The following is a 55,779-nucleotide window of genomic DNA, read 5'->3' as shown; positions in this document are numbered from 1 at the left end:
TTGATCGCCTTGAAGCGGTCGAGGTCGAGGAAGGCGAGGCAGCCGCCGCGCTGCTCGCGCCGCGCACGGGCCAGCTCGGCCGTCATGAAGGATTCAAAAGCGCGCCGGTTGGGCAGGCCGGTGAGTTCGTCGGTGGACGACATCGCCTGCAATTCGTCGATGCGCGCCTGCTGCTCCACCAGCCGCTGCTCGCTCTCGGCCGCCGCCGTCAGGATCTGCTCCACCAGTTCGCGCTTGCGCGGATCGGGGTCGCGCCGCAACGCCAGCCGCAGCCGCAGCACCAGGCTGGCGAAACCGGGGCCGGCATGGTGGGACGCAGCCTGGGCGTCGCCCGCATCGGCGGGCCAGGAAGAAATCGGGAAATCGTTTGCGGGCATCATGGTGTTTGTCCTCACACCATGACAAAGCAAGCCGTATGCCAGCAGAAAATGGCGGAAAACCGGTATTGGTGGCGCGTGTGGGCCGGCAGGATTTGCCGGGCGGATCGGGGTGGGAGTGGACGTCCGCTTTCAGTTTGTCCCGGCTTGCCCGGGCGGTATCATTCCGGGCATCCAACAAATGCTCCGGCTTCCGCCATGGTCCGCACCGTCATCACCCTAGACCCGGAAGACAGGGCCTGGCTCGACCGCAAGGCGCGGGAGACCGGCCGGCCGATGACGGCTTTGGTGCGCGAAGCCGTGGCGCGCTATCGCGCCGAGGACGAGCGGCGCGGCAAAAACGATCTGGCCGATTTGGTGCAAAAGACCAAAGGCCTGTGGGAAGGCGGAGATGGTCTCGTGTGGCAGGACAAATTGCGGGACGAGTGGGAGCGGTGAAAGGCCCGCTCAATTCCGCGATTCTGATTGATCACTTCAACGGCTTCGAATGCAGCCGGAGATGAAAAGAATTGTGGCCTGTCCCCGATTACTCCAAGGAAACGCAAAGCATGAATGACGAAGACGAAGTCAAATACTTTAACCTTCGCAAACAGGCCAAGACTTATATTTCAAAGGTCTTCACCTTTAATGCGCGAAACTCGGAACGCGTTCGCCATGTTAGAATAGCGATTGAAGGGAGCGATCAAGTTCACTTTGGCGAAATTGACGGCGCGATGTGCCTTCGCCTGACGGGCAATACGCGCAAAACGCAGGTTACTGCCCTCATCACTCAAGATGACAAGAAGATCAAGCGGCTGAGCCTTCAAACCTTCAAGACACGCGCGGGAGATTGGATTGAGGCCATCGAAAAAGACGAATTTACTTTCAGGGCAGATGAATTCCGCCGGCTTCTCGATTTCCTATCCCAGATTGAGTTTATAGACCTGTCAAATGAAGAAAATTTCCAGATAGAAGACATATCTACGAAGGCGGGGCCGAAAACAATTATTGATGCGTCAGATCGCGCAATTATTGATCGGATCAAGGGCATGTCAGAAGGACAGAGGAACCGCCTTCTGCATGAACTCCAACCTTCGTTAACTGACGAAGAAATCAATATCCTTCTTGGGCGCAGGCAAGGCCTGGAGGAATATGAAAAGCACATGCGCCTCGGAGATTGGAGTGAGACGCAATGGCAGGACTTCTTTGAGCGTGAGCAGTGGGTTTTCGGGTATGGCCTCGATTATCGCGTAATGCGACAATTTGGCCGAGAGATGACAGTCGGGACTGGCGGCACTGACAACCAGAACAAACCTGTGATCGACTTTCTTATGAGTTTCACGGACTACACTGTGCTTGTCGAAATCAAGAAGCCTGACACTCCAATTTTCAGGGCAATCCGAGGTGGTCGCGCCGGAACATGGGAATTTAGCCCGGAATTTGTGAGCGCCATTTCCCAGATTATCGAGCAGAAGGCGGAGTGGTCATCATTTGCCTCAACTGGCGAGCACTATAATAAATCAGGCACCGAGATTCTGGCGGCGCGCACCAGAAATGCAAAAAGTATCTTAGTAATTGGTTCGCGGGATCAATTCACGAAAGCTGATAGCTCCAGAGATTCCAATCTAATGCGCGACACTTTCGAATTGTTCCGGCGCGAGAACCGCAGCATTGATATCGTAACGTTCGATGAGTTGCTTGAACGCGCGAGGTTCATTACTCGCAGTCACTAGCGCTGAAGGGCAATCGAGCAGGTCACGATTTTAGTGCGCGGCTCACCACCTCCAGCACTACATTCTGATTTCAATATCGATGCGGGCGGCATCGGCCAGCGTCTGGAAATGGATACGGGTTTCGGCAATGGCCGCGCCGCCCTCCAGCGCATGCCATTGATCGAGGAAGTCCCGGCCCATGGCTTTCAGGCTCTGCGGGCCTATGGTCGCGCGCTGGCGGGGCGATGCCTTGGTGGAGGAGGGTGCTGTCCTGGTCATGGCTGCCTGCCTCCGGCCCCCGGCGGTGCTTGTGGTCGGGCCATAGTATGAGGTCTGGACTTTGTGCTAAAAGTTCCTATAATGTTCCTGTGGAGTCAAGCATTATTACCAAGGCTGGTGCTCCGGGCCGGATTTCAGGCCCGTCATGGCATGCGGGTGTATGCGATAAGCGGCGATAATGTCCGTTAGGTCGCCATAAGGCGCCATAAGGCCTGATCCGCGCCGGTAGGCCAAACGAAGCGTAACGAGCAGTACCGAAGCCAAACGAACACAAACGAAGCGTAACGAAGCAAAACGAACACGAACGAGCAGTAACGAAGTCAAACGAAGCGTGACGAACCCAAACGAACCTGAATGGACCCAGATGGACCGGAACGGACCCGAATGGACCGGAACGGACCCAAACCGTCACGAATGGTCGCAAACGGTCCCGGATGGTGCTGTAAACGACCCGTGCATTGGGCAGGCGTTTCTTTCTTGCAGTGCGAAGGGTATTCTTGAGTCGCATCATTTTTTCAGCGCCGGGCCATATCCGGCCCAATTCGAAGGCCCCCATGTCGGCTGTTGCCAGATTGCGCGTTTTCATCCTGCTGCTCGCCCTGGCCGCATTGCCGGCCGGCACCGCGCCCGTTGTTGCGCGCGCCGCCGATGCCAGCGACATGGCGGCCATCGCGCAGGGCCTGGTCAGCCACAAGGCGCTCTATGGCCTGTCCATCGCCAAGCTCGATGCCCGCAACTACCGCAACGGCATCGCCGGGGGGCTGAGCCTGGAATTCGTGCATGCCTGCGACGGCTATGTTCTGAACCAGCGTTTCCTGATCGAGACCAACACCGAGGACGGTACGCTGATCAACGACATGGTGCTGAATTCCTGGGAATCGCTCGATGGCCAGCGCTTCCGCTTCAAGATGAAGGACGAGGTGAATGGCGACCTCGAACAGGAACTGGCCGGCGAGGGCAAGCTGAAAGGCCGCGGCGAATCCGGCCTGGTGCGCTTCACCCAGCCCGAGGATACCGAACTGGCCCTGCCGGCCGGCACGGCATTCCCCACCGAGCACACCATGCGCCTGATCCAGATGGCGCGCACCGGCGGCAACTGGCTGCATGCGGCGATCTTCGACGGCGCCTCGGCCGAGGGCTACAGCGAGGTGGGCGGCTTCGTCGGCGGCGAACTGCCGGTCGAGGCTGGCGACACGCCGCTGCTGGCGCCGCTGAAGGGCCAGCGGTCCTGGCGCGTGCGGCTGGCCTATTTCACCTCCGACAAGACGCAGGACACGCCCGATTACGAAATCGCCTACCGCCTGTTCGAGAATGGCGTGGTCGACGACATCGTGTTCGATTACGGCGACTACGCGATCCGCGCGACGCTCAAATTCCTGGAGCTGAAGCCGCGCGATCCGTGTTGACGGTTCAGGCCTCGCCCGGCGCCCATAACCAGGCGGCGCCGCGCACGCCGGAACTGTCGCCGTGGCGGTTCTTCACCAATGGTGTGGTCACGGTGTCGGAGAAGACATAGGCGCCCCACATGCGCGGCACGTTCTGATAGAGGCGCGCGAGATTCGACAGCCCGCCGCCCAGCACGACGATGTCGGGGTCCATCACGTTGAGGATCGCGGCCAGGCCGCGGGCCAGCCGGTGTTCGTAGCGCTGCAGGGTGGCTTCCGCCGCCGCATCGCCGGCTTCCGCTGCCGCCACGATGGCGGGGCCGTCCAGGTCGCGGCCGGTGTAAGTGCGGAAGTCCAGCTCCAGCCCGGTGCCCGACAGGAAGGTTTCCTGGCAGCCATGCTTGCCGCAGTAACAGAGCGGGCCGGGCAATTCATCGGGCAGGGGCCAAGGGAGCGGATTGTGGCCCCATTCGCCGGCGATGGCATTCGGGCCGGTCAGGGCATGGCCGTTCACCACGATGCCGGCGCCGCAGCCGGTGCCGAGGATGGCGCCGAATACCACGGCGTGGCCCGCGCCGGCGCCGTCACTGGCTTCCGACAGGGCAAAGCAGTTGGCGTCGTTGGCCAGCCGCACGTGCCGTCCGGTCGCCTCGGCCAGGTCGCGGTCCAGCGGATGGCCGATCAGCCAGGTGGAGTTGGCGTTCTTGATCAGGCCGGTGGCCGGCGAGATGGTGCCCGGAATCCCCACCCCGACCGGGGCCTTGATTGTCGTCTCTCCGGCCTCAGCCGCCACGGCGGCGGTCAGGTCGCGAAGGGCGGTCACTGTTGCGTGATAGCTGCCGCGCGGGGCCGGCACGCGGCGGCGGGCCTGAATACGCCCATCATCGGCCAGGGCGATGGCCTCGATCTTGGTGCCGCCCAGGTCGATGCCGATGCGCATGGTCAGGTCGGCTCCAGCAGGCCGGTAATAAGGCGCTGCAGGTCGGGCCAGGTTTCGGCGCGATGGTGGCAATCCTCGGCCGGACCCAGCAGGGCGGCCAGGCGCGGATCGGCGATGAAATGCAGCCGATGCGCCGCTGGCGCCAGTTTGGCCACCGAGGCGTGATTGTGGGGGATGTCGTCGATGAACACGGCCGGGGCGGCGGCGCGGGTAAGCAATTCCGCTACGGCAGGGCCTTTCGGCCCGGTATTGGCGATCAGCGGGAAATCCATGCCATGGCGCTGCAAGGCCCGCTGGCGCGCCTGCCGGGCCGACATCGGCACGTTGCTCAGCACCAGCACGCGGCCTTTTGCGCTCAGGGTTTCCAGCGCGGCCGCCGCGCCATCCACCGGCTCGAGGCTTTCGGTCGCCTCGTCGAAAAAGCACTGCAGCAGGGGATGCAGCAGCTCGGCCGCCACCGGCAGGTCGTCGGCGCGCTGGCGGATGTTGCCATACAGGGCATAGGAGGCCCAGTCGAAATAGAGATCGCGCCCGGTCAGGAAGGTCTCCAATCCCCGCATGAAATAGAACAGCACCTCGTCGGCATCGACGATGATCAGGGGCTGTCCTGCCGTAAAGGTTAGCCCGGCGATCTGCTCGGCAACCGGCGCGGGAAGGGGCGGAATTCGGTCGGGAATCTGGCTCATCGTCTCTATATTGGACTAACTATTGTCATGGTAAACGGCTTGGCCGGGCCACGCCATGATGCTACAAAATCCTGGATACTCAGGAAAATATGGCGCAGGGCAGCGATAGAATATCCGGGGAAGGCGTCTGATGAGCAAGACAGTACTGATTGTCGAGGACAACGAACTTAACATGAAGTTGTTCCACGACCTGCTTGATGCGCATGGGTACGAGACCCTGCAGACCAAGGATGGCATGGAAGCGCTGGCCATGGTGCGTAAGCATCGGCCCGACCTGATCCTGATGGATATCCAGCTGCCCGAGGTTTCCGGCCTGGAAGTGATCAAGTGGATCAAGGAAGACGACAACCTGCGCACCATCCCGGTGGTCGCCGTCACCGCGTTTGCCATGAAGGGCGACGAGGAGAAGATGCGCGAGGGCGGCTGCGACGCCTATATCGCCAAGCCAATCTCGGTCGGCAAGTTCATCGAGACGGTGAAGCAGTTCCTTGAGCCCCGGGCCTGAAGCCAGCACTGATTCCCGATGACCGCGCGCATATTGGTCGTCGATGACATCCGCACCAATATCAAGGTGCTGGAAGCCAAGCTGACCAGCGAATATTACGAGGTGATCACCGCCGGCTCCGGGCCGGAGGCGCTGGATGCCGTCGCCAGCCAGAAACCCGACCTGATCCTGCTCGACGTGATGATGCCGGGCATGGACGGCTTCGAGGTCTGCCGCCGGCTGAAGGCCGATCCCGACGCGGCGCATATCCCGGTGATCATGGTCACCGCACTGGGCGACCCGGAAGACAGGGTGCAGGGCCTGAGTTCCGGCGCCGACGATTTCCTCACCAAACCTGTCGACGATGTCGCCATGTTCGCGCGCGTGCGATCGCTGCTGCGCGTCAAGCTGATGCTCGATGAGTTGCGCATGCGCGAGCGCACATCCGCGTCGCTGGGCGTGATCTCGCCGCCGGTGCCGAAACTGGACGAGGATTACGCCGCGGCGCAGATCCTGCTGGTGGAAGACAATCCACGCGACCAGGTGCGGCTGCAGCGCATGCTGGAAGGCCAGTTCCGCACCGAGCTGATCGCCGATGGCATGGAGGCGCTGAACCGCGCCCGGCAGACCGAATATGATTCCGTGGTGGTCAGCCTCAGCCTGCAGAATCCCGATGGCCTGCGGCTCTGCTCGCAGTTCCGCACCACCGAGGAAACCCGCAATGTACCGATCCTGCTGCTGGTCGGGCCGGACGACCAGAAGCAGCTGGTGAAGGGCCTGGAGATCGGCGTCACCGACTATGTCGTGCGGCCGATCGACCGCAACGAATTCATCGCCCGCCTGCGGGCGCAGGCGCGGCGCAAGCGCTATCAGGACCGTCTGCGGCAGCATTACCAGCAGAGCATGGAAATGGCGGTGACCGATCCGCTCACCGGCCTGTATAACCGCCGCTACATGGCCTCGCATCTGGCGACCCTGCTGAGTCAGAGCGCCAGCCAGCACGGCACCGCTGTGGTGATCCTTGATCTCGACCATTTCAAGCAGGTCAACGACACCCACGGCCACCAGGCGGGCGACGAGGTGCTGCGCGAAGTGGGCAACCGCATCGTGCGCAACATTCGCGGCATCGACATGGCCTGCCGCTATGGCGGCGAGGAATTCGTCGTGCTGATGCCAGACACCGATCTGGATTCCGCCGAGGTGGTCGCCAACCGCCTGCTGCATGCACTCGCCGACAAGCCGGTGGCGACGCGCAATGCCGGCGAACTGACCGTCACCTGTTCGATCGGCTGCACGTCGTCAGGGCCGAACGACAACGCCGATTCCCTGCTCAAGCGCGCCGACGAGGCGCTGTACGAAGCCAAGAACGGCGGACGCAACCGGATCATCTACCGGTCGGCCTGACAGCCGGGTGGATACAGCCGTGGCGAAAAGCACAGCAAAGACCGGCACGGGTGCAGTCCGCGAGAGGACGGGCGAGGCACTGCCTGTCCTGGACCTGCGGTTTCGCATCATCAACAAAATCGGCATGATCGACATGCTGTCGGCAGGCATTGCCACCCGACTGTTGGAAACGCTGGACCTGCCCGCGCCGCTATTCGGCCTGCTGCATCATTTCGCCGAAAACCCGGATACCCCACGCACGGTTACCTTGCTGGCGAAGACCATGCAGGTGCCCCAGCCGGGTGTCACCAAGCGGGTGCAGAAATTGCTGAAACGGGGGTTCCTGCGTGAGGCCCCTAGCCCGAACGATGCACGCAAGAAGCTGCTTTTCATCACCCCTGAGGGGCGGGCGCTGCATGTCAGGGCGATTCGCCTGCTGGTCCCGGCAGCTGTCGAAATCTTTGCGGACTGGGAAGACGGCGAATTGATGCGTCTGATGGCCCAACTCGAACGGGTCAAAACGGCGCTCGACCAGCGGTCCTGACACGCGGACACTCACTTGCCGTAATATATTCCGAAGAATTATTATTGCAAACGCGTATTAAAAGCGTATAGCTTTTCATCGCCTCAATACATTCCAAGGAATATAAAATGCGGGTGCGATGGAAAGAATGGGCTGCGGTTCTGGCAGTGGGAAGCATGGCCGGGACGGCGGCAGCCCAGGAAGAAGGGCCGAAAATCCTTGAGACGGTGGTGGTGAGCGCCACTCGAGCGCCAGAGCCGGTTTCGGCAATCCCCGGCTCGGTGATCGTGATCGAGCGGGAAGAAATCGAGCGGCAACTCCGGCTCAACAGCAGCCCTTCGGCCGCGATCCAGAAACTGATCCCCGGATACGGCGTCAGCAACCAGACGATATCCGAAGCCTCGGAAAATTTCCGTGGTCGCGACGTGCAGGTACTTGTGGATGGCGTGGCGCGCAATACGCCGTTGCGCAATGTCTCGCGCCTGCTGTCGGGCATCGACCTGAACAACGTGGAGCGGATTGAGGTTATCAACGGCTCAAGCGCAGCCTATGGCAGCGGGGCCTCTGGCGGCATCATCAATGTCATCACCAGACAGGCATCCGATAAACCCGTGGTAACGGCCAGTGCCGGCCTGCGTGGTTTCACGGCAGACCTGGGCGATTCGCTGGCGCCGGAATTCTCTGCCGGCTTTCGTGGCATGGCTGGGCCGGTGGATGTTGTGGCAAGCCTGAGCGCAACTTACACCCGCGATGCATTTGATGGCCGCGGCAACCTGATGCCTTCCGATGGCATGCTGGGGCAGGGCGGTTACGATCATGTCGACAATTACAACGGTTCGGTGAAGGTCGGCAAAAGCTTCGATGCCCGCCGGATCGAGCTGAGCAGCAATATCGTGCGCCTAGAGCAGGATCCGCAGTATTTCACGCGCTTCTACGCCAATAAGGCGGCCGAGCCCAATCTGTCGCAGCCCTATACCGGACGAAGTGTCACCGACAAATCAGAATACTGGCGCGCGACCTACACCGACAGCGATTTTGCGCTCGGTAATCTCGATCTCAATCTAAGCTACAGCAACGTTGAGAAACGGTTCGGTTTTACGCTCTATGACGCGACCTATAACAATCAGGTCTACTATTCCGGCAATCCGGCCTCGCCGACCGATCCAAATTCGCAAAGTGTGTTGTTAGCCAAACAGCTGAATGCGGCAGCCACGGTGGTCTCTCCATTGGACAGCCTCTGGTCGGGGATGAAACTGACCTGGGGCGGCGATCTCGGGCATGACGATACGACACAGGAATTGATCGACGGCAGAACCATCGTTGCCCCAGCCGAACAGGTGAACATGGCTGCTTTTGCCCAAGTCGACGCGCCGGTAACCCAACGCGTGCGGTTGCGCGGCGGCCTACGTTATGAACGGTTCGATGTTGATCTTGATGATTTCCGCCGACCGGCGATCTATTACGGTGCCGTGGCCGCGGCCGCCAATATCAAGGGTGGCAGTTTTACCTACGATGCCCTTGTCTACAATCTGGGCGCGGTGGTGGATATCACTCGGGGCCTGGAACTATTCGGCGGTGTGTCGCAAGGCTATTCGCTGCCCGACTGGGGCGCCTTCAGTCGGCGCGCCGGCGTTGCCGCGTTGGGTACGACGGCGGATTTGAGTACGCTTGCACCTCGGGCACAGAAGGTGACGACCTATGAAGTCGGCTTTCGTGGCGGCACCGGCAGTTTCGACGGCAGCATCAGCGCGTATGTCAGCGAGTCCAAGGACGGAACGACCTTCGATTCAGCCTCCAACCGCATTTCCCAGCAAAAAGAGCGTATCTATGGTCTCGAGCTGGCTGGTCGGGTGGACCTCAGCGATCAGGTGGCGGTCGGCACCACGGCAAGCTGGATGGAAGGTAAATACGACCGCGACAAGGACGGCGATCTGGAGCGCTATCTGGCCAATAACCGGATTTCCAGTCCGTTCAAAAGCACGGTCTACGCCGACTGGCAACCCTGGAAGGATATCAGCCTGCGTGGCGAAGCCTTGTATGTGGCGGGTCGCGACATTCACGACGGTGGTACGCGACAATTGGCATTGCCGGGAATGTTTACGCTGAATGCGATTGCGGCCTACGATATCGGAAACGGCGGCGTGGTCAGCTTTGGTGTGGAGAACCTGCTGGATGCCTATGACTGGAACAGTGCAGCCAGCGCCACGCGCAATGTGCCTGTTGCGGCACTCGGCCGTGTCGTGGCCCTGCGATATTCCCACACCTGGTAACAGGCCCACAGGAGGCCAATGTTCGCATACGAAACAGCCGGTGCGCCGGTTTACATCCTACGCTTCATCGGCAGCTTTGATGCTGCCGATGAAGCTGCCTATCTGGCCGCACTTGATGATCTCGTCATGCGGCCGCCCGGCTTTGTGATGGTGCTGGTGTTCGGCAACAGCAATCGCATGTCGCCCGAGGGCTACCGTGCCATGGCGCTGTGGTTCAAGCGGCACCGCGACGACCTGGGCCGATTGTGCCTCGGCCTGGCCCGGGTGCGGCCCGATAGCGATCCGGCCACAATAGATGATGCCAATTTCCGCAAGGCCATGCCGTTTCCCACCGTGGTGCTGCGCAGCGAAGCTGAAGCGATGGCCTGGGCCCGGCTTCAACTGGAGGCCGCATGACCGTGGGCATCGTATCCCAGCCGCCGATGCCGGCAGGCCGTACGCGGCTGTTTGCAGCCCTGCTGGGCCTGTATGTGGCGCAGGGCATCCCGATGTATCTCTATGCCGCCGCACTGCCGGCCATTCTGCGCGATGGCGGCATATCGCGCAGCGCCATTGGAATGATCGGTATTCTGATGGCGCCGATGATGCTTAAGTTTCTCTGGGCGCCGCTGGTGGATCGTACACCCTTGCGGTTGTTCGGGCTGGCACGGCTCGGTCATCGCCGCTCCTGGATACTGCCGACCCAGCTCGGCGTCATTGGCCTGCTTGTGTTGTTCGCTTTCATGCCGCCGACCAATATGTGGGTTGTGCTCGGCCTCGGGTTTTGCGTGATCATGCTCAGCTCGACGCAGGATATAGCCACCGACGGTTATGCCACCGAGCGATTGAAGGCCAGCGAACGCGGTCGCGGCAATGCCATCCAGGGCGGCAGTGTGGCGATCGGCGTGGTGATCGGTTCCAGCCTCACGCTTTATCTGTACAGCCAGTATGGCTGGACGCCGACCATCCTGATCCTGGCCGGCCTTTCCGGGCTTACCCTGTTGTCCACTCTGCTGATGGACGAGCCGCACGCCGATACCGTGATGCCCGCATCGCCTGCCGCCGCACAAACGCGGCCCTCCCTGCGGGCCGCGCTGAAGGACCCGATCACTTATTCCGTGCTGGGCTTCGCGCTGATCTATCGGGCCTCTGAGGGCATCACCAAGGCGATGGAAAAACCCTTCCTGGTCGATAATGGCCTTTCGCTCGAGGTGATCGGCTACCTCTCGGGCGCCTCGGCGGCCACGGCGGGGTTGTTCGGAGCGGCGCTGGCGGCATGGACAATCAAGCGCTATGGCCTGTGGGGCACCATCCTCGGGCTTGGGCTTCTACGCAGCGCTGTATTCCTGGGCTGCGGCGTCTATGCCGCGCTGGGATTGCAGATGCATGGCCTGCTGATCCTGCTGGTGGCCTGCAATACCGTGTCACGCTACATGGAGATCGTCGCGCTCTACACCCTGTTCATGGGCGCGGCGGCGAAGGAGCGCGCTGGCACCGATTTCACCCTCCTATCCTGCGCGCAGCTTTTCATCTTCATGGCCGGCTCCCTGGTCAGCGGCGTGCTGGCCGATGCCGTGGGATATGTCGGGCTGTTCGCCGTTGCCACGTTGCTTTCGGTGCTCAGCCTGTGGGCCGCTCTGCGTCGCGTGCCGGCGAATCACCCGGCCATGGCGGTGAACAACTGAGCCGCAGTATGCCGTCGAAATGAAAAAGCCCCGCCGAAAGGCGGGGCTTTTTTTCATGGCGGCACCCCTACGGATGCGCCAGCGAAAGCCTGATTACTTGATCTTGGCTTCCTTGAATTCGACGTGCTTGCGCGCCACCGGGTCGTACTTCTTGAACGACAGCTTCTCGGTCTTGGTGCGCGGGTTCTTCTTGGTGACGTAGAAGTAGCCGGTGTCGGCGCTGCTCACCAGCTTGATCTTCAGGGTAGTCGGCTTGGCCATGACTTACGATTCCACAATTAGCGGTCGGCTTGGGATTGGCGGCGCAGCATAGGGATTCGCACCCCGATGTCAACTGCTCACGTTACTCGCCGCCACGTACCAGGTCGTAGATAAAGCAATCCAGCCAAATTCAGCTTTATTCTCATTTGGTTGTCTAGAAAGCGCACTATCCCAAATGAGCCATCAAGTAGAATCTCATCTACAGCGATTTGCCTGACCTGGCCATTGTCAAATTTTGCTTCCCAAACTTGTCCTTTGGCGATCATCTGAGCTCCCATTCATCGAATATAGAATGTACATTAATTCAATCACTATAAAATGTACAAATGAAAATCTAATCCCAGCCAATCAGGGGTTTACCCCGGCGATAACGCCAGAAAACCGGCCGTCCCGGCCTCAGGTCGGGCCCCAGACGGCCGATCACGTCCCGCAGCATGAATTCTGTGATGTCGGCCAGCGGCAGCCGCAGGGCCGCCTCCAGCGGCCGGAAGGCCAGGTCCAGCAGCTCGCCCGAGCCGCCCAGGCTGACGGGCAGGCCCGTCACATCCTGCAGGAAGAAGCGGGCGTGGAACCGGATCGGGCTTTCCGAAGGCGTGATGGCCCGGCCGAGATACTGCAGGCTGGAGGCATCAGGCCGCAGCCGGTCGGCTTCCACCCGGCCCAGGACGATCCCGGTTTCCTCCCAGGTTTCGCGCAGGGCAGCCAGCGCCAGGGCGCCAGCCAGATCCGGCGAGCAGCCCATCAATGATATGATATTTCTGTTTATATTTATGGCATTAGAGATTATATCTGATAAATCACTCGAATCGACCCGCCCGCCCGGAAAGGCATACACATCGGGCAGGAAGCGGTGTTTCCCAGCCCGGCGGCCGAGCAGGATTTCCAGCGGGCCGGCGCTGCTCCGGCGCACCAGGATCAGGCTGGCGGCATCCCTGGGCTTCACCGGTCTGGAAGGGTTCAGGCTCATTCCCAGTCCAGCCGGCGCTGGCCGTGGCGCATGTAATGGAACGGCACCCGGCAGGCCGGGTCGTCGGCGTTGCCTGGCCGCAGCCAATCTTCCAGGGTGGCGATCACGAACTGGGTGATGTTGGGCAGCGGCAGGCTTTCGGTTTCCTCCCGGGTCACCCAGCTAAGCTTGTCGAGTTCGGGCGAGGGGCGCAGGTCCCCGGTGGCGGCCTCGGCCGGGGCCGCGAAGAAGCGGGCATCGAAGCGGCGGGGCCGGCCCGGCGGGGTGATCGCCCGGCAGACATAGAGCAGGCGCGAGGGATCAGGGGCCAGGCCGCCGGCGCAGAAGGCGGCCCAGCCGGCCGGTGGAGGCGTGGTTTGGCGCCCCGGCGCGGCGATGCGCAGGCCGGATTCCTCGAAGGTTTCGCGGATGGCGGTCAGCGCCAGGGCCAGCGCCTTGCGTGGGCCGGTTCCCTTGCAGCGGGCCAGCCGCGCCGTGCTGACGGGATTGAGCGTCGCGGCCGGGCGGATCTTGTAGTCGGCGAGGTCGAGCCGGCCGCCAGGAAAGACATAGCGGTTGGGCATGAAGGCGCTGGCGCCATGGCGCTCGCCCATCAGAACCTCGAAACGCCCATCGCTTCCGGCACCGCGCCGGCGATAGAGGATCAGCGTGGCCGCATCGCGGATCGGCTGGGGTGTTTTGGGTTTTTCACTCTGCGAGTCGGCGGACGTCATCCGACGCAGTATAGCGCCTTTGCCGGATCAGTGCGGCTCGCTGCCGAATCCATGCATGCGCCGCGCCCATTGCAGGCCGATCAGCGTGCCCTTGATATGGGGCAGGAACCACAGGCAGAGCAGCAGGGTGAGCGGCAGCCACAACGCCATATGCACCCATTCGGGCGGCTGCATATGCTGTTCCAGCAGCAGCATCAACGGCACGATGATGTGGCCGACGATCAGGATGGTGAAATAGGGCGGTGCATCGTCGGCGCGATGGCCGGACATTTCCAGCCCGCAGGACGGGCAGGTATCGTTGACCTTGAGATAGCGGCCGAACATGCGGCCCTGGCCGCAGGCGGGGCAACGCATGCGCCAGCCGCGCCACATCGCATCGCCCATCGGGCGTTCCATCAGGTCGTCGAGCGACAGCGGGTTCACAGCCAGCCCTTTCGCTTGAAGAACCAGTAGGGCAGCACGGCAGAGGCGATCATCAGGCCAATCGCCATCGGATAGCCGAAATCCCACGACAGTTCGGGCATGTGTTCGAAATTCATGCCATAGATGCTTGCGATCAGGGTCGGCGGCAGAAACACGGTGGCGGCCACCGAGAAGATCTTGATGATCTTGGTCTGCTGGATGTTGATCAGGCCCAGCGTGGCATCCAGCAGGAAGTTGCCCTTATGCGCCAGGAAGGCGGCCTGCTCGTTCAGCGACTGCACGTCGCGCGCCAGAGTCTTCAGCCAGGTGCGGCTTTCCTTGGTGCCGCGCTGTTCGGCCATGGTGAGCGTCAGGAAGGCGATCAGGCGGGTGAGCGACACGAGGCTGTCGCGGATGCGCGAATTCAGATCCTCGACATGGCCCAGCTTGCGCACGGCTTCTTCCAGATCCACCTCGTCGGCGGATTCATGCTCCTTCACGCGATGGCCGAAGATGTTGCGCGACACGCCGTCCAGGTCCTTGCCGGCGATCTCCAGCACGTCGGCGGCGCGGTCGATGATGGAATCGAGCAGACCGCAGAGCGCGGCATCGGGCGAAGCGGCCAGGCTGGGCTGGCGCTGGGCGCGGGCGACGAACTGGCGGAAAGAGAGTGGGTCGGCAAAGCGCAGCGTGACGGTGGCGCGCGGCGTGCGCATGAAAGTGACGGCCGTAGTCTTGGGCTGTTCCGTTTCGGCATGGAACAGGATGTTGGCGGTCATGTAGCTGGCATCGCCTTCGCGATACAGCCGGCTGGAGGTCTCGATCTCCTGCATCTCCTCGCGGGTCGGCATTTCGATGCCGAGCAGGCGTTCGATGGATTTCTCCTCGGCCGGGCTGGGTTCGAGCAGGTCGATCCACACCACGCCTTCGGGCAGCGTGGAGTCCGGGGTAAGCTCGATGCGTTGCAGCTGGCCGCCTTGCGGCAGGTAGGCAGTGATCATGCTGGCCGTCCCTGGTTCCGGCGCCGACCCGGCGGTGCGGCGCGGCGCCGTTTTAGCCCCGGATGCGGGGCCTGGGAAGCCCTGAAACCATCCTGCGGCAAATTTGTTCCGTTCGGCAGAATGCCCGCCGGATGCGACCGATTTATGGCGTGACGGGCGACGCGGCGGGCAGGGCGATGCCACGGGCCTGCAGCACGGCGCGCAGACGGTCGGGATAGTCGGTGATCAGGCCGTCCACCTTGAGGTCGATCAGGCGTTCCATCTCGGGCTGGTTATTCACTGTCCAGGGGATCACCTGCAGGCCCAGCGCATGGGCCTCGGTCACCAGGTCTGCCGTCACATTGCGCCAGAAGGGCGACCAGACCTGGCCGCCTGCCGCCTTCACGAGCGCCGGCGTGGAGACATGGTCATCGGCGTCCAGCCCGCCCAGCCACGGGCTGGCATCGGGCCGGCCGCGCTGCACGTTATCCGAGGCCGTACCTTCGATGGTGAGATGCACACGGGGAATCTCGGGCGCCAGCTTTGCCGCCTCGGCCAGCGTGCGCCAGTCGAAGGACTGGATGCTGGCGCGCCGAGCCAGGCCGGCCATGCGTATCGCCTGCACCACGGCCTGGGCCAGCTGGGCCGGCGTTGCCGTCTCATCGGGTTTCAGCGGGCTGATCTTGGTCTCGATGTTGAAACGCACGGCGCTATTGCCGCTTTTCGCCGCCAGCGCGAACACATCCTCCAGCCTCGGCATGCGCGTGCCATCCACCGGATTCTGTTCCGGATAGGTCTGGCCATATTTGCTGGCCGGATCGAGGCGACCGACATCGTAGCGTTGCAGCTCTGTCAGCGTGCTATGCCAGATGGCAGGGCCGGGTGCGGCGATCCATTTGCCGTCCAGGCGGGCCAAATGCGGTTGCAGCAAAGGATCGTGGCCCACCACCAGATGGCCGTCGCGCGTGAGGCCGACATCGAGTTCCAGCGTGCTGACGCCGAGCGTGAGCGCAGTGGCGAAGGCGGGCAGGGTGTTTTCCGGCGCCAGGCCACGCGCGCCGCGATGGCCCTGCAGGTCGAAAGCAAAAGCCTGCACGGGCAGCAGGACGAGGAGCAGGGCGGTGGCGAGGCGGATCATTTGCGTTTCTTGCTGCGGTGTTTCGACCAGCTCGGGCGGTTGGTGGCCTTCTTGATCACCGGTCTGCCGCCGCGGGCGCGCGGCACGCTGCCGCCGCTGCCCAGGATTTCGAAGCGCAGGCCACCGGTGACGGGCGTTGCTTCCTCCAGCCGCACGCTGACGCTGTCGCCCAGGCGATAGCGCTTCTTGGTGCGTTTGCCGACCAGGGCGCGATGGGCCTCGTCATGGGCGTAGAAGTCATCTGATAGCGACGAGATCGGCACGAAGCCGTCGGCGCCGGTTTCCTCCAGCGTGACGAACAGGCCGAAACGGGTGACGCCGGAAATGCGGCCGTCGAATTCCGCGCCGACATGCTCGGACATGAAGGCCGTGACGAAGCGGTCCATGGCATCGCGTTCGGCCTGCATCGAGCGGCGCTCGGTCAGCGAGATATGTTCGGCGATGCTTTCGAAATTGGCGTCGTCATCCGGCGCGAGACCGTCATCGCCCAGTTTCAGGCCACGCACCAGCGCACGATGCACCAGCACGTCGGCATAGCGGCGGATCGGCGAGGTGAAGTGCGCATAACGCTGGAGGTTGAGGCCGAAATGGCCCTGGTTGTTCGGCGAGTAATAGGCCTGCATCTGGCTGCGCAGCACCACCTCGTTGATCAGACGTTCATGCTCGCTGCCGCGCGCTGCGACCAGGATGGCGTTGAAATGCATCGGCCGCAGACCCTGGCCCTTGGCCAGCCGGTAATCCAGCGTGTCGAGGAACTTGCGCAAGCTATCGATCTTCTCGTCCGAGGGCTGCTCGTGCACGCGGTACATGCAGGGCTGTTTCCGCTTTTCCAGCTCCTCGGCGGCGGCCACATTGGCCGCGATCATGAAATCCTCGATCACCTGATGGCTGAGCATGTGCTCGCGCGGCTTGATGGCGGCGATATGGCCGTTCTTGCCCATCACCACGCGGCGTTCTGGCGCGGTGATCGCCAGCGGCTGGCGCGCCTCGCGCGCGCGGTTCACGGCGGCATGGCAGGCATAGAGCGGTTTCAGCACGGTTTCGAGGAAGGGCTGGGCTGCTTCGTCGGGGTTGCCGTCGATGGCGTCTTGCACCTGGCGATAACTCAGGCCGGCGGCACAGCGCATCAGGCCGCGCACGAATTTGTGGCGCTTCTTGTTGCCATCGGCATCGAACCACAGATGCACCGCCAGGCAGGCACGCTCCTTGCCTTCCACCAGCGAACACAGATCGGCCGACAAAGCCTCGGGCAGCATCGGCACGACGCGGTCGGGGAAATAGGTCGAGTTGCCGCGCTGGCGCGCGTCGTGGTCCAGCGCGCTGCCCGGCCGCACGTAATGCGCCACGTCGGCAATGGCGACGATGGCATGCCAGCCACCCTTGTTATGCGGATCGTCGTCGGGTTCGGCGAAGACCGCGTCGTCATGGTCGCGGGCATCTTCCGGGTCGATGGTGATCAGCGGGATCTGTCGCAAATCCTCGCGCTCGCCCAGATGCACCGGCTTGGCCTTTTCGGCCTCGCGCTGGGCGGCTTCGGTGAATTTGGTCGGGATGCCGAAGCTGTGGATCGGGATCAGGCTGAGCGCCTTGGGGTCGGTGCTGTGGCCGATCACTTCGGTGATCTTGGCCGGCTTGAGGCCGAAACGGCGGCCGGGCAGGGGCTGGGCCACCACGATCTCGCCGGACTTGGCGCCGGCATAATGCTCGGGCGCGATCACATATTCATGGCGCAGCTTTCGGTCGGTCGGCTGCAGGCGGCCCTGGCCGTCTTCGGTCAACGTGAAGACGCCGAGGACCGGCTGCTCTTCCTTTTCCAGCCGCTTGATCACCCGGCCGGCATAGCGGTTGCGGCCGGCACGGCTCAGGCGTGCCAGCACGCGGTCGCCCACGCCGGTATCGGCCATCTCGCGGCGGCGGGCCTTGCCGCCGGTCTCGAAGATGATGCGCGGCGCTTCGCCTTCGCCCTTCCACTCGACCGGCCGGCCGAGCAGGTCGCCGTCGCGATCCAGCTTCACGATATCGACGAGGCAGACTTCCGGCAGCTCGCCCTTGGGCGTCAGCTTCTTGCCATGGCCCTGATTGATGTCGCCTTCGGCTTTCAGTTCGCGCAGCAGGCCTTTCAGCGCCACGCGGTCGGCGGGGCCGATGCCAAAGGCTTTTGCGATCTCGCGTTTACCGGCCTTGCCGGGATTGTCGGCAATGAAGCGCAGGATGTCCTGTTTGGACGGCAGATGGGCGGCGGCTTTTTTCTTGGCCACGTCGGCTACGCTGCGGCAGCTTTCTTGCCGCCGGTTGTCTTCTTGGCCGCCTTCTTGGCCGTAGCCTTCTTCGCCTTCGGCTTGGCGGCAGGCTTTTCAGCCGCAGCCGCCTTCTTGGGCGCAGCGGCTTTCTTCGCCTTGGGCGCAGCCTTCTTCTTGCCCTTGCCACCCTTCTTGGCGCGGGCGGCGATGGCTTCGATGGCCTGCTGCATGCTCACGGCATCGGTCTCCACGCCCTTGGGCAAAGGCGCGTTGGTCGCGCCATGCTTGAGGTAGGGGCCATAGCGGCCGTCGATCACCTGGATCGGCTCGTCGTCGTCAGGATGTTTGCCCACCTCGCGCAGCACGGTGAGCTGGGCGCGCTGGCGCGGGCCTTTGCGGCGCGCATCGGCCTCGGCGATCTTCTGGACGGCATGGTTGATGCCGATCTCCAGCGCCTCCATGGCATCCTTCAGCTTGGTATAGGCGCCGTCATGCAGCAGATACGGCCCGAAGCGGCCCAGGCCGGCGAGGATCTCCTTGCCGGTATCGGGATGCAGGCCCACCACGCGCGGCAGAGCCAGCAGCTTCAGCGCCATTTCCAGCGTGACGTCCTCGATGGTGACGCCCTTGGGCAGAGAGGCGCGTTTGGGCTTGGTCTTCGTCTTGCCTTCGCCCTCGGCCTCGCCAAGCTGCACATAGGGACCAAACGGACCCTGGCGCAGGGTGATCATCTGGCCGGTGGCCGGATCGGCGCCCAACTCCTGCGGGCCAGAGATGGCGATGTCGCCATGGCCGTTGCCGGCACTCAAGGGCCGCGTATAGCTGCATTCGGGATAATCCGAGCAGCCGATGAAGGCGCCGGTGCGGCCGGCCTTGATGGCGAGCTGGCCCTTGTTGCAGGCGGGGCAGAGGCGGGCGGACGTGCCGTCTTCGCGTGGCGGGAAGAAGTGGTGTTCCAGCAGCGCGTTGATGGCGTCCAGCACCTCGCCGCGGCGGCCCATCTTCTCGTCGATGCGGGTGACGGCATCCTTCACCGACACGGCCGTGGTGCCTTCCTTCGGATCGTGCAGGGAGAAATCCTGCCAGAAATCCTCCAGCACCTTCTTCCAGTCGAGTTTGTGCTCGGCGATCTCGTCCAGCTTCTCTTCCAGGCCGGCCGTGAAGCTGTAGGCGAAATACTGCTCGAAGAAGCAGACCAGGAAGGCATAGGCGAGCCAGCCGGCATCCTCGGGCTGGAAGCGCTTGTTCTCCAGCTTCACGTAAGAGCGCGCCTTCAGCACTTCCAGGATGGCGGCGTAAGTAGACGGCCGGCCGATGCCCAGTTCTTCCAGCTTGCGCACCAGGCTGGCTTCGGAATAGCGCGGCGGCGGCTCGGTGAAATGCTGCTCCGGCTTGACGCCTTCTTCCTTCATCGCCTCGCCGACATTCATCTTCGGCAGGCGCGCGCCTTCTTCATCATCAGCCGATTTGTCGTCGACGCCTTCCTCATACAGCTTGAGGAAGCCGGGCGAGAGCACGACCGTGCCGGTGACGCGGAAGGCGCCGGTGTTCTTTTTATCGGCGATGTCCACCGTGGTGCGTTCCAGTTCGGCGGATTCCATCTGGCTGGCCAGCGCACGCACCCAGATCAGCTCGTAGAGCTTGAGCTGCACGTCGTCGAGGTAGCGGGCGACCGCCTTCGGGCGGCGACGGAAATCGGTCGGGCGGATCGCCTCGTGGGCTTCCTGCGCGTTCTTCTGCTTGGTCTTGTAGACGCGCCAGCTTTCCGGCACGGCATCGCGGCCGAAATCCTCGGCGATCACGTCGCGCGCGGCACGGATGGCCTCGTCGGCCATGCTGACGCCGTCGGTACGCATGTAGGAGATGAGGCCGGTGGTCTCGCCGCCGATGGTGACGCCTTCATACAGGCGCTGGGCGATCTGCATGGTCATCTGCGCCGAGAAGCCCAATTTGCGCGCGGCTTCCTGCTGCAGGGTGGAGGTGGTGAACGGCGGCGCCGGGTGGCGCTTGGCCGGCTTGATGGATACGTCGGTGACGACATAATCCAGGCCCTGCAGCTTCGCCACGGCGGCCTTGGCGGCGGCTTCGGTATTGATGTCGAACTTGTCGAGCTTTTTGCCGCCCAGCTCCACCAGCCGCGCGGAAACGGTCTGGTTCTGCGGCGTGCGGAAATCGGCGCCGATGGTCCAGTATTCCCGGGCGCGGAAGGCCTCGATCTCGGTCTCGCGCTCGCAGATCAGGCGCAGGGCCACCGACTGCACGCGGCCGGCCGATTTGGCGGAGGGCAGCTTGCGCCACAGCACGGGCGAGAGGGTGAAGCCGACCAGATAATCCAGCGCGCGGCGCGCCTGCTGGGCATTCACCAGGTCCATGTCGATGTCGCGCGGCTGCGCCATGGCATCCAGCACGGCCGACTTGGTGATTTCGTTGAACACCACGCGGCGGACCGTCTTGCCCTTCACGACCTTGCGGTTGTTCAGCGCCTCCAGCACATGCCAGGAAATCGCCTCGCCCTCACGGTCGGGGTCGGTCGCCAGGATCAGGGTGTCGGCATCCTTCAGGGCGCCGGCGATGGCCCGGATCGATTCCGAGCCCCGGCCGGACATCTCGTAATGCATCTCGAAGTCTTTGTCGGGCTCCACCGAGCCGTCCTTGGCCGGCAGGTCGCGCACATGGCCGAACGAGGCCAGCACCGTGTGGCCGGGACCGAGGTATTTCTCGATGGTCTTTGCCTTCGCCGGGCTTTCGACGACAACGACTTTCATAATCTGCGGTTTTCCAACAAAAATGAGGCGGACGTTTTAACCAGTCTGGGGCCACGGCTGATCCGGCGCGGCTGCCGGAACATGGGCGATGGAATCCGGCTTGTCAAACCCGATTGCCGAGCGGTGCATATAAACTACTGATTTATAATGAAAATCAGGACGGTCGGTTCAGGACAGCCGGTCTTCCTGGGCCGGTTCCAGCGGGAAGGCGGCCACCAGCAGCATGCGGCAATCCTCGCCGCCGGCGGTGAGCGGCAGGGCCAGGCGCTCCCAGCTCCGTTCCACCTGCCAGGCCGAGCGCTTGTCGCGCGAGGTGTAGTCGAAGGTGGCGGTGTAGCGGCGCGACATCGGCATGCGGCTGTGCACCACGGCGTCGTATTCCGTGCGCAGCAGCTCGGCCTGCTGGGCCGGCAGCTCGTTCACCCGCTTGCCGGTCATGTCGATCTTGAACTGGTTCACGAAGGTCGAGCCGTAGAGGCGGTAGAGATAGTCGCCGTCGTCCTTGCGCTCGACCAGCATCAGGTTGCCCAGCCAGGGCTTCATCTCGATGGGGTCGATATCGGCCCGGTCGGGCATGGCGCGGCCCCGGCGCTTGCCGGCCCAGTAGGCATACAGCGCCTGGAGCGTTTCCAGCGTCAGTTGCGGCGCGCCTTCCAGCATCCGTCCCATACGGCTCTTGCTACCCCCGGTCGTGCGGAACCGGATGCCGACCCAACATCCGGTATGTTTCGCAGCAGGATACCGCAAAAGACAGGGGATGTCAGCCGTGGTGGCGTCTCAGGTCAGCTTTTCGTGCGCCTACACCCGCCCGCAGCATTGCTTGAACTTCCTGCTTGAGCCGCAGGGGCAGGGGTCGTTGCGGCCGACCTTGATTGGCCGTAACGCGGTCTCGCCGTCGACATAAAGCCATTGGTCGGCCTCGCGGCGGAAACGCGAGCGTTCCTGCAGTTCATGCAGTTTGCCCTGCGCACTGAAACGCGCGGCGAATTCCACGATGCCGGTGCTGTCCGTCGCCCCGCCATCCACAGTGTCGAGAATCTCCAGCCCCAGCCACTGGGTCTCGCGCATGCCGGCGCTGACATCGGCGACATCGAAGCCGGCGCGATGCTCGGGCGCCAGCGTGCGCGCCAGATATGCCACATCGCCGCGCGTGTAAGCCGTGTAGCGCGAGCGCATCAGGGCCAGCGCGGTGGGGGCTGGCCGCCCGGCCAGGATCGGGCCGCAGCAATCCTCGAAAGACAGGCCGGACTGGCAGGGGCAGGCCGGCACGTCAGGCCGGCTTTTCGTGATGCTCGGCCGGGCGGGCGAATTGCGGGAAGTTGGGGTGCATCATCAGGGGGATCACGTCCACCTTGGTGAAGCAGGGATAAAGCGGCATGCCGCGCAACGTGCTGGCGACCGCATCGGCGTCGGGCAGGTTCCACAAAACATACGTGCCCAGCGCGTTGGCGCGGCGCCAGATGCCCACCAGTTGCCGCTTGGCCAGCATGGCTTCCGAGGCGCGCCATTCGGCCTGCACCAGCTCCTGGAACTTGTCGCCGGCGCGCAGGTATTCGATGCGTACGTCGCAGAGGAACAGGTTGCTGTCGGGCTTGGGTTTGGTGTCGGGTTTTTCATGCGTGGTCGCGCCGCGGGCAAATTGCGGGAAATTCGGATGCCCGATCAGCGGCGTCACCGTCACATCGGTGAAGAAGGGATAGAGCGGCATGGCGCGCACCTGGTTGCCCACCGCCTCGTTGTTCGGCACATCGAGGATGAACATGGTGCCCATGCCGTTGGCCTTGCGCCAGATGCCGACGAACTGGCCCTTGGCCAGCAGCTCTTCCTCGACCTTCCATTCGGCCTTCACCAGCTCCTGCGCCTTGTCGCCCAGGCTGGAGAAATTGAAGGTGACATCCACGAGTGCGAGCATGTTTTTGGGTTCCCTAATTTGTCATGCCCGGGCTTGTCCCGGGCATCCACGAATTTTGTTTAACCGTGAGTTCTCAGGAGACCCCAAGACGTGGATGCCCGGATCAAGTCCGGGCATGACGTTGATGGGGGGCGAGGACAACGGAGTGCTCAATCCACAATCCGCTTCTTCACGTAGCTGCCCGGCGCGTCCTCGACGGCTTTCAGCTTGCCGCTGCCGGGCACGCGGGCGGGCACCTTCGGGCCCGACTTGGCCGACAGCCATTTGTCCCAGTCATCCCACCACGAGCCGGGGATTTCCTTCGCGCCCCTGATCCATTCGTCCACGCTGGCCGGGTTGGTTTTCGCCTCGTTCAGCCAGTGCTGATATTTCTTCGCCGCCGGATGGTTGATCACGCCGGCGATATGACCCGAGCCCGCCATCACGAACCGCACCGGCCCGCCATAAAGCTGCGTTGCCTTGTAGACGGATTTATAGGGTGCGATGTGATCGTCCTTGCTGGCCTGCAGGTAGACCGGAATCTTGATCTTGCGCAGGTCCAGCCGTTCACCGGCCAGTTCCAGCGCGCCGGGCTGCGACAGCAGGTTCTTCTGGTACATGTTGCGCAGATAGAAACCATGCATCTTGGCCGGCATGCGCGTGCAGTCGGAATTCCAGTACAGCAGGTCGAAGGGGAAGGGTTCCTTGCCCAGCAGGTAGTTGTTGACCACGAACGACCAGATCAGGTCGTTGGCGCGCAGCATGTTGAAGGTGGTTGCCATCTCGCCGCCGTCGAGATAGCCCTTTTCCGACATCAGGTTTTCCAGGTAGCTCAGCGTGTCCTCGTCGGTGAAGACGCTGAGCTCGCCGGCTTCCGAGAAATCCACCTGGGCGGCGAAGAAGGTGACAGCCTTGATGCGTTCGTCGCCCTTCGCCGCCATCCAGGCCAGCGTAGACGCCATCAGCGTGCCGCCGATGCAATAGCCGATGGCGGTGACTTCCTCTTCGCCTGTCGCCTTCTTAACGGCATCTAGGCCCGCCAGGATGCCTTCGCGCATGTAGCTTTCGAAGGTCTTGTCCACCAGCGTCTCGTCGGGCTGGTTCCACGACACGACGAAGACGGTGTAGCCCTTCTCGGTCATCCACTTGATGAACGAGTTCTCCGGCTTGAGGTCGAGGATGTAGAACTTGTTGATCCAGGGCGGCACGATGTAGAGCGGCCGCTTGTAGACCTCCTTGGTCGTCGGTGCGTACTGGATCAACTGCATCAGGTCGTTCTGGTAGACCACCTTGCCCGGCGTGACGGCGATGTTCTCGCCCACGGTGAAAGCCTTGGCATCCACCATCTTGATGTTCAGCTTGCCCTTGCCCCGTTCCAAGTCCTCCAGCAGGTTCTGCAGGCCCTTCACCAGGTTCTCGCCCTTGCTGTCGATGGTGGCGCGCAGCACTTCAGGGTTGGTGAGGGCGAAGTTCGACGGCGACAGCGCGTCGACGAACTGCCGGGTATAGAAATCGACCTTCCTCGCCACCTTGGGGTCGATGCCGTCCACCTCGGTCACGGTCTTCTGCAGCCAGCGCGAGGTGAGCAGGTAGGATTGCTTGAGATAGTCGAAGATCGCGCCCTGTTCCCAATGTGGGTCGCGGAAGCGCTTGTCGCCCTTGTCAGGCTGCACCAGCGGCTCGGCCGGCTTGCCCAGGAACCGGTCGGCGGTATTGGCCCACAGCTTGGCGTAATCCTGCCACAGCTGGACCTGGGCCTCGGCCAGTCTGGCCGGGTCGGCCATCAGCTTGGCCGCGATCTGCATGTAGGCGCCGGTCAGGTTCAGGGGGTCCAGGTTGACTGGGGCGGTCAGCGGCGGGGGCAGGGGGCTGCCCTGGCCGCTCGCTCCGGCGCCGCCTTTGGCCTGCTCGGCCTGCTGGCGGACGGCAAAGTCGCTAATCAGTTTTTGGCTCTGTTCGGCGATCCTGGCCCAGGTCTGCGCCCATACGGCCGGATCGGGCAGCTGAAGATCGCTCTCCGGTTTCCTGTCACTGTCCGGTTGCTTCGCCATCCGACAGTCCTTATTCTCGGGGCCCGTTTCCTCGCCCTGCGACTCCGGCCTTACCGCCGGATTTCCACGGCACGGATTGAGGTTACGGGATAGGGAATCGCCCTGCAAGGCTGACGGGAATACCCAGCGGTCAACAGGGCGGAACCACTGGTTTTTGGGTGTTTAGGGGGATTTTGAGATGGCAGGTATCGGCAGGGCTTCCGCCGACAAGGCGATCCGAGGCAGCCTTGGGCTGCGCGGTGCAACCGCAACCGCCTTGCTGGCTGCCATGCTGACCCTGGCCGGTTGCGGCACCTGGGCCGATCCGACCGAATGGTCCGATCCCACCGGCCTGTTCAGCGACGACTCCGACGATACCCCTCCCGCCGCCGGGTCGGCCACCACCGGCGGGACGGATGACCGTTTCCCCAACCTGGGCCGCGTGCCCCCGCGTCCGGTCGAAATGTCGTCCTCCGGCGAACGCCGCCAGGCTATCGACAGCCTGAATGCCGACCGTGCCAATGCGCGTCATACCGACGAGGAACTACGCGCGCGCCCGGCCGACAGCAATGCACCGCCGCCGGCGCCGCGCGCCCCGGTCACCCAGTTACCGTCCAGCGCGCCCACCGCGCAGCCGCGCGGCGCCATCGAACCGCTGCCTGCCGCTCAACCCGGTGTCCAGCAGACGATGCCGGGACAGGCGATGCCGGCCCAGGGTGTTGCGCCTGTGCCCGCACCGCGCGGTGCAGGCATGGTCGATACCTTCTCCTCCAGCCTGGCGCAGTCCTCGGCCAATACCCTGCCGCCCAATCTGGCGCAGCAGAACGCCGCCGCGCCTGGCTTCGGGTCATCGAACTACATGCCGTTGCCGGGCAGCCAGCAGTTGCTGGCTATCATCCGGTTCAACAACAACGAGACCGCCCTGGGCAACGACGACAAGGCCCTGGTTCGCAAGGTGGCGGAATATTACAAGGGCGTGGGCGGCAAGGGCTCGGTGCGCGTGGTCGGTTATGGCCTGGCTGCGGCCGGCGGCCTGCCGCAGCGGCGCATCGATAATGTCACGACCGAACTCAAGCGGCGCGGCGTGACCCAGCTGGCCGCCGCCATATCGCCGCCGGCCGCCTATGCTGCCGGCGCCGAGGACTACACCCGCCGGATTGAAATCTATCTCGTGAACTGAAACGGATTTCGATCATATAGCGGCGGGGGCGCGGGGCGAAAAGCTGCCGCGCTTTCGCGTAACTGGATCCCCGTTTTTCGGATTTATAAAGCCATGGATACCGAGTTCTACCGCATCAAGCGACTGCCGCCCTACGTGTTCGAGGAAGTGAACCGCATGAAGGCTGCCGCGCGGGCCCGCGGGGAAGACATCATCGACTTCGGTATGGGCAACCCCGACAACGCCACGCCGGCGCATATCGTGGCCAAGCTGGTGGAAGCGGCGCAGAACCCGCGCGCCCACCGCTATTCCTCCAGCCGCGGCGTGCCCGGCCTGCGCAAGGCGCTGTCGAACTATTACGGCCGGCGTTTCGGCGTCGAGCTCGATCCGGAAAAGGAAGCCATCGTCACGCTGGGCTCCAAGGAAGGCCTGGCCAATCTCGCCATGGCGATCTCGGCACCGGGCGATACCGTGCTGGTGCCCAATCCCAGCTATCCGATGCATGCCTTCGGCTTCATCATCGCCGGCGCCAATGTGCGCAGCGTGCAGATCGGCCCGGGCATCGATTTCTTCGCCGGCCTGGAGCGCGCCTACCAGCACAGCATCCCCAAGCCGATCGCGCTGATCGTCAGCTTCCCGGCCAATCCCACCGCGATGACGGTCGACCTGGGTTTCTACGAGGCCATCGTCGACTATGCGAAGAAACGCAACATGTGGGTGATCTCGGATCTGGCCTATTCCGAGATCTATTTCGACGGCAATCCGCCGCCCTCGATCCTGCAGGTGAAGGGCGCCAAGGACATCGCCATCGAATTCACCTCGCTGTCGAAGACCTACAACATGCCGGGCTGGCGCATCGGCTTCGGCGCCGGCAACCCGGTGCTGATCGGCGCCCTGGCGCGCATGAAATCCTACCTCGATTACGGCGCCTTCACGCCGATCCAGGTGGCGGCGACAGCGGCGCTGAATGGCCCGCAGGACTGCGTCGAGGAAATCCGCCAGACCTACAAGTCGCGGCGCGACGTGCTGGTGAGGGGGTTGAATGCCGCCGGCTGGCCGATCCCGATGCCGAACGCCTCGATGTTCTGCTGGGCGCCGATCCCCGAACGCTATGCGCATCTCGGCTCGGTGGAATTCTCCAAGCTGCTGCTGCGCGAGGCCGAGGTCGCCGTCGCGCCGGGCATCGGCTTTGGCGAGCATGGCGACAATTTCGTGCGCCTCGCCTTCGTCGAGAACGAACACCGCACCCGTCAGGCCGTGAAGAACATCAAACGTCTGCTCGGCTCGCCCTCCAATCTTCCCGATCAGGCCGAGAAGGCTGCCGCCAATGGTTAAGGCTTATGTGACGTCGGCCCCGCCGCTGAAAGTCGGCATCGCGGGGCTGGGGGTGGTTGGCGCCGGTGTCCTGCGCCTGCTCGATCAGCATGGTGCAATGATCGCGGCCCGCGCCGGCCGGCCGATCAAGGTGGTGGCGGTTTCGGCGCGCGACAAACGCAAGAAGCGCGACATGCCGAAAGGCAGCTGGCGCTGGTATGCCGACGCGGTCGAACTGGCGAAGGACCCGGAAGTCGAAGTGGTGGTCGAACTGATCGGCGGCGCCGACGGCAAGGCCCGCGCGCTGGTTGAAACCGCGCTGAAACTCGGCAAGGGCGTGGTCACTGCCAACAAGGCGATGCTCGCCATGCATGGCGCGAAGATCGCGGCCATGGCCGAGCTCAAGCAGGCGCCTCTGGCCTTCGAGGCGGCAGTGACCGGCGGCATTCCGATCCTGAAAGCCCTGCGCGAAGGCCTGATCGGCAACCGTGTCGAGCGCATCACCGGCATCCTGAACGGCACCTGTAACTACATCCTGACCGAGATGCGCGAAACCGGCCGCGATTTCGCTGAGGTGCTGAAAGAGGCGCAGAAGCTGGGTTATGCCGAGGCCGATCCCAGCTTCGACGTGGACGGCGTCGATGCCGCCCACAAGCTGGCGGTGCTCACCTCGCTGGCTTTCAACACGCAGGTGAATTTCAGCGCGGTGCATGTCGAGGGCATCCGTCATGTCTCGGCCATCGACATCGCCTTTGCCAAGGAATTCGGTTACCGCATCAAGCTGCTGGCGATTGCACGCCGTACGCCGCGGGGTATCGAGCAGCGCGTGCATCCCTGCATGGTGCCGGCCGATACGCCGATTGCCCATGTAGACGGCGTGTTCAACGCGGTGGCGGCGGAAGGCGATTATGTCGGCCGCGTGATGTTCGAGGGCCGCGGTGCCGGCAGCAATCCGACGGCATCGGCCGTGGTGGCCGACCTGGCCGACCTGGCCGCCGGACGCAGCGCGCCCGCTTTCGGCGTGCCGGCGGCGAAACTGCAGCCGTTGAAGGCCGCGGCGATGGCCGATCATGTCGGGCGCTACTACATCCGCCTGATCGTGCGCGACCAGCCCGGCGTGCTGGCCGATGTCTCGGCGGTGCTGCGGGACGAGAAGATATCGATTGAAAGCCTGGTGCAGCGCGGCCGCTCGGAAGCCGAGAACCAGCCGGTCGCCGTGATGTTGATCAGCCACGAGGCCCGCGAGGCGGACATGGCTCGGGCGATGAAGCGTATCGCGAAACTGCGCTCGGTGCTGCAGCCGCCGGCGCTGATCCGTATCGAACAGCAATGATCCTTCAACCGCTCTGGAGCTGACGATGGCGACGGGCAAGGCATCCAAATCCAAGGCGAAGTCGGCAGTCCAGACGTCTGCCGCCGACAGCATGTCTGTCGAACGCAACCTCACGCTGGAGGCAGTGCGTGTCACCGAGGCTGCCGCCATTGCCGCCGCGCGGCTGGTCGGTCATGGCGACGAGATGGCGGCCGACCAGGCCGCCGTGGACGCCATGCGCACGGCGCTCAACGGCCTGAACATCGACGGCACCATCGTGATCGGCGAGGGTGAGCGCGACGAGGCGCCGATGCTCTATATCGGCGAGAAGGTCGGTACCGGCAACGGCCCGCGCATCGACATCGCGCTGGACCCGCTGGAAGGCACCTCGATCACCGCCAAGGGCGGCAGCAACGCGCTCACCGTGATTGCTTTCGCCAATGCCGGCTGTTTCCTGAATGCGCCGGATGTCTACATGGACAAGATCGCCGTCGGTGGCGGCCTGCGCGAAGGCGTGGTCGATCTCGACCTGACGCCGGCCGAGAACCTGAAACGTCTGGCCGAGGCGAAAGGCATCGCCGTTTCCGAACTCACCGTCTGCATCCTCGACCGGCCGCGCCACATGGACATGATCGGGCAGGTGCGCGAGACCGGTGCGCGCATCGCGCTGATCTCGGATGGCGACGTCGCCGGCATCATCGCCACCACCGATCCCGATACCGGCATCGATATCTACATGGGTTCCGGCGGCGCGCCGGAAGGTGTGCTGGCGGCAGCGGCGCTGCGCTGCATCGGCGGCCAGATGCAGGGCCGGCTGATCTTCCGCAACGAGGACGAACGCAGCCGCGCCCGCCGGCTCGGCATCGAGAAGTTCGACCGCAAATACAACCTGACCGACCTCGCCTCGGGTGACGTGATCTTTTCCGCCACCGGCGTCACCGACGGCCCGCTGCTGCATGGCATCAAGCGGGTGCCGGGCGGCTTCAGGGCCAATTCGCTTGTCATGCGTTCGCAGACCGGCACGATCCGCCGCATCGACGCGGTCATCCGCGCGCCGATCTGAGCATGAACGGCCTGCTGAACGCGCCGGCCGTTTCCGAAACACCGTTCCTGGGCGTGACCCGGTCGGTGCAGGGCCGCCGCTGGCGCCTGCGCAATACCGACGAGCGGCTGGCACTGGCGCTGGCGCAGCAGGCAAGCCTGCCGGAAATCCTCGGCCGCGTGCTGGCCGGTCGCGGCATCGATCTCGAGATGCTGGAGGATTATCTCAATCCGTCGCTGCGCCGTCTGCTGCCCGATCCCTCGCGATTCCGCGACATGGATGCCGCAGCCGACCGGCTGGCCACCGCCATCGAGAAGGACGAGAAGGTCGCCGTGTTTGGCGACTATGACGTGGACGGCGCCACCTCCACGGCTTTGCTCAACCGGTTCTTCCGCGCCGTCGGCCGGCCGTTGCGTGTCTACATCCCCGACCGCCTGAAGGAAGGCTACGGCCCCAATGCACCGGCCTTGCGCCGATTGGCCGGCGAGGGCGTGAAAGTGGTCGTCACCGTCGATTGCGGCACGCTGGCCTTTGCCGCGCTGGAGGATGCCGCCACTGTCGGTCTGGATGTGATCGTGGCCGATCACCATCTCGCCGAGCCGGACCTGCCGCGTGCCGTGGCCATCGTCAATCCCAACCGTCTGGATGAGCAGCCCGGTTTCGGCCAACTCGCCGCCGTGGGCGTCACCTTCCTGCTGGTGGTGGCGGTGAACCGCCGCCTGCGTGAACGCGGTTTCTACAACACTGAACGCCCGGAGCCCAACCTGATGGGCTGGCTCGATCTGGTGGCGCTGGGCACGGTCTGCGATGTGGTGCCGCTCACCGGCCTGAACCGCGCGCTGGTGGGGCAGGGGCTGAAGATCCTGCGTGGACGCGGCAATGCGGGGCTGGCCGCGCTGGCCGACGTGGCCGGCGTGAACGAGCCGCCCGGCACCTATCATCTGGGCTTCCTGCTCGGGCCGCGCGTGAATGCCGGCGGGCGGGTCGGCCAGGCCGATCTGGGCACACGGCTGTTGTCCTGCGACGATCCGCGCGAGGCTGCCGCCATGGCCGCCGAGCTTGATCGTTACAATCGCGAGCGGCAGGAGATCGAGGCCGGCGTTTTGCTGGAAGCCATGCAGGAGCTGGAGCATGTGCCCGAAACGGCGGCGTTGGCGCTGGTGGCGCGGCAAGGCTGGCATCCCGGCGTGATCGGCATCGTGGCGGCCCGCATCCGCGAGGCGGCCGGCCGGCCCAGCTTTGTGATCGCGCTGGATGAGAATGGCCCAGGAGGAGTCGTTCTGGGCAAGGGCTCGGGCCGCTCGATTCCCGGCGTCGATCTCGGCGCCGCCGTGGTGGCGGCCAGCCAGGCCGGCCTGCTGGTGAATGGCGGCGGCCATGCCATGGCGGCCGGCCTGACGGTGGAAGCCAGCAAGCTCAACGATCTGAAGGCCTTCCTCAACGAGCGCCTGTGCGACGCGGTGATACGCGCCGGGGCTTCCGCCTCGCTGGGTTTCGATGGCGCGGTCGGCATCGGCGGCTGCAATATCGACCTGTATGAAAAGCTGGAACAGCTCGGTCCCTATGGTTCGGGCAACCCCGAACCGCGCTTCGCGCTCACCGCCGCCCGCGTGATCACCGCCGATGTTGTGGGCGAAAAACATGTGCGCTGCCTGCTGGCCGGCGGCGACGGCAGCGGCCCGCGCCTGAAGGCCATCGCCTTCCGCAGCATCGAGGGCGAGCTTGGTCCGGCCCTGTTGCAGGCGCGCCAGACCGGCGCACCGCTGCATCTGGGTGGCCATCTGCGCGCCGACTACTGGCGCGGCGAACGCCGGGTGCAGTTCGTGCTGGAGGATGCCGCGCAGCCTGCCGGCTGAGCGAGCGTCAGATTTTCGGCGGCGTCAGGCGGCCGCGCACCCGTTCGCGATGGAAGACATACAAGCCGCTGGCCACGATCAGAACGATGCCGGCCGTGGCGAGGTCGTTGGGCACATCGCCCCAGACCAGCCAGCCAAGCAGCAGAGCCCAGAGCAGTCCGGTATACCGCAGCGGCACGATCACCGGCACTTCGGCATGGCGGAACGCCTCCACCGCCAGCTGGTAGCCGGCGGCGATGAACAGCGCGGACAGGGTCAGGAAAATGCTTTCGCGCCAGCCCATCGCGACCCAGCCCTCGACCAGAGCCAGCCCCAGCGCCACCACGGCCATCATGCCCACATTGGTGAGGATGACGATCAACGAGGGGATCGCAGCGTCGATGCGGCGTGTGACCAGGTCGCGCACCACGATGCAGATCACCGCGCCTACCGCCAGAATCGAATAGGCATTGAAATTCTCGGCGCGCGGTTGCACCACCAGCAGAACCCCGAGGAAGCCCGCCACGATGGCACCCCAGCGCCGCCAGCCCACCGGTTCGCGCAGCACGACCGCCACCACGGCCGTCATCATCAGGGGCGAAGCCATGTTGATCGCCATCATGTTGCCGATCGGCATATGGAACAGAGCGATCATGTAGAGGTAGCTGCCGGCCAGGTCGGTCGTGGCGCGCAGCAGCACCCGGCGGTCGACCATCATGCCGATCTGCCGCGTGACGCCGCGGGCATGGGCGATGCCCAGGATCACCGCCGTGGCGATCAGGCCGCGTACCGCCATGATCTGGTTGGCCGGCACGGTGTCATAGACCAGCTTGCACAGGGCCTCGTTCACCACGAAGAGGATGATGGCGAGCAGGAAAAAGATGATGCCCCGGCGATTGCCGGTGCCCAGAATCTGGTCGAGGGTCATGAAAGGGGCGGTTATTTCTTCGCCGCCGGATCAGCGTGAATGGGATCGACCCATGCCACGTTCTCGGGCTTTTCCACCGGCTCGATATCCAGGTTCACGACGACAGGATCCTGCCCTGAGCGCACCAGCACGCATTCCAGCGTTTCGTCGCTGCTGGCATTGATCTCCTGGTGCGGCACGTATGGCGGCACGAAGATGAAATCGCCCGGTCCGGCCTCGGCCACGAATTCCAGGTTGTTGCCCCAGCGCATGCGCGCCTTGCCCTTCACCACATAGATCACGCTTTCCAGGTCGCCGTGGTGATGCGCGCCGGTCTTGGCATTGGCATGGATATGCACGGTGCCGGCCCAGATCTTCTGCGCACCGACACGCGCGAAGTTGATCGCGGTGGCCCGGTTCATGCCGGTCGTCTGTCCGGCCGTGGTGGGATCGAGCTGGTCGGCCGGAATCACCCGCACGCCGTCATGCTTCCAGTCGGTGTGGTGGTGATCGTGGCCCATGGTTTCCTCCGTATGCGGCACGGAAGATGGTAGGGAGGCGAAACGGTCAGGGCAAGCCTTTAGCCCTTGTGGCGTGGATCCAGTGCGTCGCGCAGGCCGTCGCCCAGCAGGTTGAACGACAGCACGACCACGAAGATCGAAAGGCCGGGGTAAATCGCCATCCATGGTGCCTGGGTGAGGAAGTCCTTTGCCGTGTTCAGCATGCTGCCCCAGCTTGGTGCCGGCGGCTGCTGGCCCAGGCCGAGGAAGGACAGGCTGGCTTCGGCGATGATGGCCGATGCAATCGTCAGCGTGGCCTGCACCATCAATGCGGGCCAGATGTTGGGCAGGATATGGCGGAAGGCGATGCGGAAGGGCGGATTGCCGACGGCCAGCGCCGCCTCGATGTAATCCTCCACCTTCACGGCCTGCACCTGTGCGCGCGTCAGGCGGATGAAGATCGGCGCGGCCGAGATGCCGATGGCGATCATCGCGTTGGTGAGGCTGGGGCCGAGAAAGGCGGCCAGTGCGATGGCCAGGATCAGGAAAGGTACGGCCAGCATGGCATCGGTGAAGCGCATGATCACGCCATCCACCAGCCCGCCGGCATAGCCCGACAGCAGCCCGACGGGAATGCCGATCAGCAGGGCGAGGAAGACCGAGATCACGCCGGCGAACAGCGAAGCGCGGGCACCATGGATCACGCGCGAAAGCACGTCGCGGCCCAGTTCGTCGCCGCCGAAGGGATGTTCCATGGTTGGCGCGGCGCGCAGCGCGCCCCAGTCGGCTTCGGTGGGATCGTATGGCGCCACCACATCGGCCAGCACGGCCAGCAGCAGGAAGGCGACCACCACCACCAGGCCGACGACGGCGCCCTTGCGCTTCAGCAGGCGGCGGAAGGCGCGCCGTGCCGGGCTTTCCTCGCGCGGCGCGGTCTTGGCCGCGTCGTCCATCGTCACGGCACTCATGCGCGCAGCCTCGGATTGACCAGGAAGTAGGCGATGTCGGCCAGCAGGTTCAGTACGATATAGGCGGTGGCGGTACACAGCACGACGCCCTGGACGACGGCATAGTCGCGGTTGAACACGGCATCGACGATCAGCTTGCCGAAGCCGGGGATGGAAAAAATCTGTTCGGTCAGCACGGCGCCCGACAGGAGCTGGCCGAATTCCAGCGCGCCCAGCGTGATCACCGGCACGGCGGCATTGCGCAGGGCATGTTTGCCGATCACCACCTTCTCGCGCAGGCCTTTCGCCCGCGCGGTGCGGATATAGTCGCTGGACAGAACCTGCAGCATGGCGCTGCGGGTGTGGCGCATCATCACCGCGGCAATGCCGGTGCCCAGCACGAAAGCGGGCATGATCATGGATTCCAGGTTGCCGATGGGATCTTCCAGCGGACTGACATACCCCGATGCCGGCAGCCAGCCGAGTTCCACCGAAAACAGCAGGATCATCATGATGCCAAGCCAGAAATTGGGCGTGGAAAGACCCCACAGGCCGACGACATTGGCGACATAATCGGGCCATCGCCCGTTATAGAGCGCCGAGATCATGCCGGCCGGCAGGCCGATACCCAAAGCCACCAGCATGGACAGGAACGCGAGTTCGATAGTGACGGGCAGCTTTTCCAGCAGAAGCTGCGAGACCGGGAGCTGGATGCGGATGGACTCGCCGAAATCGCCCTGCAGCACGCCGCCGATCCAGATCAGGTAGCGCTCGTGGATCGGCTTGTTGAGGTGATACTTCTCGCGGATCTGCGCGATGGTTTCCGGATCGCGTTCCTCGCCGGCCATGGCAATCGCCGGATCGCCGGGCAGCAGTTGCTGCAGCCCGAAGATGATGATCGACACGAAGAGCAGTGTCGGCAGCAGGATGGCCAGGCGGCGGAACAGGAAACGGGTCATGGGACTCTGGTCAAAGAGGAAAGGGGATCGCGGTTGAGCCGCGATCCCCGGGTGTCATCAGCCCAGCTTCATGCCGGTGAAGCGGATCAGGCCGTCGGGATACTCCTTGAAGCCCTGCAGCTTGTTGCCATAAGCCCACAGCCACTTGCGATGCAGCAGGTAGATGATCGGGCGTTCGGCCACCACGATGGCGGCGGCCTTGTTCCAGGCGGCCTGGCGCTGGGCCATGTCGGTGGTCAGGCGGCTGTCGTTCAGGATCTCGTCCAGCGCCGGGTTGCAGATGCCGGAATAGTTCAGCGGCTGCTTGCAGGCATGGAAGCTGTAGAGATTGCCGTCCGGATCGGGCCGGCCGCTCCAGGCCAGGATATAGGCCTCGAAATCGCCCTTGTCGGCCATGTTCAGCGAGGTGGCGAATTCGGTGGCCTGGATGCGCACGTCGAAGCCTGCTTCCTTGGCCATGGCCTGCACCACCTGGGCGATGTTGCGGGCATCCGTTGTGGTTGGCGTGACGAGGTTCACCACCGGGTTCGGGTTGCCGGCCTCTTTCAGCAGTGCCTTGGCCTTGGCCACGTCACGCTTGGGCATCGGCGACGACTTGGCATAATACGGGCTGGTCGGCGCGACCCACTGGTTGCCCGGCGTGGCCAGGCCGTCGAACACAACCTTGTTGATCCCGTTGCGGTCTAGCGACAGCTCAAAGGCCTCGCGGATCTTCTGGCTCGAGCCCAGGGCCGAGGTCTTGGCCTTGTCGCTTTTGCCGATGTTGATGGTGATGCCGTAATAGCCGATTTCGGTGATTGAACCGAATTTCAGCTTCGAGTCCTTCTGCACGCCGGGCACGTCGGTGGCGGCCAGGCGTTCGAGGATATCAAGCTGGCCCGAACGCAGGTTGGCCAGACGCACGGTGGCGTCGATGAAGGGGCGGAACTCGATGCGCTGGAAGTGGATGTTGGCCTTGTTCCAGTAACCGTCGAACTTCTCCAGCACGATGCGGTCCTGCGCGACGCGCTCGACGAACTTGAATGGGCCGGCGCAGACCGGCGCGGTGGCGAACTTGTCGCCCAGCGCCTTGCCGGCCTTGGGCGAGATCATCATGCCGGCGCGGTCGGTCAGCGTGGCCAGCAGCGGCGCGAATGGCGCGGCGGTGTTCAACTTCACGGTCAGCGGATCGACCACATCGACCGAAGTCACGGCCGAAAGCTCGCCACGGCGCTGCGAGCCCTGCATGGTCTTGTGGCGCTCGATGTTGTACTTCACCGCTTCGGCGTCGAATTTCTCGCCGTCATGGAACGTCACGCCCGGACGCAGCTTGAAGGTCAGGCTCTTGTTGTCGGCCGACCAGCTCCATTCGGTGGCCAGCTGCGGCACGACTTTCAGGTCGGGCGAGATATCCACCAGCTTGTCGCAAAGCGCCGAGAAGACGACGCGGCCGACGAAGGTGCGGGCCAGCGTGGGATCCAGCGCGTCGGGATCTTCGGCCAGGCCGAATTTCAGCGTCTGGGCCGAAGCCGATGACATGGCGCCGGGTGCCGCCGCCATGAGTAACGCCGCCAAGGCGGCATAGGTAGCGTGTCTGAACATGTCTGCCTCTCTCCTGTTGGTTATTCGGTCTGGGTAACGGGTTCGCTGAATTTCGTCTGCAACCGCGCCAGGCGCGCGGCGCCAGGCCGGTCGCTTTCGACGGGCAGGGGGGCTGCGGCCGGCAATTCGCGCCAGCGATGGCAGGCGACACTGTGTCCGGCGGCGGTGTCTTCCATGACCGGCTTGGCCTGCCGGCACAGATCGACGGCGAAGGGGCAGCGCGTATGGAAACGGCAGCCGGCCGGCGGGTCGATCGGGCTGGGCACGTCGCCGGTCAGAATGATCCGCTGGCGGTTCGCCTTGGGCTGCGGAACCGGAATGGCCGAGAGCAGGGCGCGGGTATAGGGGTGGCGCGGCACGGCAAACAGCTCGGTTGCCGGCGCGATCTCGACGATATGGCCCAGATACATCACAGCGATACGCTGCGAGATATGGCGCACCACGGCCAGGTCATGGGCGATGAATACCAGCGCGATCCCAAAGCGGGCCTGCAGGTCCTTCAGCAGGTTCAGCACCTGCGCCTGCACCGAAACGTCCAAGGCTGAAACCGCCTCGTCGGCCACGATCAGGTTAGGCTGTACGGCCAGCGCGCGGGCGATGCCGATGCGCTGGCGCTGGCCGCCGGAGAATTCATGGGGGTAGCGCCGTGCGTGCGCGGGCCTCAGGCCGACCAGGTCGAGCAGCTCCTCGACGCGGGCCTTGCGCTTTTCCGGCGGCACCAGACCATGCAGCATCAGCGGCTCGGCCAGGATGTCGCCCACCGTCATACGCGGATTCAGGGACGCATACGGGTCCTGGAACACCAGTTGCATCTCGCGGCGCAGATCGCGCAGGGCGTGGCCCTCAAGGCGAGTGATGTCGCGGCCGTCATAGCGGATCGTGCCGGCAGTGGGTTCCAGCAGGCGCAGCACCAGCCGCCCGGTGGTGGATTTGCCGCAGCCGCTTTCACCCACCAGGCTCAAGGTCTCGCCGGCCTTCAGGCTGAAACTCACGTCATCGACGGCCGAGACATGGCTGACCGGCCGGCCCAGCCAGTTGGTCTTGGCCGTGAAATGTTTGGTCAGGCCGCTGACGTCGAGAAGGTTGCTCATGCCACGATACTCATTCAAGCGGCGCCTTCCAGCAGGCCACGGCGTGGCTGGCCGCCACCTCGCGCAGTTCAGGCACAGCCTGCCGGCATTCGGCATCGGCGAAGGGGCAGCGCGGGTTGAAGCGACAGCCCGGCGGCGGGTTCATCGGATCGGGAACGCTGCCCTGGATGGCGGGCAGATGCTCGCGCGTGACGTCCAGACGCGGGATCGAGCCGAGCAGGCCGATGGTGTAGGGATGCTGCGGCTCGGCGAACAGCCGCTCGACCGGTGCCTTCTCCACGATGCGGCCGGCATACATTACGGCAACTTCATCGGCCATCTCGGCGATCACGCCCATGTCGTGGCTGATCAGCAGGATGGCGGTGCCCAGGTCGCGCTGCAGCTCGCGCAGCAGGTCGAGAATCTGCGCCTGCACGGTCACGTCCAGCGCGGTGGTCGGCTCGTCGGCGATCAGCAGCTCCGGACCGCAGGCCAAAGCCATGGCGATCATCACACGCTGGCGCATGCCGCCGGAAAGCTGGTGCGGATAATCGTCGATGCGTTTTTCCGGCGCGGGGATCTTCACCTTGCGCAGCATGGCAATCGCCTGATCGCGGGCCTGCGCCGCGCTCACGCCCTTGTGGCGGATCAGGCCCTCCGTGAGCTGGTCGCCGATGGTGAAGGCGGGGTTCAGCGAGGTCATCGGTTCCTGGAAGATCATCGCCAGGCGATTGCCGCGCAGATTGCTCATGGCTTCGGCATTCAGGCAGCTCAGGTCCTGCCCGGCAAACCGGATGCTGCCGCCGGCGACACGCGCCCCGGTCTTGGGCAGCAGGCCCATCACGGTCAGTGACGTGACCGACTTACCACAGCCGCTTTCGCCCACAATGCCCAGCGTCTTACCGCCATCGACGGCGAAGCTGACGCCATCCACGGCTCGGAACTCGCCGTCAGCGTCGGTGGCGAAATGGGTGCGCAGGTCGTCGACTTCCAGCAGGGCCATCAGCCGGCCTCCTGCTGCAGTTGTTCCAGTCGTTGCGCCTCGGCTTCGATCACGCTGCGGTCCCACACGCCGCTCGGATTCTCGCGCGTGGCCATGAATTTCGAGAAGGCCGCGAAGCGCCCCTGCGAAAGCGCGTATAGCCGGCGCAACTCGGCCAGCGGCTCGGCATGATCGTCCACGCGCAGACTCAGCGCCGGGTAATCCTCGGTGGTGAAGACGATCAGCGCCGCCGATTGTTTGCCGCGCTTGTCGCCGCCCTCGGCCTGGCCGGCATCCAGCGCGTCGATCAGGCGCTCGGCGAAAGGTTTGGCGCTGGCGGCGAAGCTGGCATGGGTCGCGTTTATCACCGCTTCGCCGGCCAGCATGTTGCCAGCCACCGAGAATCCGTCGCCCGCCTTGTGGCCGCACCAGCCGATGCAGTCGCGGCCGGTATGCTGCGCCGTGCCGCCATGGCGGTCGACCAGATGCAATTGCCGCGTCTCGCGTCCCTGGTCGGAGGCGACGAGGCGTTCCATCACGCTTGCCGCCGGCACACCGTCTTTGAGCATGGCAATGCCGCGCGGCCCCCAGGTGGGATTGACCAGCGCCTGGGTCGCCAATGCGCCGGCATTGGCCGCCGCATGCGGGCAGAGCGCGCCGACAGCGAAGAACTTCGTCGTCACCGCCACGCCGAAGGCGCCGGTCTGGGCATCGCGGGCGACGATGGACCAGGTCATGGTTCCGTCACCGGCCGACGGCGTAGCCCTGCATGCCGCGCGGATTGGCGCCGGCGCGCAGCAGGGTGCCTTCGGGCGTTTCGTCGGTGGCGCAGGCGGTGAGGCGGCCTTCCGACCAGTCGCCGCCGACCTCCACCTTGTGGCCGCGCTCCTTCAGCTTCTCAATCGTGGCCTTGGGGAAGCGGCCTTCCAGCGCCAGATGGCCCGGCTTGGCCGCGCGCGGATAGAAGGAGGAGGGGAAATGTTCGGTATGCCAAGCGGGACCGTCGATGGCCTCCTGCAGGTTCATGCCGTGATGCACGAGTTTCAGGAACAACTGCGGCTGCCACTGGTCCTGCTGGTCGCCGCCCGGCGTGCCGAAGGCGAGGGCGGGCTTGCCATCCTTCAGCGCCATCGAGGGCGACAGCGTGGTGCGCGGCCGCTTGCCGGGCAGCAGCGAGTTTGGCAGTCCTTCTTCCAGCCAGAACATCTGCGCGCGCGTGCCGAGGCAGAAGCCGAGTTCCGGAATCGTGGGCGAGGATTGCAGCCAGCCGCCCGAGGGCGTGGCCGAGACCATGTTGCCCCAGCGGTCGATCACATCGACATGGCAGGTATCGCCACTGATCGCGCCGCGCTTCGTCACCGCGCCGTCGCTGCCGGCCAAGCGGCCCACGGTGGGCTCGCCCACGCCCACGCCGCCGGCTTCGCCGGCCTTGATCGAGGTGAGTTTCGCCGCCTTGCCCATCGGATTGCCCGGCCGCATGTCGAGCGAAGCGTAAGGCCCGATCAGCTCGGCGCGCTGGGCGTTATAAGCATCCGACAGCAGGTCGGCCATCGGCACGTCGACGAAATTCGGGTCGCCATACCAGGCCTCGCGGTCGGCGAAGGCCAGCTTGGCGGCTTCGACCACGGTATGCACGAAGTCGGGGCCCGCCGGTTCCATGGCATCGAGGTCGAAATGCTTCAAGATCGCAAGCTGCTGCAGGAAAGCGGGGCCCTGGCTCCAGGGCCCGCATTTCGCCACGGTCCAGCCGCGGTAATCATAGGTCAGCGGCGTCTCGACCTGCGCCTGCCATTTCGCCATGTCGTCGCCGCTCAAAACCCCGCGATGGCGCCGGCCCGAGGCATCCATGGCTTCGGTGTTGGCACAGAATCTGTCGATGGCCTCGGCCACGAAGCCTTCGCGCCAAGCCCGCCGCGCCGCATCGATCCGCTGTTCGCGGCTGCCGCCACGATCCGTGCCGGCCTTCACCAGTTTGCGATAGGTTTCGGCCAGGCCTTCCTGTTTGAACAGCGCAAAGGCCTTGGGCAATGCGCCGGTCTTGTCGAGCCAGACGGCGCCGGAGGTTTTCCACTCATCCTTGAACAGCTGCTGCACCGTGGCGATGGTGTCGATCACGCGCGGCACCAGCGGGCAGCCATGGGCGGCATAATGGATCGCCGGCGCCAGCGCGTCGGCGATGTCGATGGTGCCGTAATCGCGCAGCATCAACAGCCAGCCATCCACCGCACCCGGCACGCAGGGGGCCAGCAGGCCCGAGCCGGGAATGAGGTCGAGCCCCAGCGACTTGAAATGCGCGATGCTGGCCTTGGCCGGCGACGGGCCTTGGCCGCACAGGACGTCGATGCGCTTGCCGCGTGCATCCCACATCAGGGCGGGCAGGTCGCCGCCGGCGCCATTCAGGTGCGGTTCGCACAGATGCAGCACGAAACCCGCCGTCACCGCCGCATCGAAGGCATTGCCGCCGCGCTCCAGCACGCCCATCGCCGCGGACGATGCAATCCAGTGCGTGGTGGCGACCACGCCGAAGGTGCCCTTGATTTCCGGGCGGGTGGTGAAGGCGAAGGGGGCTTTGAACATGATCGACCTTGAAAGCTGCCTTGAAAGCTGAAGGGCTAGGACTGGACGGGATCGGTATTCAGGGCGCGCTGCAGGTTTTCCTGGTGCAGGGCGATATGCTGGCGCATCACGGCGGCGGCGCGCGTGGCATCGCGCGCGGCGATCGCTTCGGCGATATCCAGATGCTGCTGCGCCGAGAGGCGCTTGCCGTCGGGCGTACGCGCACGGGCGCGCATGCTCTGCCAGGCGGAATCGTAGCGGATCTTGTCGATCACCTCGAACAGGTCGAGGAACAGCCGGTTGCCGGCGGCCTCGGCGATGCAGCGGTGGAAGGCGCTGTCCCAGCGTTCCAGGGTGGCGGGGTCGGCATCGGCCTCACGGCCGGCCAGCCGTTCGGCCAGTTTGCGGATCATGGCGACCTGCTCGGCGCTGGCACGATGGGCAGCCAGTTGTGCCAGGGTCGGCTCCAGATTCAGCCGCACCTCCATGATCTCGTAGAAATTGGTGCGGCTGGCGAGTCGCGAGAGTGTCGGGGCAGAGAGCGCGGGGGCGGGGCCGATGAAGGTGCCCTTGCCCTGGCGGCGCCAGATTTTGCCCTCGGCCTCCAGCTCGGCCAGCGCCTGGCGTACCACGCGGCGACTGACGTTGAGCTGGGCTGCGAGGCTGCGTTCGGTGGGCAGCGGTTCGTTCGGCCGGCCGGCATGGTCCTGCAGCAACCGGCGCAGCAGCGCCATGGCATCGGCGACAGCGGAACGGGCCTGGAAGGGCTGGCGGGGCATTTCGTTCATGGGCATCGAACCTAAAAGAAATGGTACATGTATACAATCGGAAAAATACGCTAAATCCGCTGAATTGTTGAGCAAAATGCTGCCTCTTCGGGCAAATTGATGGTGGGTGGCTCGTACCAATGCAGAATTGGTGCGCAGCTCTTGGCCTGCCGCCCGGCCAAGTGCCGGCACGGGCTCGATTTCCCGGACAGCGGCTATTGATTTGTGCAGGCCTAACCGCTACACAGCGCCTCGCGCCGGGCGACCGGCGCCGCGGTCCACACATGATTCGGACCGCCACAGGCCGACCCCATCGTCTAGAGGCCTAGGACGTCACCCTTTCACGGTGAAGACACGGGTTCGACTCCCGTTGGGGTCGCCATTTCCCTCCGGCGACATTTCCTTTTTCCTTTTCTGTGGACGGCTGGTGCTGCCGCACCATTTTCGTTTTGTTAAGGCAAGGTGGGCGACATAAGAAATTAGGTTGCAACAGGAGCCTCGATGTCCAGCCCCCAGTCTGCCGACAGCGATTTGTCTATTGCCGAATCTGCACTGCAGCGTGGCGAGGATGATGCAGCATTGCAGATATTCAACAGCATCGTGCGAAATGTTGAAACCCGGGCGTCTGGCTGGTACGGCATAGCTCGCTGCATGCAGGCTCTGGGACGTGACGAAGACGCGCTGCGGCCGATGCTGTGCGCTCTGGTTTACGGTTTCAACGACCCTCAGATCTGCTCGACTGTCCTTCAGCATTTGGCTCAGGGCGACCGGGCCATGCGGATCGTACCGGTAATGCAAGGCCTACTGCCGTCGCCTGCGACGGCGTCAGGTTTGTTCGGTGCACTGGCACAGCAGGCGGCAAGCGGCGACAAAGAATTCCGGATCGAATTGATGCGGGTGGCTTATCAGCTCGACCCGGGTAATCCCAAATGGCGCCGCCGTCTCGTTTCGATGCTGGCAAGTTCACACTGCAGTGTTGAGATTGTCCGCATTCTTGATGGGGTGCCTGAGGTCGAGCTTGATCCGGTCGAGCGGCAGACCCTGGCTATGGCGCGTGCGCTATTGCACGAACAGGACCGGCTTGCTCAGCTTGAGTTGCAACTTAAGGACGGGACGTTGGATCAGGTGCGGCGCGCACAGGTCATGCTGCAGACCAACGTTGCGGAGCGCAGCGTGAACAGCCTGGAATTCCAGCTGATTGCCCGCAACACGCCTTATATGGATTTTCCTGCTTACCTGCATCTGGAGACGCTGGCGGTGTGCAATGCCGCCTGCAATTTCTGCCCGTATCCAACACTGGAGCGCCAGGGAACAAGGATGTCGGATGAACTTATCGCGAAGATTCTGCGTGATCTAGAGGATATTCCGAGTTCGATAAAATTCACCATTGCTCCGCTCAAGGTCAGCGATCCTTTTCTTGAGAAACGACTATTCTCAATAATGGAAACAGCTGCCGAGCGCCTGCCTTCGGCGAGCTTTTCTCTCATTACCAATGGATCGGCGATGACGGACAGGAATCTCGAACGTCTGACCGGAATTCAGAATATCATACAGCTGTCCATTTCCCTGAATGATCATCGCCCTGAAGTCTACCGCGAAGTGATGGGCATTCCCTTCGAGCGGACAGTTGAGCGCATGCGGGCATTGCATAAACGTTATGAGAACCGCGACTATGATTTCGAAGTTGTTGTCAGTCGCGTCTCGGACGGTACGCCGGCTGACCTCGATTTTGTCAAATGGGGCCGACGGGAATTCCCCGCTTTCACCTTTGGGCTGGTGCCGCGTAACGATTGGATCGGCCAGATGGACTTGGCGACCTCTATCGACACTGTCCCCGACATGGGCTGCAATCGCTGGTACATGATGTCGATCACTGCCACGGGCAAGGTCGCCTTGTGTTGTATGGACGGTGAAGAGAAATATGTCGTGGGCGACGTATCGAAGCAGCATCTGCTCGAAATCTACAATCTTCCGGATTATCGGATCATGCGGAAAACGATGGCCAGCCGCCGTCAGGCCGCCGCGCCCTGCAATGGTTGCACCTATGTGTGACCTTCCTGTTTGACGTTGTGCCTCGATAACCGCGGAACAATCGCCATGGATCCATTCCTGCAGGCCGCCATCGACGAGGCCCGGGCCGGCCGCGATGAGGGCGGCATTCCCGTCGGATCGGTGATCGTGCACCAGGGCCGCATCATCGGTCGTGGCCACAATCGCCGCGTACAACAGGGCAGTGTCATCCTGCATGGCGAGATGGATGCGTTTGAGAAGGCCGGGCGCCAGCCGGCCAGCATCTATCGCGACTGCACGCTCTATACGACGCTGTCGCCCTGTTCGATGTGCAGCGGCGCGATTCTGCTCTACGGCATTCCGAAGGTCGTGATCGGCGAGAACCGCACCTTCATGGGCGAGGAAGACCTGCTGCGCTCGCGCGGCGTGCAGGTGGAGGTGCTGCAGGATGAAACCTGCATTGGCCTGATGCGCGACTTCATCGCGGCCAAGCCGGAATTGTGGAATGAGGATATTGGCGTCTGATCATCCATGGCTCGTAGCGAGTAGCGACAAGTATGGGCGGCGTTACTGAAAAATAATCACGGCTATTAATTGTATATTCAAATGCAACTAAATAGAGACGTCGGGGAAGAATAACAAAAACGGAAATCACCCCGATGTCCGATACCGCGCCCGTCCTCACCGCCATCGACAAGGCGGTGTCAGCCCATGCCCAGTGGAAGAACCGGCTGCGGGTGGCGGTGGAAACCCGCCAGAGCGATATCACACCGGATCATGCCTGCAAGGACAATCTCTGCCAGTTCGGCAAATGGCTGTATGGCGATGCTCTCGGCATTTCGCGCGCGGAGAAGGGTGCCGATTACGAGGCGATCCGGCACATGCATGCCGAATTCCATGTCCAGGCAGCCGAGACGCTGAAGAAGGCACTGGCCGGCGACCGCGCCGGCTACGATGTCGATACCGCGCCGACCGGCCGTTTCCACATCATCTCCACGGAACTGACTCAGGCTTTGCTGCTGTGGCATCGCCGTCTGCAGCGCCAGTACGGCGCCGGACGCGAAGCCGCCGGCAGCCTGTTCGGCGCGTTGTCGCCCCATGCGCTGATCGTCGCCAACGCGGTTGTGTCGCTGGGTGTGCTGCTGCTCGCCGGCGGCCTGCTGGTCTTCGCGCCCGGCCTTGCCGAGGGTGGCGCGCGGTATGGCCTGATCGGACTGGTCGCTGCCGGCCTGGTCGTCAGCCTGCTGCTCTGCCTGTCGCTCAGCCGTCTGGTCGGCGGCAACCTGCGCACGGCAATCAGAGCGGTGGAACAACTCAGCCGAGGCGACTATGGCATCCAGGTGCCCGGCGGAACGCGGCAGGACGATTTCGGTGATCTGGCGCGCGGCGTCATCACCATGCAGGAGGCGGCCATCGATGCCGCCCGCGTGCACAGCGCGGTGAACGGCACGCGCAGTGGCATCGTCGTCTGCGACACCGCCGGCAGGATCGTCTTTGCCAACAACGCCATGCTCGACATGCTTGGCCTGGTCGAAGGTGAAATCCAGAAACATCATGCCGGCTTCCGCGCCGACTCCCTGCTCGGGCAGCCGCTGGGCATGTTGCATGAAGGCATGCAGGGCCGCGATGCCAAGGCGGTCATTGCCGATTTCGCGCGGCCCCTGCGCCATGCCATCGGCCACATGATGTTCGAGATCGAGGCGGCGCCTGCGCGCAACCGGCGCGGCGAGCAGATCGGTGCCGTTCTACAATGGTCCGATGTCAGCCAGCTGGTTACGGTCGAGCACGAAATCAGCGGCCTGGTTCAGAAAGCCAATGCTGGCGATTTCTCGCAGCGCCTGGCGCTGGAGAACAAGAGCGGCTTCATGCGCGATATCGCGCGCGGCATCAACGACCTGGTCGGCACCTTCGCCACCGCCGTAGACGAGATCGATCGTGTCGCTTCGGGCCTCGCCGATGGCGACCTGACCCAGCGCGTGGCGGGCAACTACAGCGGCAAGCTCAGGCACCTGCAGGACAGCCTGAACGGCATGACCCTGAAGCTGACGGATTTCGCCGCCAAGCTGCGCGACAGCGTCGAGGTGGTGCGCGTCGCCGCCAACGACATTTCAGACGGCAGCGAGGATCTTGCCGGCCGCACCGAAAGCCAGGCAGCGCAACTCGAACAGTCGGTCGCGGCCATGCACGAGGTGACGCAAACGGTGAAACAGAGTTCCGACCACGCCCAGGAGGCTAACCGCCTTTCCGGCGAGGCGCGGCGGATCGCCGAGCGGGGCGGCAGCGTAGTGGAACAGGCTGTGGCCGCCATGGGCCGCATCGAGGGGAGCGCGGCGAAGGTGGTGGATATCGTCGGCCTGATCGACGAGATCGCCTTCCAGACCAACCTGCTGGCGCTCAACGCCTCGGTCGAAGCCGCCCGTGCCGGCGAGGCCGGAAAAGGTTTCGCCGTCGTGGCGCAGGAGGTGCGAGCCCTAGCCCAGCGCAGCGCCAATGCGTCAAAGGACATCAAGGCGCTGATCACGGAGTCGAATACCGAAGTGAACCAGGGCGCCGGACTTGTAAAGCAGACTGGCGAGGCGCTAAGCGAAATTGTCGGTGCCGTGCAGAATGTGTCGGGCATCATCGGCGAGATCGCCAATGCCAGCCAGGAGCAGACCACCGCGCTCAACGAGGTGAATATCGCCTTCACGGCGATGGACGAGATCACACAGAAGAACGCCGCGCTGGTGGAGGAAACCCACGCTTCCACGCAGATGCTGGCCAACCAGTCGAACATGCTGGCCGGTCTGGTGCGCTTTTTCCGCACCGGCGGCACTGAACAGGAGCGCCGCACCAGCCGTCGCGAGGCGGGTGGCCCGAACGATCATGTCACTTTTAGCGGCCGTCAGGTGCGGCTGTGCAACTGGAGTTCCGCCGGCCTGCTGTTCGGTCCGATGGACAACCCGCCGCCGGCCAACAAGGACATCACCGTGAAAGTGGATGTCGACATCGACGGCAGGATGTTTAGCTTCGATGCCGAGGTGAAGGTGGCGCGGGTGACCGACGGCTACGTCGGTGTCGGGTTCCGCCGGCTGGACCCCGAAATCCAGACGGCGATCCGTCGCCATTTCGGGCGGGAATAGGACTCGGAATAGGACAGGGCGGGGCTATGTCAGCAGCCCGGCATATTCCGGTTTGCGCTTCAGCCAGGCCGCTGCGTAGCTGCACAGCGGCACCACCTTTTCGTTCCGCGCCTGCAGCATCCGCGCGATGCCTTCCATAAGCCTGCCCGAGGCACCGGTACCGCGCAGGGCGACGGGCGCTTCCACATGGGTGATGATCACGGTCTCGCCCTGGCGCCGGTAATTGGCGAACACGATCTGGCCGCTCACGTCCAGCTCGAAGCGGCTGCGGTCGGGATTGTCTGTCACGTATGCTGGGTCTGTCATCGCGGAAACTCCTGATCCGGTCAGGCTAGCCGGAGTGGGGGCGGGCGGTAAGGCCCGGCTTGTCGGCAGAGCCAAGTGTACCTATATTGTTCATGCATGATGGCGCTGCCGGTCTGCATGTCCGGCATGCATGCCATCGTATGGTGCGCCCGCCGGGATTTCCGTGCGGGCCTTCGTGTTTCTGAAGCATCGCAAAATCGCGCAAACCGTCTAAAACAGGATGCAAACCGCATGATCCGCGCCGCAAAAACCGCCGCCGAACGGACGAAAGCGGCGGATTCCGTCAAAACCGACTCAAAACCGACGCAAAACACCCGTTTTGATATCAATGATATCAGTGATATCACGCTCGCCGGCCCCGGCGGGGGCAGGTAGCCTGCGGCCATGATTCGCGTCACCCACCGCATCAGCCTCGACCCACGCGAGATCGAGACCAGCTTCATCCGCGCCTCCGGCCCGGGTGGACAGAATGTCAACAAGGTCTCCACGGCCGTGCAACTGCGGTTCGATGTGCGGCATTCGCCGTCGCTGCCAGAGGATGTGCGGGCACGGCTGGAGGCGCTGGCGGGCAGCCGGCTGACCAACGACGGCGTATTGGTGCTGACCGCGCAGCAGCATCGCAGCCAGGAGCGTAACCGTCAGGATGCACTCGATCGGCTGGTTTCCCTGATCCAGCGGGCGGCCGTGGCACCCAAGGCCCGCCGCGCGACGCGGCCCACGCTGGGGTCGAAGCAGCGCCGGCTGGAATCGAAGAGCAAACGCGCCGCCGTCAAAAGCGGCCGCGGCCGGCCGGCCATGGACTGAAGCGATGCCGGCTTTCGCAACACAATCGCCCACAAGACGCCATATTTCGCCGGCAAAACGGACCGACCCCACCGCGACCGGAAGCCTTTCATGATGATTCGCTCCATTACCGCAGGCCTGTTCTGCCTTGCCGCGGCATTGCCTGCCCTGGCGCAGGAAGTCCCCGACAAAGGGGCGACCGAAAACCGCAAGACCGATCCGCAGCAGCAGGTCGGCATCTTCAGCTTCGTGCTGGAGAACGACCTCTTCTACGATACCGACCGCCGCTACACCAACGGCGTGCGACTGAGCTACCTGACGCCCAAGGGCGGCGAACCGGACTGGCTGCGCGATGCGGCGCTGGAGGTGCCGATGTTCGACCTGCACAGCGATATCCGCGTGGAATTCGCGCTGGGTCAGAACATGTATACCGCTTCCGACAAGCTGCAGCGGCATCCGCCGGCAGACGACCGGCCCTATGCCGGCTGGCTTTATGGTTCTGTCGGCATGGTGGCGCGCACGGACAACGTGCTGGACCAGATGCTGGTCAGCGTCGGCGTCGTCGGCCCTGCCGCGCTGGCGCATGAAACGCAGGACTTCATCCACAGCATCGTCAACTCACCCGAGGCGCAGGGCTGGGACAGCCAGCTCAAGAACGAACCGACCCTGCAGCTCACCTACCAGCGCAGCTGGCAGTCGCCGGAATTCAGGCTGCCCGGCGGTTTCGGCATCGATGCCACGCCCCATGCCGGCGCGGCCCTGGGCAATGTCTATGTTTATGCCAATAGCGGTGCGATGCTGCGTTTCGGCCAGAACCTGCCCATCGATTACGGCCCGCCGCGCGTGCAGCCCAGCCTGCCGGGTTCGGGTTATTTCGAACGCGCGCCGGGCGGCTTCGGCTGGTACCTGTTCGCCGGTGTCGATGGTCGCGCGGTGGCGCGCAATATCTTCCTCGACGGCAACACCTTCGCCGACAGCCGCAGCGTGGATAAGGAAACCTTCGTGGGCGATGCGCAGTTCGGCTTGGCCGTGGTGGTGGATGGCGTGCGCCTGGCCTATACCCACGTCTTGCGTACTCGCGAATATGCCGGACAGGATGTCGACGACCAGTTCGGCGCCTTCAGCGTGTCACTCGCCTTCTGAGGCCGGCAGCGGCAGGAAGGTGAGGGTCACTTCCTCGCGCGCGAAACTGCTGCCATCCGCCAGCTGGTCGCCGAAACTGTAGATCGTCGCGCCGATCAGCTGATGCACCCGGCCATCATCGCCGGCCAGAGGCAGGGCAATGCGTTCGCCGACGCCATGGCCACCCAGATTGAGGAAGATGCGGCCTATGGCATGCATCATCGCCGGTTCCTCGCAGACCCGGCGGTAGCGTTCCAGCACGACGGGCAGGATGGCGGGCGGCATGATCTTTTCCAGCGGAGCACCGGGCAGGGAGTTGGGCAGCACGCGGCGGATTTCCTCGCCGGCCACCCGCAGGGTGAAGCCGCGCGTTGCGGCGTCGTAGTCATATAGGAACAGGCACGGCACCAGCGCGGGAACGTGGAACAGGTCGATGTCGCTCCGCCGCGTGGCTCTTTCGCCCTTGCGCCGGCAGGCGAACCAGTGCCGGACAAAGGCCTGCAGGTCGGGGGCGTGGATCGCCCGGAGAAAGTCTGGGTCTGGGGCCATGCTGCCACTGTGGAATTCTTCCTTCCGCCAGAGTCTCAGAAATCAGGAGGCAAGGGAATAGGCCGGCCGGGGTGGGCGCTCGGCCAGCCGCCTCGCGCAGTTGTGAGTCCGTCGCACTTGCCGTGGCCCTGCTTTCCGCCACATTAGGGGCATGCTGCGCCGCGCCATGATCCGTTTTCTTGTGTTGCTCCTGCTGCTTGTGCCGGGAATGGCGGCCCATGCCGCAAATCCGGCGCCGCTTTCGGGCAACGACCTTGTGCAGGCCGACCTGCTGGCCGAACCGCAGTCGATACGGGCCGGCGAGCCGTTCTGGGTCGGCCTGCGCATGCGCATGGCCGAACACTGGCATGTCTATTGGCGCAATCCCGGCGATTCCGGACTGGCGCCCGAAATCGCCTGGGATCTGCCCCAGGGTTTTACCGCCGGTCCTATCGTCTGGCCGACGCCATCCGCCATCCCCGTCGCTCATCTGGTCAACTACGGCTACGAGGGCGAAACCATCCTGCTGACGCAGATCACGCCGCCGGCGAGGCTTCCGGCTGGCGAAGAAGTCGTGCTGAAAGCCGATGTGAACTGGCTGGTCTGCGAAAAGGAATGCGTGCCAGGCGAAGCCAGCCTGTCGCTCAGCCTGCCGTCCGATGGGGCCGCGGGTCCCAATCCCGAAATGGCGGCGCTGTTCGAGGCGGCACGCCAGTCGCTGCCGATGGCATCGCCCTGGTCGGCCCGGATGCAGGTGGCACCGGAAGGCTATGCGCTGCAGGTGATGGCGCCGGGCCTGAAAGCCGATACCATCCGCAAGGCCACGTTCCTGCCCTTCAGCGAAACCCTGATCGAGCACGCGGCCAGCCAGCTGCTCAGCGTCGATGCCGAAGGATTGTCGCTGCGGTTGAAACGCAGCCTTTATGCGACCGACACCCTGCCGCCGCTGCTCGGCGGCCTGTTGCTGATCGAGGAAGACATCGGCGGCAGCATCCAGCGTCAGGCCTTCGAATTCACCAGCATTCCCACCGGCGCGGTTGCGACTCCGACGACGGCATCCCTCGACTGGTCCGCGATCCTGCAGGCCGCGCTGCTGGCCCTGCTGGGCGGCGTCATCCTCAACCTGATGCCCTGTGTTTTCCCGGTGCTCTCCATCAAGATACTGGCGCTGGTCGAACATGCCGGGCAGGGCAGGGCGCGGATGCGTCGCCATGGTATGGCCTATACGCTGGGCGTGCTGCTCAGCTTCGCCGCACTCGCCGTGCTGCTGCTGGGCCTGCGTGCGGCCGGCGCGCAGATCGGCTGGGGTTTCCAGTTGCAGATGCCGCTGGTGGTGGCGGGCCTGGCCTATCTGCTGTTCGTGATGGGACTCAGCCTTTCTGGTGTCATCCATTTCGGCGGCCGGCTGGCCGGCCTCGGCGACAGCCTGACGCGGCGCGGCGGTTACCAGGGCTCGTTTTTCACCGGCGTGCTGGCCACCATCGTTGCCACGCCCTGCACCGCGCCGTTCATGGGCGCGGCAGTCGGTTTCGCGCTGACCCAGCCGGCCGTCATCGGCATCGCCGTGTTCCTCGCGCTGGGCTTTGGCCTAGCCTTGCCTTTCCTGTTGCTCACCTTCATTCCGCAACTGGCCGAGCGCCTGCCGCGTCCCGGCCTGTGGATGGAGCGCGTGAAACAGGCGCTGGCTTTCCCGCTTTATGCCACCGTCGCCTGGCTGATCTGGGTGCTGAGTCAGCAGGTGGACGGGCAGGGACTGTTCGCCGCACTCCTTGGCCTGGTACTGCTGGGCATGGCGGCCTGGAGCTTCGGCCTGCGCGGTCGTATCGCCACGGCCACGGCGGCACTGGCCATGATCGCGGCCGGTGTCTCTCTTTATGCCGTGGCGCAGAACCCGGTTGCTCCCGGCGCGCAGCAGGTGGCGCAGGCCGGCGCCGGCAGTAGCGCGCAAGCCTACAGCCGCCAGCGGCTGGAAGCCCTGGTGGCCGAAGGCCGTCCGGTTTTCGTCAACATGACGGCGGCCTGGTGCATCACCTGCCTTGTCAACGAACGCACGGCGTTGTCCAGCGACAGCGTACAGGCAGCGTTCAAGGCCAAGAACATCGCTTATCTGAAGGGTGATTGGACCAACCAGGACCCCGAGATCACCCGCGTATTGGAGCAGCATGGCCGTAGCGGCGTGCCGCTCTATCTGCTGCTGGCAGGCGGCGAGACTGTCGTTTTGCCGCAGATCCTGACGCCGGCCATCGTGCTGGAACACCTGGAACTGGTGGATCGGGTAGCAGTGCGCGGTCCGGTTCCGCTAATGGCATCCGTGTCGAATCCAACCTCAACCCGCTAAGGAGCTTTTGTCCATGACCATCGCCCGACGCACCCTGCTTTCCGCCGGCCTGATCGGCGCGGCCGGCCTTGCCCTTGCCCTGCCACAGCTTTCGCTTGCCGCCGCGCCGCAGATCGGCCAGCCGGCGCCGGCCTTCACCGCCACCGATACCAATGGCAAGCCGGTTTCGCTCGCCGACCTGAAGGGCAAGACCGTGGTGCTGGAATGGTCGAATCACGACTGCCCCTTCGTGCGCAAGCATTACAACAGCAGCAACATGCAGGGCCTGCAGAAGAAGTGGACGGCGCAGAACGTGGTCTGGCTCACCATCGTTTCCTCGCCGCAGGGCGAGCAGGGTTACGTCACGCCCGAGCAGGCCAACAAGCTCACCGTCGACCGCGGCGCGTCGCCGTCGGCCGTGATCCTCGATCCGAAAAGCCAGATTGCGCGGGCCTATAACGCGCAGGTGACGCCGCATATGTATGTGATCGCGGCCGATGGAAAACTGGCCTATGCCGGCGGCATCGACGACAAGCCGTCGTCACGCCTGGACGATGTGGCCGGCGCGAAGAATTACGTGGATGCGGCGCTGACCGAATTGGCGCAGGGCAAACCGGTTTCGGTCAGCACGGCGCGGCCCTATGGCTGCACGGTGAAATACGCGCCGCCCAGCACCTGAGCGACAGCGTCATCTGAAACGAAGGCGCCCGGAATCCGGGCGCCTTTTTTTATTCGGCGGCCTGGGGCAGACGGCGCAGACTGTCCTCGAAGGCCGCCAGCATATTGGCTAGGCTGCTGCCTTCCGGATCGGCCAGCGCGGCGGTGCGGGCCTGGATCACAGCATCGGTTGCCTGGACCACGGGAATACGATCGCTCAGCGCCGGCAGGATCACGCGCTGGCGGATCTGCTCGAAATTGCCGGCGCCGCGTTTGAAGGTGTCGCCATAGCCCTTGATCAGCCGGGCGCAGTCGACGATCTCGCGGGCCAGCGCGATATCCTTCTTGGCGGCCCGCGTCACCAACTCCAGCCAATCCTCGATGAGGTCCTGTTCCTCGGCGTAGCGATGGCTGCGCGGACGCCAGTTTCGCAGTCCCGCCAGCAGGCGAAGTTTCAGATAGCCGCCGATGCGGTTGGACTGCACTGTCATGCCGACATGCAGGTGCCGGCTCCAGTCCCGTCGTTCGCTCACCGACAGAACCCGCCGCGCCAGTGCCGGCGGCAGCAGGCCTGCGATCTCCTCGACACCCGGCTTCAGGAATTCTGCAACGGCATAGGGCTGACCCGGTTTCACGCGCTGCTCACGCTCGATGGCGGCAAAGCGCTCGGGCTTGAGTTTGAGCTGCGCGACGCGGATCACATCCTCGAAGCTCATGCGCAGGGCCAGGTGCCGCGCGACTTCCGCCGTCAGACCCGCATCGCCCAGCGCCGCAATCTTTTCCAGCCGGTCGATATAAAGTCGTGCGTAGGATTCATTCTGGTAATCGACCAGCCGTCGCACGCCTTCCGAGGCAAAGCGCTGCGCCGCATCGGGCAGGCGAAGGATGCGGTCTGCCATCAGCGCGGCGGGCACAGGCTTTGTTGCCTGTTGCATTGCGCGCTGTTCCAGTTCGCCCTTGCCATGAGCCAGACCGAAACGATAGCCGGCCAGGTTGCTGTCCACTGCCTTGCCCTCGGCGCGGATACCGGCTTCGAAGGCCTCCGACGGGATCGGCAGCGCGCCCGAGCCCGCCAGCGCACCGAGAAGAACGGCATTGAGGATCGAGCCGGAGTCTTTCGCGGCCTGGTCCATGTCGAACAGGATGGTCTGCTTTGCGTGATCTTTTGCCGCGCGGAACAGCTTGCCGACATCGTAACGGCCATCGCCCATGGCGCTTTTTTCGGCAACGGCATAGACGCGATGCGTCGAGGCGATCAGCAGGGTGCGGTCGGGCGAGACATAGCCATTGGCGATGGCCCGGCCGGCTTCGACGAATTCGCTGGCGATCATCACATCCACCTGGCCCGGCATCGGGTTCAGGCACATCACCGGGCTGCGGTCGGTCTTCTCGGGCCAGATCTCGATGTAATACGTGGTGGCTCCGGTGCGCTGGGCCACGCCGGGGATCGAGGTGCTCTGCACCGGATAGCCCTCGCGCTGCGCCGCGCCGACCAGCCAGCCGGTCAGCACACCGCCGCCTTCACCGCCCATGGCGGCGATCAGGATGCAGACAGGACGGGTCGCAGCCATGACTATTCTCCCGCCGCCGGCTGCGTCGCTGCGGCTTTGCCGCCGCTCAGCCAGGCGATTACCGTGCGGTGGAAGCGGTCGTTCAGCCGGTCCCACAGCGTCGGGTTATGCACGATTTCTGTCTTGTAGAAAGACGGGCAGAGCACGGCGGCATGCGCCACCTCGCCGCAATGGCCGCAGCCGACGCAGCCGCTGTTCACGCTGGCCACCGGATCGGTGCGCAGCGGATCGGGGTTGGGCTTGATCGTCAGCGAGGGGCAGCCGGAGAGGCGGATGCAGGAGTGATCGCCGGTGCAAACCGCATCGTCGATCCCGAAGCGGGTACGCAGGACTCGCTCACCTGCTTTCAGCGCCTGGGCTTCCTCGCCGCGTAGGCGGCGCTGGCGGGCCAGCTGACATTCGCCCTCGGCGATGATCACCTTCAGGCCCTTGCGGGCGGTGGTCAGCGCCTCTTTCAGCGAGGCGGTCATGTCCTTCAGGCCATAGGAACGCAGGCGCCGCACCCATTGCACGCCGAGCGCTTTGAGCGTGCTTTCGATATCGGAGCCGCTGGCCAGGCCATCGACGCGGTTACCGGCAGAGGAGGGGATATATTGCACGCCGGTCGCTGATGTGTAGCCATTCTGCATGATCACCAGAACGCCGTCGCCGCGGTTGAACAGGGCCGAGGCCACGCCCGACAGCACGCCGTTATGCCAGAAGCCGCCATCGCCCATGATGGCGAGCGAGCGCTTGTTCATCAGCGGGCCGACACCGGCAGCGGAGGCCAGCGACATGCCATAGCCAAGGATGGAATGGCCGACGCTGAACGGAGCGAAGGTGGCCAGCGCATGGCAGCCGATATCGGCAGCGATATGCACCTTACCGATTTCGCGCTCGGCCAGCTTGATCGCGGTGAAGACTGGTCGCTCGGGACAGCCGGTGCAGAAGGTGGGCGGGCGCTGCGGCAGCGTCGGACCAATCAGCGCCTGCGCCGTCTTGCGGTTATCCAGCGCTGCGCCGTAGGCGGCCTCGGCGATCGAGACATCGATCTGCGGCTGCTCGGCCCTGATGAAGGCCAGCAGGCCACGGGTCAACGCCTCGATGGTGTATTCGCCGGCTTCGGGCAGCATACCCTTGCCATGCAGGCGGGGGTTCAGATCGGCTTTGCGCAGGATGGCGTGGATCGCCTGCTCGATGTAGTCGGGCGAGCCTTCCTCCACCATCAGCACGGCACGCTTGCCGGCACAGAAAGCGCCGATCTGCTCCGGCACCAGCGGATAGGTGACATTGAGCACCAAAGTCGGCACGCGGCTCTGCCCAAAGGCGTCGGCCAAGCCCAGATTCATCAGCGCGCGGTTCAGCGCATTGTACAATCCACCCT

52 protein-coding genes and 1 tRNA gene (2 of these 53 cut by a window edge) are annotated in these 55,779 nt (G+C 64.1%); 23 read left to right on the top strand and 30 right to left on the bottom strand.

Going from position 1 to position 55,779, the window contains the following annotated elements:
• Positions 1–380 carry the 5' portion of a GGDEF domain-containing protein gene (locus tag ACK4FJ_RS16440; protein WP_409767811.1) on the bottom strand. It extends 331 nt beyond the left edge of the window, so the window shows 380 of its 711 coding nt (coding positions 1–380); the start codon lies at positions 378–380; the stop codon falls past the left edge of the window.
• A 195-nt stretch (positions 381–575) separates the two neighbouring features.
• Between ACK4FJ_RS16440 and ACK4FJ_RS16435 the strand changes: the two genes are divergently transcribed.
• Complete coding sequence (locus ACK4FJ_RS16435) at positions 576–815, top strand: ribbon-helix-helix protein, CopG family (protein ID WP_409767810.1); 240 nt, start codon at positions 576–578, stop codon at positions 813–815.
• Positions 816–925: 110 nt separating this feature from the next.
• Positions 926–2,089 (top strand): Shedu immune nuclease family protein, encoded by a 1,164-nt coding sequence (locus ACK4FJ_RS16430; RefSeq protein WP_409767809.1) that lies wholly within the window; start codon positions 926–928, stop codon positions 2,087–2,089.
• 57 nt (positions 2,090–2,146) lie between these two features.
• On the opposite strand, the gene ACK4FJ_RS16425 is transcribed toward ACK4FJ_RS16430, so the two are convergent.
• Positions 2,147–2,347 (bottom strand): hypothetical protein, encoded by a 201-nt coding sequence (locus ACK4FJ_RS16425; RefSeq protein WP_409767808.1) that lies wholly within the window; start codon positions 2,345–2,347, stop codon positions 2,147–2,149.
• Positions 2,348–2,901: 554 nt separating this feature from the next.
• Here ACK4FJ_RS16425 and ACK4FJ_RS16420 point away from each other — a divergent pair.
• Entirely contained in the window at positions 2,902–3,753 is an 852-nt protein-coding gene (locus ACK4FJ_RS16420; protein WP_409767807.1) for an EipB family protein, read from the top strand.
• 4 nt (positions 3,754–3,757) lie between these two features.
• Here the strand turns inward: ACK4FJ_RS16420 and ACK4FJ_RS16415 are convergent, their stop codons facing one another.
• Together ACK4FJ_RS16415 and ACK4FJ_RS16410 are read right to left on the bottom strand one after the other, a co-directional pair.
• On the bottom strand, positions 3,758–4,672 hold the full coding sequence (locus ACK4FJ_RS16415) for an ROK family protein (RefSeq protein ID WP_409767806.1): 915 nt from the start codon (positions 4,670–4,672) through the stop codon (positions 3,758–3,760).
• Positions 4,673–4,674: 2 nt separating this feature from the next.
• Positions 4,675–5,358, bottom strand: a complete 684-nt coding sequence (locus tag ACK4FJ_RS16410) for a hypothetical protein (RefSeq protein WP_409767805.1) — start codon at positions 5,356–5,358, stop codon at positions 4,675–4,677.
• Positions 5,359–5,488: 130 nt separating this feature from the next.
• Between ACK4FJ_RS16410 and ACK4FJ_RS16405 the strand changes: the two genes are divergently transcribed.
• The 6 genes from ACK4FJ_RS16405 (at position 5,489) to ACK4FJ_RS16380 (ending at position 11,682) form a co-directional block, all read left to right on the top strand.
• Positions 5,489–5,863 carry a response regulator gene (locus tag ACK4FJ_RS16405; protein WP_409767804.1) on the top strand — a complete coding sequence of 125 codons (375 nt, stop codon included), beginning with the start codon at positions 5,489–5,491 and terminating at the stop codon, positions 5,861–5,863.
• Between the two features lie 18 nt (positions 5,864–5,881).
• Positions 5,882–7,246, top strand: coding sequence for a PleD family two-component system response regulator (locus ACK4FJ_RS16400; protein WP_409767803.1), 1,365 nt, complete (start codon positions 5,882–5,884; stop codon positions 7,244–7,246).
• Between the two features lie 19 nt (positions 7,247–7,265).
• Positions 7,266–7,769 carry a MarR family winged helix-turn-helix transcriptional regulator gene (locus ACK4FJ_RS16395; RefSeq protein ID WP_409767802.1) on the top strand — a complete coding sequence of 168 codons (504 nt, stop codon included), beginning with the start codon at positions 7,266–7,268 and terminating at the stop codon, positions 7,767–7,769.
• Positions 7,770–7,876: 107 nt separating this feature from the next.
• The gene (locus ACK4FJ_RS16390; RefSeq protein ID WP_409767801.1) at positions 7,877–10,018 is read left to right on the top strand and encodes a TonB-dependent receptor; all 2,142 of its coding nucleotides are present in this window, start codon (positions 7,877–7,879) and stop codon (positions 10,016–10,018) included.
• Between the two features lie 18 nt (positions 10,019–10,036).
• Positions 10,037–10,414, top strand: a complete 378-nt coding sequence (locus tag ACK4FJ_RS16385) for a hypothetical protein (protein ID WP_409767800.1) — start codon at positions 10,037–10,039, stop codon at positions 10,412–10,414.
• Positions 10,411–11,682, top strand: a complete 1,272-nt coding sequence (locus ACK4FJ_RS16380; RefSeq protein ID WP_409767799.1) for an MFS transporter — start codon at positions 10,411–10,413, stop codon at positions 11,680–11,682. The genes ACK4FJ_RS16385 and ACK4FJ_RS16380 overlap by 4 nt, the downstream gene beginning before the upstream one ends.
• Positions 11,683–11,775: 93 nt before the next feature.
• Here the strand turns inward: ACK4FJ_RS16380 and rpmG are convergent, their stop codons facing one another.
• The 12 genes from rpmG to ACK4FJ_RS16320 form a co-directional block, all read right to left on the bottom strand.
• The gene (rpmG, locus tag ACK4FJ_RS16375) at positions 11,776–11,943 is read right to left on the bottom strand and encodes a 50S ribosomal protein L33 (RefSeq protein ID WP_300299488.1); all 168 of its coding nucleotides are present in this window, start codon (positions 11,941–11,943) and stop codon (positions 11,776–11,778) included.
• A gap of 334 nt (positions 11,944–12,277) precedes the next feature.
• Entirely contained in the window at positions 12,278–12,685 is a 408-nt protein-coding gene (locus ACK4FJ_RS16370) for an NUDIX domain-containing protein (protein ID WP_409767798.1), read from the bottom strand.
• Positions 12,686–12,906: 221 nt separating this feature from the next.
• Positions 12,907–13,623, bottom strand: a complete 717-nt coding sequence (locus ACK4FJ_RS16365) for an NUDIX hydrolase (RefSeq protein WP_409767797.1) — start codon at positions 13,621–13,623, stop codon at positions 12,907–12,909.
• A gap of 27 nt (positions 13,624–13,650) precedes the next feature.
• Entirely contained in the window at positions 13,651–14,046 is a 396-nt protein-coding gene (locus ACK4FJ_RS16360; protein WP_409767796.1) for a DUF983 domain-containing protein, read from the bottom strand.
• Positions 14,043–15,026, bottom strand: a complete 984-nt coding sequence (locus tag ACK4FJ_RS16355) for a magnesium transporter CorA family protein (RefSeq protein WP_409767795.1) — start codon at positions 15,024–15,026, stop codon at positions 14,043–14,045. Before ACK4FJ_RS16355 ends, ACK4FJ_RS16360 begins: the two co-directional genes overlap by 4 nt.
• Positions 15,027–15,168: 142 nt before the next feature.
• Positions 15,169–16,143 carry a glycerophosphodiester phosphodiesterase gene (locus ACK4FJ_RS16350; RefSeq protein ID WP_409767794.1) on the bottom strand — a complete coding sequence of 325 codons (975 nt, stop codon included), beginning with the start codon at positions 16,141–16,143 and terminating at the stop codon, positions 15,169–15,171.
• Complete coding sequence (gene rnr / locus ACK4FJ_RS16345) at positions 16,140–18,401, bottom strand: ribonuclease R (protein ID WP_409767792.1); 2,262 nt, start codon at positions 18,399–18,401, stop codon at positions 16,140–16,142. Before rnr ends, ACK4FJ_RS16350 begins: the two co-directional genes overlap by 4 nt.
• 5 nt (positions 18,402–18,406) lie before the next feature.
• Positions 18,407–21,148: a type I DNA topoisomerase gene (gene topA / locus ACK4FJ_RS16340; protein ID WP_409767791.1), complete on the bottom strand. Its 2,742-nt coding sequence runs from the start codon at positions 21,146–21,148 to the stop codon at positions 18,407–18,409.
• 168 nt (positions 21,149–21,316) lie between these two features.
• Complete coding sequence (locus tag ACK4FJ_RS16335; RefSeq protein WP_409767789.1) at positions 21,317–21,817, bottom strand: PAS domain-containing protein; 501 nt, start codon at positions 21,815–21,817, stop codon at positions 21,317–21,319.
• A gap of 129 nt (positions 21,818–21,946) precedes the next feature.
• The gene (locus ACK4FJ_RS16330; RefSeq protein WP_409767788.1) at positions 21,947–22,417 is read right to left on the bottom strand and encodes a YchJ family protein; all 471 of its coding nucleotides are present in this window, start codon (positions 22,415–22,417) and stop codon (positions 21,947–21,949) included.
• A gap of 1 nt (position 22,418) precedes the next feature.
• Entirely contained in the window at positions 22,419–23,060 is a 642-nt protein-coding gene (locus tag ACK4FJ_RS16325; protein WP_409767787.1) for a muconolactone Delta-isomerase family protein, read from the bottom strand.
• Between the two features lie 149 nt (positions 23,061–23,209).
• Positions 23,210–25,090 (bottom strand): PHA/PHB synthase family protein, encoded by a 1,881-nt coding sequence (locus ACK4FJ_RS16320; protein WP_409767786.1) that lies wholly within the window; start codon positions 25,088–25,090, stop codon positions 23,210–23,212.
• A 178-nt stretch (positions 25,091–25,268) separates the two neighbouring features.
• On the opposite strand from ACK4FJ_RS16320, the gene ACK4FJ_RS16315 reads away from it, so the two are divergent.
• From ACK4FJ_RS16315 to recJ, 5 genes are all read left to right on the top strand, one after another.
• Positions 25,269–26,249 carry a hypothetical protein gene (locus ACK4FJ_RS16315; RefSeq protein WP_409767785.1) on the top strand — a complete coding sequence of 327 codons (981 nt, stop codon included), beginning with the start codon at positions 25,269–25,271 and terminating at the stop codon, positions 26,247–26,249.
• A 93-nt stretch (positions 26,250–26,342) separates the two neighbouring features.
• Positions 26,343–27,563, top strand: coding sequence for an LL-diaminopimelate aminotransferase (locus tag ACK4FJ_RS16310; RefSeq protein WP_409767784.1), 1,221 nt, complete (start codon positions 26,343–26,345; stop codon positions 27,561–27,563).
• Complete coding sequence (locus ACK4FJ_RS16305) at positions 27,556–28,875, top strand: homoserine dehydrogenase (protein ID WP_409767783.1); 1,320 nt, start codon at positions 27,556–27,558, stop codon at positions 28,873–28,875. Before ACK4FJ_RS16310 ends, ACK4FJ_RS16305 begins: the two co-directional genes overlap by 8 nt.
• 91 nt (positions 28,876–28,966) lie before the next feature.
• Complete coding sequence (glpX, locus tag ACK4FJ_RS16300; RefSeq protein WP_409767855.1) at positions 28,967–29,917, top strand: class II fructose-bisphosphatase; 951 nt, start codon at positions 28,967–28,969, stop codon at positions 29,915–29,917.
• A gap of 2 nt (positions 29,918–29,919) precedes the next feature.
• Positions 29,920–31,752 (top strand): single-stranded-DNA-specific exonuclease RecJ, encoded by a 1,833-nt coding sequence (gene recJ / locus ACK4FJ_RS16295; RefSeq protein WP_409767782.1) that lies wholly within the window; start codon positions 29,920–29,922, stop codon positions 31,750–31,752.
• 7 nt (positions 31,753–31,759) lie between these two features.
• Here recJ and ACK4FJ_RS16290 read toward each other — a convergent pair whose 3' ends face one another.
• From ACK4FJ_RS16290 to ACK4FJ_RS16245, 10 genes are read right to left on the bottom strand one after another with little or no spacing between them, the layout of a single operon-like run.
• Positions 31,760–32,659, bottom strand: a complete 900-nt coding sequence (locus ACK4FJ_RS16290) for a DMT family transporter (protein WP_409767781.1) — start codon at positions 32,657–32,659, stop codon at positions 31,760–31,762.
• An 11-nt stretch (positions 32,660–32,670) separates the two neighbouring features.
• Positions 32,671–33,159, bottom strand: a complete 489-nt coding sequence (locus tag ACK4FJ_RS16285) for a cupin domain-containing protein (protein WP_409767779.1) — start codon at positions 33,157–33,159, stop codon at positions 32,671–32,673.
• Positions 33,160–33,218: 59 nt separating this feature from the next.
• Positions 33,219–34,106, bottom strand: a complete 888-nt coding sequence (locus tag ACK4FJ_RS16280; RefSeq protein ID WP_409767778.1) for an ABC transporter permease — start codon at positions 34,104–34,106, stop codon at positions 33,219–33,221.
• Positions 34,103–35,044, bottom strand: a complete 942-nt coding sequence (locus ACK4FJ_RS16275; protein ID WP_409767777.1) for an ABC transporter permease — start codon at positions 35,042–35,044, stop codon at positions 34,103–34,105. Before ACK4FJ_RS16275 ends, ACK4FJ_RS16280 begins: the two co-directional genes overlap by 4 nt.
• Positions 35,045–35,101: 57 nt before the next feature.
• Positions 35,102–36,625, bottom strand: coding sequence for an ABC transporter substrate-binding protein (locus tag ACK4FJ_RS16270; RefSeq protein WP_409767776.1), 1,524 nt, complete (start codon positions 36,623–36,625; stop codon positions 35,102–35,104).
• Between the two features lie 20 nt (positions 36,626–36,645).
• The gene (locus tag ACK4FJ_RS16265; protein ID WP_409767775.1) at positions 36,646–37,716 is read right to left on the bottom strand and encodes an ABC transporter ATP-binding protein; all 1,071 of its coding nucleotides are present in this window, start codon (positions 37,714–37,716) and stop codon (positions 36,646–36,648) included.
• 10 nt (positions 37,717–37,726) lie between these two features.
• Complete coding sequence (locus ACK4FJ_RS16260) at positions 37,727–38,698, bottom strand: ABC transporter ATP-binding protein (protein ID WP_409767774.1); 972 nt, start codon at positions 38,696–38,698, stop codon at positions 37,727–37,729.
• Positions 38,698–39,414, bottom strand: a complete 717-nt coding sequence (locus ACK4FJ_RS16255) for a DUF1028 domain-containing protein (protein WP_409767773.1) — start codon at positions 39,412–39,414, stop codon at positions 38,698–38,700. Before ACK4FJ_RS16255 ends, ACK4FJ_RS16260 begins: the two co-directional genes overlap by 1 nt.
• Before the next feature lie 7 nt (positions 39,415–39,421).
• Positions 39,422–41,254 (bottom strand): gamma-glutamyltransferase family protein, encoded by a 1,833-nt coding sequence (locus ACK4FJ_RS16250; protein WP_409767772.1) that lies wholly within the window; start codon positions 41,252–41,254, stop codon positions 39,422–39,424.
• 35 nt (positions 41,255–41,289) lie between these two features.
• On the bottom strand, positions 41,290–42,021 hold the full coding sequence (locus tag ACK4FJ_RS16245) for a FadR/GntR family transcriptional regulator (RefSeq protein ID WP_409767771.1): 732 nt from the start codon (positions 42,019–42,021) through the stop codon (positions 41,290–41,292).
• A gap of 285 nt (positions 42,022–42,306) precedes the next feature.
• Here ACK4FJ_RS16245 and ACK4FJ_RS16240 point away from each other — a divergent pair.
• The 4 genes from ACK4FJ_RS16240 to ACK4FJ_RS16225 all read left to right on the top strand — a co-directional run bounded on the left by ACK4FJ_RS16240 (position 42,307) and on the right by ACK4FJ_RS16225 (position 47,132).
• A tRNA-Glu gene (locus ACK4FJ_RS16240) sits at positions 42,307–42,382 on the top strand.
• Positions 42,383–42,501: 119 nt separating this feature from the next.
• On the top strand, positions 42,502–44,052 hold the full coding sequence (locus tag ACK4FJ_RS16235; protein WP_409767769.1) for a radical SAM protein: 1,551 nt from the start codon (positions 42,502–42,504) through the stop codon (positions 44,050–44,052).
• 45 nt (positions 44,053–44,097) lie between these two features.
• Positions 44,098–44,535, top strand: a complete 438-nt coding sequence (locus tag ACK4FJ_RS16230; RefSeq protein ID WP_409767768.1) for a nucleoside deaminase — start codon at positions 44,098–44,100, stop codon at positions 44,533–44,535.
• A 134-nt stretch (positions 44,536–44,669) separates the two neighbouring features.
• Complete coding sequence (locus ACK4FJ_RS16225) at positions 44,670–47,132, top strand: methyl-accepting chemotaxis protein (RefSeq protein WP_409767767.1); 2,463 nt, start codon at positions 44,670–44,672, stop codon at positions 47,130–47,132.
• A 24-nt stretch (positions 47,133–47,156) separates the two neighbouring features.
• Here ACK4FJ_RS16225 and ACK4FJ_RS16220 read toward each other — a convergent pair whose 3' ends face one another.
• On the bottom strand, positions 47,157–47,438 hold the full coding sequence (locus ACK4FJ_RS16220; RefSeq protein ID WP_409767766.1) for a GNAT family N-acetyltransferase: 282 nt from the start codon (positions 47,436–47,438) through the stop codon (positions 47,157–47,159).
• 96 nt (positions 47,439–47,534) lie between these two features.
• Between ACK4FJ_RS16220 and ACK4FJ_RS16215 the strand changes: the two genes are divergently transcribed.
• From ACK4FJ_RS16215 to ACK4FJ_RS16205, 3 genes are all read left to right on the top strand, one after another.
• A complete protein-coding gene (locus ACK4FJ_RS16215) occupies positions 47,535–47,813 on the top strand; it encodes a hypothetical protein (protein ID WP_409767764.1) in 279 nt (92 codons plus the stop codon).
• Between the two features lie 9 nt (positions 47,814–47,822).
• On the top strand, positions 47,823–48,242 hold the full coding sequence (gene arfB, locus ACK4FJ_RS16210; protein WP_409767763.1) for an alternative ribosome rescue aminoacyl-tRNA hydrolase ArfB: 420 nt from the start codon (positions 47,823–47,825) through the stop codon (positions 48,240–48,242).
• Between the two features lie 90 nt (positions 48,243–48,332).
• Positions 48,333–49,364, top strand: a complete 1,032-nt coding sequence (locus ACK4FJ_RS16205) for a lipid A deacylase LpxR family protein (protein WP_409767761.1) — start codon at positions 48,333–48,335, stop codon at positions 49,362–49,364.
• Here the strand turns inward: ACK4FJ_RS16205 and ACK4FJ_RS16200 are convergent.
• The gene (locus ACK4FJ_RS16200) at positions 49,350–49,892 is read right to left on the bottom strand and encodes a PAS domain-containing protein (RefSeq protein WP_409767760.1); all 543 of its coding nucleotides are present in this window, start codon (positions 49,890–49,892) and stop codon (positions 49,350–49,352) included. The genes ACK4FJ_RS16205 and ACK4FJ_RS16200 overlap by 15 nt on opposite strands.
• 166 nt (positions 49,893–50,058) lie before the next feature.
• Between ACK4FJ_RS16200 and ACK4FJ_RS16195 the strand changes: the two genes are divergently transcribed.
• Together ACK4FJ_RS16195 and ACK4FJ_RS16190 are read left to right on the top strand one after the other, a co-directional pair.
• Positions 50,059–52,209 carry a protein-disulfide reductase DsbD family protein gene (locus tag ACK4FJ_RS16195; RefSeq protein WP_409767759.1) on the top strand — a complete coding sequence of 717 codons (2,151 nt, stop codon included), beginning with the start codon at positions 50,059–50,061 and terminating at the stop codon, positions 52,207–52,209.
• A 13-nt stretch (positions 52,210–52,222) separates the two neighbouring features.
• Positions 52,223–52,867, top strand: a complete 645-nt coding sequence (locus ACK4FJ_RS16190; protein ID WP_409767758.1) for a thioredoxin family protein — start codon at positions 52,223–52,225, stop codon at positions 52,865–52,867.
• A gap of 49 nt (positions 52,868–52,916) precedes the next feature.
• Here the strand turns inward: ACK4FJ_RS16190 and ACK4FJ_RS16185 are convergent, their stop codons facing one another.
• Both ACK4FJ_RS16185 and ACK4FJ_RS16180 read right to left on the bottom strand, forming a co-directional pair.
• On the bottom strand, positions 52,917–54,416 hold the full coding sequence (locus tag ACK4FJ_RS16185; protein ID WP_409767757.1) for an indolepyruvate oxidoreductase subunit beta family protein: 1,500 nt from the start codon (positions 54,414–54,416) through the stop codon (positions 52,917–52,919).
• A 2-nt stretch (positions 54,417–54,418) separates the two neighbouring features.
• Positions 54,419–55,779: the 3' portion of a thiamine pyrophosphate-dependent enzyme gene (locus tag ACK4FJ_RS16180; protein WP_409767756.1), read on the bottom strand. It continues 799 nt past the right edge of the window; only the last 1,361 of its 2,160 coding nucleotides appear in the window; the start codon falls outside the window, past its right edge; its stop codon occupies positions 54,419–54,421.

This window comes from Ferrovibrio sp. (assembly GCF_046297595.1).
In the GTDB taxonomy this organism is placed as follows: Bacteria; Pseudomonadota; Alphaproteobacteria; order Ferrovibrionales; family Ferrovibrionaceae; genus Ferrovibrio.
Note: the sequence above shows the minus strand (reverse complement) of the source record. Positions and strands in the feature narration are given on the sequence as shown.

Bases quoted from the DNA above. Each gene is read 5' to 3' on its own strand.
- ACK4FJ_RS16405 (WP_409767804.1), top strand. From the start codon at position 5,489: ATGAGCAAGACAGTACTGATTGTCGAGGACAACGAACTTAACATGAAG.
- ACK4FJ_RS16255 (WP_409767773.1), bottom strand. From the start codon at position 39,414: ATGACCTGGTCCATCGTCGCCCGCGATGCCCAGACCGGCGCCTTCGGC.
- ACK4FJ_RS16260 (WP_409767774.1), bottom strand. From the start codon at position 38,698: ATGGCCCTGCTGGAAGTCGACGACCTGCGCACCCATTTCGCCACCGAC.
- ACK4FJ_RS16270 (WP_409767776.1), bottom strand. From the start codon at position 36,625: ATGTTCAGACACGCTACCTATGCCGCCTTGGCGGCGTTACTCATGGCG.
- ACK4FJ_RS16250 (WP_409767772.1), bottom strand. From the start codon at position 41,254: ATGTTCAAAGCCCCCTTCGCCTTCACCACCCGCCCGGAAATCAAGGGC.
- ACK4FJ_RS16390 (WP_409767801.1), top strand. From the start codon at position 7,877: ATGCGGGTGCGATGGAAAGAATGGGCTGCGGTTCTGGCAGTGGGAAGC.
- arfB (WP_409767763.1), top strand. From the start codon at position 47,823: ATGATTCGCGTCACCCACCGCATCAGCCTCGACCCACGCGAGATCGAG.
- ACK4FJ_RS16195 (WP_409767759.1), top strand. From the start codon at position 50,059: ATGATCCGTTTTCTTGTGTTGCTCCTGCTGCTTGTGCCGGGAATGGCG.
- ACK4FJ_RS16190 (WP_409767758.1), top strand. From the start codon at position 52,223: ATGACCATCGCCCGACGCACCCTGCTTTCCGCCGGCCTGATCGGCGCG.
- ACK4FJ_RS16335 (WP_409767789.1), bottom strand. From the start codon at position 21,817: ATGGGACGGATGCTGGAAGGCGCGCCGCAACTGACGCTGGAAACGCTC.
- ACK4FJ_RS16280 (WP_409767778.1), bottom strand. From the start codon at position 34,106: ATGAGTGCCGTGACGATGGACGACGCGGCCAAGACCGCGCCGCGCGAG.
- ACK4FJ_RS16305 (WP_409767783.1), top strand. From the start codon at position 27,556: ATGGTTAAGGCTTATGTGACGTCGGCCCCGCCGCTGAAAGTCGGCATC.
- ACK4FJ_RS16430 (WP_409767809.1), top strand. From the start codon at position 926: ATGAATGACGAAGACGAAGTCAAATACTTTAACCTTCGCAAACAGGCC.
- ACK4FJ_RS16365 (WP_409767797.1), bottom strand. From the start codon at position 13,623: ATGACGTCCGCCGACTCGCAGAGTGAAAAACCCAAAACACCCCAGCCG.
- ACK4FJ_RS16355 (WP_409767795.1), bottom strand. From the start codon at position 15,026: ATGATCACTGCCTACCTGCCGCAAGGCGGCCAGCTGCAACGCATCGAG.
- rpmG (WP_300299488.1), bottom strand. From the start codon at position 11,943: ATGGCCAAGCCGACTACCCTGAAGATCAAGCTGGTGAGCAGCGCCGAC.
- ACK4FJ_RS16410 (WP_409767805.1), bottom strand. From the start codon at position 5,358: ATGAGCCAGATTCCCGACCGAATTCCGCCCCTTCCCGCGCCGGTTGCC.
- ACK4FJ_RS16320 (WP_409767786.1), bottom strand. From the start codon at position 25,090: ATGGCGAAGCAACCGGACAGTGACAGGAAACCGGAGAGCGATCTTCAG.
- ACK4FJ_RS16315 (WP_409767785.1), top strand. From the start codon at position 25,269: ATGGCAGGTATCGGCAGGGCTTCCGCCGACAAGGCGATCCGAGGCAGC.
- recJ (WP_409767782.1), top strand. From the start codon at position 29,920: ATGAACGGCCTGCTGAACGCGCCGGCCGTTTCCGAAACACCGTTCCTG.
- ACK4FJ_RS16215 (WP_409767764.1), top strand. From the start codon at position 47,535: ATGATGGCGCTGCCGGTCTGCATGTCCGGCATGCATGCCATCGTATGG.
- ACK4FJ_RS16200 (WP_409767760.1), bottom strand. From the start codon at position 49,892: ATGGCCCCAGACCCAGACTTTCTCCGGGCGATCCACGCCCCCGACCTG.
- glpX (WP_409767855.1), top strand. From the start codon at position 28,967: ATGTCTGTCGAACGCAACCTCACGCTGGAGGCAGTGCGTGTCACCGAG.
- ACK4FJ_RS16265 (WP_409767775.1), bottom strand. From the start codon at position 37,716: ATGAGCAACCTTCTCGACGTCAGCGGCCTGACCAAACATTTCACGGCC.
- ACK4FJ_RS16425 (WP_409767808.1), bottom strand. From the start codon at position 2,347: ATGACCAGGACAGCACCCTCCTCCACCAAGGCATCGCCCCGCCAGCGC.
- ACK4FJ_RS16220 (WP_409767766.1), bottom strand. From the start codon at position 47,438: ATGACAGACCCAGCATACGTGACAGACAATCCCGACCGCAGCCGCTTC.
- ACK4FJ_RS16420 (WP_409767807.1), top strand. From the start codon at position 2,902: ATGTCGGCTGTTGCCAGATTGCGCGTTTTCATCCTGCTGCTCGCCCTG.
- ACK4FJ_RS16205 (WP_409767761.1), top strand. From the start codon at position 48,333: ATGATGATTCGCTCCATTACCGCAGGCCTGTTCTGCCTTGCCGCGGCA.
- ACK4FJ_RS16230 (WP_409767768.1), top strand. From the start codon at position 44,098: ATGGATCCATTCCTGCAGGCCGCCATCGACGAGGCCCGGGCCGGCCGC.
- ACK4FJ_RS16185 (WP_409767757.1), bottom strand. From the start codon at position 54,416: ATGGCTGCGACCCGTCCTGTCTGCATCCTGATCGCCGCCATGGGCGGT.
- ACK4FJ_RS16380 (WP_409767799.1), top strand. From the start codon at position 10,411: ATGACCGTGGGCATCGTATCCCAGCCGCCGATGCCGGCAGGCCGTACG.
- ACK4FJ_RS16435 (WP_409767810.1), top strand. From the start codon at position 576: ATGGTCCGCACCGTCATCACCCTAGACCCGGAAGACAGGGCCTGGCTC.
- ACK4FJ_RS16275 (WP_409767777.1), bottom strand. From the start codon at position 35,044: ATGACCCGTTTCCTGTTCCGCCGCCTGGCCATCCTGCTGCCGACACTG.
- ACK4FJ_RS16350 (WP_409767794.1), bottom strand. From the start codon at position 16,143: ATGATCCGCCTCGCCACCGCCCTGCTCCTCGTCCTGCTGCCCGTGCAG.
- ACK4FJ_RS16285 (WP_409767779.1), bottom strand. From the start codon at position 33,159: ATGGGCCACGATCACCACCACACCGACTGGAAGCATGACGGCGTGCGG.
- ACK4FJ_RS16385 (WP_409767800.1), top strand. From the start codon at position 10,037: ATGTTCGCATACGAAACAGCCGGTGCGCCGGTTTACATCCTACGCTTC.
- ACK4FJ_RS16370 (WP_409767798.1), bottom strand. From the start codon at position 12,685: ATGGGCTGCTCGCCGGATCTGGCTGGCGCCCTGGCGCTGGCTGCCCTG.
- ACK4FJ_RS16310 (WP_409767784.1), top strand. From the start codon at position 26,343: ATGGATACCGAGTTCTACCGCATCAAGCGACTGCCGCCCTACGTGTTC.
- ACK4FJ_RS16415 (WP_409767806.1), bottom strand. From the start codon at position 4,672: ATGCGCATCGGCATCGACCTGGGCGGCACCAAGATCGAGGCCATCGCC.
- ACK4FJ_RS16245 (WP_409767771.1), bottom strand. From the start codon at position 42,021: ATGAACGAAATGCCCCGCCAGCCCTTCCAGGCCCGTTCCGCTGTCGCC.
- ACK4FJ_RS16290 (WP_409767781.1), bottom strand. From the start codon at position 32,659: ATGACCCTCGACCAGATTCTGGGCACCGGCAATCGCCGGGGCATCATC.
- ACK4FJ_RS16225 (WP_409767767.1), top strand. From the start codon at position 44,670: ATGTCCGATACCGCGCCCGTCCTCACCGCCATCGACAAGGCGGTGTCA.
- ACK4FJ_RS16400 (WP_409767803.1), top strand. From the start codon at position 5,882: ATGACCGCGCGCATATTGGTCGTCGATGACATCCGCACCAATATCAAG.
- topA (WP_409767791.1), bottom strand. From the start codon at position 21,148: ATGAAAGTCGTTGTCGTCGAAAGCCCGGCGAAGGCAAAGACCATCGAG.
- ACK4FJ_RS16235 (WP_409767769.1), top strand. From the start codon at position 42,502: ATGTCCAGCCCCCAGTCTGCCGACAGCGATTTGTCTATTGCCGAATCT.
- ACK4FJ_RS16325 (WP_409767787.1), bottom strand. From the start codon at position 23,060: ATGCTCGCACTCGTGGATGTCACCTTCAATTTCTCCAGCCTGGGCGAC.